Here is a 57281-nt window from a genome sequence, read left to right as displayed (position 1 = left end):
TACTTCAGCCTGTCCGGCCGCGCGCCGTTCTCGCATCTCGTCTATCCGATACCCGACCGCGCGGGGCTCGGCGTGCACCTGACGCTCGATCTCGCCGGGCAGGCGCGCTTCGGCCCGGACGTCGAGTGGGTCGATGCGCTGCGCTACGAAGTCGATCCGGCGCGCGCGCAGGCGTTCTACACGTCGATCCGCACGTACTGGCCCGACCTGCCGGACGACGCGTTGCAGCCGGCCTACGCGGGGATCCGGCCGAAGCTCGCGGGGCCCGGCGAGCCGCCGGCCGACTTCATCGTGCAGGGCACGGCGCAGCACGGCGTGCGCGGCCTCGTGAACCTGTTCGGCATCGAGTCGCCGGGGCTGACCGCGTCGCTCGCGCTCGCGCAGCGCGTCGCCGACATGACGTCGCATGGCTGACACTCACGGCCCGCATCCGTGCGGGCCGGCCGTGCGAAACTCCGGGCGAGACCCGTGTGAAATCCCTTGTGTGAAATCCCTTATCTCCGGCATTTCGGCGCGCACATTCATGCGCTTGAGCGTTATTCTGTTGAACGGCCGTCGCCAGAACGGCTTTCAAACCGATAACGTTGGAGCGAGTCCCCCATGAAAACATCCCGTCGGAGTTTCCTGATCACGAGCATCGGCGCCGTGTCCGCGCTGGCGCTGTCGCGCGAAGCGCTGGCCGATGCGCCGATGCTGTCGGAAACGGATCCGACCGCCGTGGCGCTCGGCTACAAGGCCGATGCGACGAAGGTCGACAAGACGAAGTATCCGAAATACGCAGCGGGCCAGGATTGCGCGGCCTGCATGCTGTACCAGGGCAAGAAGGGCTCGGCGTCGGGCCCCTGCGGTGCATTCCCGGGCAAGCAGGTATCGGCGAAGGGCTGGTGCAGCGCATTCTCGAAGATGGGTTGATGCCCGCGGCGGCATCGTGCGATGCCGCAATGTGGCGAAAACCGCAAAACGCCCGCCATCGGACGATGGCGGGCGTTTTTTATGCTTGAAAACGGTTCCGTCGCTTTCTACACTCGCTGCAAACCAACGCGCCGCGGGCCCTCCGCGCGCCGCGCCCGATACGGCGGATTCACGAGAACGAGGCTCGCATGGCGACGATTGCGAATTCAACGAAAACGATCCGGCCCGAGCGCGCGCTGAACCGCCGCGCGGTAGTCGCCGCCGTGATCGGCAACGCGCTCGAGTGGTACGACTTCACGGTGTTCGGCTTCATGACCGTCGTGATCGCCGAACTGTTCTTCCCGACGACCAGCGAATACTCGTCGCTGCTCTTGACCACCGCGACCTTCGGCGTCGCGTTCTTCATGCGCCCGATCGGCGGCATCGTGTTCGGGCTGTACGCCGACCGCGCGGGCCGCAAGGCCGCGCTGTCGCTCGTGATCCTGCTGATGACGGCCGGCATCTTCCTGCTCGCGATCGCGCCGCCCTATGCGGCGATCGGCATCGGCGGCCCGCTCCTGATCGTGCTCGGCCGCCTGCTGCAGGGCTTCTCGGCGGGCGGTGAATTCGGCAGCGCAACGGCGCTGCTGATCGAAGCCGCGCCGTTCTCGAAACGCGGCTTCTACGGCAGCTGGCAGATGGCGAGCCAGGCGGGCGCGCTGCTGATCGGCGCGCTCGTCGGCGCGGCCGTCACGCGCGGGCTGTCGCACGACGCGCTGCGCAGCTGGGGCTGGCGCGTGCCGTTCATCCTCGGGCTCGTGATCGGCCCGATCGGTTTCTACATCCGCCGTCATCTCGCCGATTCCGAAGCGTTCCTGCATGCGCAGCAAAGCGCACGCCGCGCGACGCTCGGCGAAGTGTTCACGCGCCATCCGCGCGAGGTGCTGTGCGGGCTCGGCTCGGTGATCGCGCTGACGGTGACGGTCTACGTGCTGATCAGCTATCTGCCGACCTTCGCGGTGAAGCAGCTGAAGCTGCCGTATGCGCAATCGTTCTATGCGGTGATCATCGGCAACCTGCTGCTGATGGTGCTGTCGCCGGTCGCGGGCGCATGGTCGGACCGCATCGGCCGCAAGGGTCTGTCGCTGTGGTCGCTCGGGCTGACGCTCGTGCTGATGTATCCGCTGTTCGCGTGGCTCGACGCGGCGCCGAGCATCGCGCGGCTGATCGTGGTGCAGGCCGTGCTGTCGGTGACGCTCGCCGGCTACTACGGGCCGTTCGGCGCGATGATCGCCGAGCTGTTCCCGGCCAACGTGCGCTCGACCGGGCTGTCGATCGCGTACAACGTCGCGGTGATGCTGTTCGGCGGTTTCGGGCAGTTCATCGTCACGTGGCTGATCAAGGTGACGGGCACGCCGCTCGCACCGACCTACTACGTGATGGCGGGAATCGCACTGTCGATCGTCGCGGTCGCGTTCGTGCCCGCGCGCAGCGCGGATCTCGACGCGCCGGCCTGACGGTTGCATTGCATCGCATGCATCGTTTCGGAAGCCGCAACGATGTGCGGACTGGCTGCGAACACGGCGCGACAACCCTCTGCGTTCGCGCCCGAATTGTTTAGTTGTCGAACGAAACATGCGCGGGATGAACGAAATGGCCGCTCGTGCGCGCAGAGGCACTTTTCGCGTGTGCAAGACATCGGCAAAAACCCGCGTGGATGCGCGTCTAGAAGAGTTTTTTCTCCAGCTTGTTGCAAAATCGCTAGCTCAAGTAATATCCGCGTACCCGGCCCCCAGGGGGACCGGTTCCGATCTGGAGACCTGGAGGAAACATGGAATACAACCGTCTGTTGCACACCCTGCGTGTTACCGCCATCGCAGGCGTGGCAGCGGCATCGCTCGGCGTCGCGGGTTCTGCATTCGCACAGATCCCGAACAAAACGCTCGTCTACTGCTCAGAAGGCAGCCCGGCGGGTTTTGATTCCGCGCAATTCACGACCGGCGTCGATTTCACCGCCGCCACGTTCACCGTCTACAACCGCCTCGTCGAATTCGAGCGCGGCGGCACCAAGGTCGAGCCCGGCCTCGCCGAGAAGTGGGACGTCTCGTCCGACGGCAAGGTGTACACGTTCCACCTGCGTCATGGCGTGAAGTTCCACACGACCGACTTCTTCAAGCCGACGCGTGAATTCAACGCGGACGACGTCGTGTTCTCGTTCGAGCGCATGCTCGATCCGAACAATGCGTTCCGCAAGGCCTACCCGGTGTCGTTCCCGTACTTCACCGACATGGGCCTCGACAAGCTGATCACGAAGATCGAGAAGGTCGATCCGTACACCGTGAAGTTCACGCTGTCCGAGCCGAACGCGCCGTTCATCCAGAACATGGCGATGGAATTCGCGTCGATCCTGTCGGCCGAGTACGGCGACCAGCTGATGAAGGCCGGCAAGGCCGCCGACATCAACCAGAAGCCGGTCGGCACGGGCCCGTTCATCTTCCGCAGCTATACGAAGGACGCGACGATCCGTTTCGATGGCAATCCTGATTACTGGAAGAAGGGCGCGGTGAAGCTGTCGAAGCTGATCTTCTCGATCACGCCCGACCCGGGCGTGCGCGTGCAGAAGATCAAGCGCAACGAATGCCAGGTGATGAGCTATCCGCGTCCGGCCGACATCGCGGCGCTGAAGGCCGACTCGGGCATCGACATGCCGTCGCAGCCGGGCTTCAACCTCGGCTACCTCGCGTACAACGTCGAGCACAAGCCGGTCGACAAGCTCGAAGTGCGTCAGGCGCTCGACATGGCGATCAACAAGAAGGCGATTCTCGAATCCGTCTATCAGGGTGCCGGCCAGGCCGCCAGCGCGCCGATGCCGCCGACCCAATGGTCGTACGACAAGAACCTGAAGATGGCCCCGAACGACACCGAGAAGGCGAAGGCGCTGCTCGCGAAGGCCGGCTATCCGAACGGTTTCGACATCACGCTGTGGGCGATGCCGGTGCAGCGTGCATACAACCCGAACGCCCGCCTGATGGCCGAGATGATCCAGGCCGACTGGGCGAAGATCGGCGTGAAGGCGAAGATCGTCACGTACGAGTGGGGCGAGTACATCAAGCGCGCGCACACGGGCGAGCAGGACACGATGCTGATCGGCTGGACGGGCGACAACGGCGACCCTGACAACTGGCTCGGCACGCTGCTCGGCTGCGAGGCGATCAAGGGCAACAACTTCTCGCACTGGTGCTACAAGCCGTTCGACGACCTGATCCAGAAGGGTCGCACGACGACGGGCCAGGACGCGCGCACGAAGATCTACACGCAGGCCCAGCAGATCTTCGCGCAGCAGCTGCCGTTCTCGCCGATCGCGAACTCGACGGTCTACCAGCCGGTACGCAAGAACGTGGTCGACATGCGCATCGAGCCGCTCGGCTATGCGCGTTTCGACGGTGTCAGCGTGAAGTAACCGGCCTGGCGTAAGCTGTCGTCTTGAGAAGACCGGCTTGAAATCATCCGGCGACGAGGGGCCAAAAGCCCCTCGTCGCCGGTCGTACATTTCCCACAAGAAAATACGAGACGCATCATGTTCACATTCGTGTTGCGCCGCGTGGGCATGGTGATCCCGACCTTCATCGGCATCACCATCCTGGCGTTTGCGCTGATTCACCTGATACCGGGCGACCCCATCGAAGTGATGATGGGCGAGCGCGGCGTCGATCCCGCGATGCATGCGGAGGCCATGAAACGCCTCGGGCTCGACCAGCCGCTGCCCCTGCAGTACATCCACTACATCGGCCGGGCGCTGCATGGCGACCTCGGCACGTCGATCATCACCAACACCAGCGTCGCGGGCGAATTCTTCGCGCGCTTCCCGGCGACCGTCGAACTGTCGCTGTGCGCGCTCGTGTTCGCGCTCGCGGTCGGGCTGCCGGCCGGCGTGATCGCCGCGCTGCGGCGCGGCTCGGTCGTCGATCACGGCGTGATGGGCACCGCGCTCACCGGCTACTCGATGCCGATCTTCTGGTGGGGGCTGATCCTCATCATGGTGTTTTCGTCGTACCTCGGCTGGACGCCCGTGTCGGGCCGCATCGCGGTCGAATACGATTTCCCGCATCCGACCGGTTTCATGCTGATCGACGCGCTGCTCGCACCCGACGAAGGCGCGTTCAAATCGGCGGTCAGCCACCTGATCCTGCCGGCGATCGTGCTCGGCACGATCCCGCTCGCGGTGATCGCGCGGATGACGCGCTCGTCGATGCTCGAAGTGCTGCGCGAGGACTACATCCGCACGGCGCGCGCGAAGGGCCTGTCGCCCGTGCGCGTGGTCGTCGTGCATGCGCTGCGCAATGCGCTGATCCCGGTCGTCACCGTGATCGGCCTGCAGATCGGCACACTGCTGGCCGGCGCCGTGCTGACCGAGACGCTCTTTTCGTGGCCCGGTGTCGGCAAGTGGCTGATCGATGCGATCGGCCGCCGCGACTATCCGGTCGTCCAGGGCGGCATCCTGCTGATCGCGACGCTCGTGATCGTCGTGAACCTGGTCGTCGACCTGCTGTACGGCGTGCTGAATCCGCGCATCCGCCACACGAGGTAATTCCATGAGCAATCTGCAAAACACCCTGCCGAGCGAATCCGCGCCGGCCGGCGGCCGTGCGCTCGCGCTGCGCGAGTTCTGGGCCAACTTCTCGCGCAACCGCGGCGCCGTCGGCGCCGGCATCGTCGTGCTGGTGCTGATCCTCGTCGCGCTGTTCGCACCGCTGATCGCGCCGCACAGCCCGGTCGAGCAATACCGCGACTACGTGAAGATCCCGCCCGCATGGCTCGCGGGCGGCAACTGGCAGTTCATCCTCGGCACCGACGAAGCGGGCCGCGACATCCTTTCGCGCCTGATGTTCGGCGCGCGCATGTCGTTCTGGATCGGCTTCGTGTCGGTCGTGCTCGCGCTGATCCCCGGCATCGTGCTCGGGCTGATCGCCGCGTTCTTCCAGAAGTGGGCCGACACGCCCGTGATGCGCATCATGGACGTGCTGCTCGCGCTGCCGTCGCTGCTGCTCGCGGTCGCGGTCGTCGCGATCATCGGCCCGGGCCTCACCAACACGATGTTCGCGATCGCGATCGTCGCGCTGCCGGCCTACGTGCGCCTCACGCGCGCATCCGCGCTCGGCGAACTGCAGAAGGAGTACGTGACGGCATCGCGCGTGGCCGGTGCCGGCACGCTGCGCCTGATGTTCTCGCAGGTGCTGCCGAACTGCACGGCGCCGCTGATCGTGCAGGCGACGCTCGGCTTCTCGTCGGCCATCCTCGACGCGGCCGCGCTCGGCTTCCTCGGCCTCGGCGTGCAGCCGCCGACCGCCGAGTGGGGCGCGATGCTCGCGTCCGCGCGCGACTACATCGACAACGCGTGGTGGATCGTGACGATGCCCGGCCTGTCGATCCTGATTTCGGTGCTCGCGATCAACCTGCTCGGCGACGGGCTGCGCGACGCGCTCGATCCCAAACTGAAGCGGATGGCGTGACCATGAGCCAAGATCTACTGACTATCCGCAATCTCGCGGTGAACTTCAACGGCCTGCCCGCGGTCGACCGGATCAACCTGTCGATCGCGCCGGGCGAGGTGGTGGGCGTCGTCGGCGAATCGGGCTCCGGCAAGAGCGTGACGATGATGGCGCTGATGGGCCTGATCGATGCGCCGGGCAAGGTGACGGCCGACGAGGTCACGTTCAACGGTGTGGACCTGCTGAAGGCGTCGCCGAAGGCGCGCCGCAAGATCGTCGGCAAGGACATCGCGATGGTGTTCCAGGATGCGCTGACGAGCCTGAACCCGAGCTACACGGTCGGCTACCAGATCAAGGAGGTGCTGAAGCTGCACGAAGGCCTGCGCGGCGACGCGCTGCACCGGCGCGCGCTCGAGCTGCTCGACCAGGTCGGCATTCCGGATGCGAAGAACCGCATCACGGCGTTCCCGCACCAGATGTCGGGCGGCATGAACCAGCGCGTGATGATCGCGATGGCGGTCGCGTGCAACCCGAAGCTGCTGATCGCCGACGAGCCGACCACCGCGCTCGACGTGACGATCCAGGCGCAGATCATGGACCTGCTCGTGAAGCTGCAGAAGGAGCGCGGGATGGCGCTCGTGCTGATCTCGCACGACCTGGCCGTCGTGTCGGAGGTCGCGCAGCGCGTCGCCGTGATGTATGCGGGCGAGGTCATCGAGACCAATCGCGTGCCGGACATCTTCCGTGCGCCGCATCATCCGTATACCGAAGCGCTGCTCGCGGCGATTCCCGAGCACAATCAGGGGGCGCGTCGCCTTGCCGCATTGCCGGGCATGGTGCCGGGCCGCGATGATCGCCCGTCCGGGTGCCTGTTCGCGCCGCGCTGCAAGTACGTCGTCGACGATTGCCGCAAGGCGCGTCCGGCGCTCGATACGCTGGTGCCGGCCAACGATGCGATGCGCGCGCGCTGCATCAAGCCGCTCAATGTTTCCAACCTCGACCTGACGGGAGGCGCACGATGAATGCAGTCCACGAAACGCGTGCCACGCCGCACGACGAGGAAGCGGTGCTGGTCGCCGACCGGCTCGCGAAGCACTACACGGTCAAGCGCGGGATGTTCGGGCAGGGCACCGTGAAGGCGCTGAACGGCGTGTCGTTCACGCTCACGCGCGGCAAGACGCTCGCCGTCGTCGGCGAGTCGGGCTGCGGGAAATCGACGCTCGCGCGCCAGCTCACGATGATCGAGACGCCCACCTCGGGCCACCTGACGATCGACGGCAAGGACGTGGCCGGCGCGAGCCGCGAGACGGTCGCCGACCTGCGCCGCCGCGTACAGATGGTGTTCCAGAACCCGTTCGCGTCGCTGAACCCGCGCAAGACCGTCGAGCAGACGCTCTCCGAGCCGCTCGAGATCAACGCGAACCTGACGGCCGCCGAACGCGCGCAGCGCGTCGCGCAGATCATGCGCACGGTCGGCCTGCGGCCCGAGCACGCGAAGCGTTATCCGCACATGTTCTCGGGCGGCCAGCGCCAGCGGGTCGCGATCGCGCGCGCGATGATCCTCGATCCGCGGATCGTCGTCGCCGACGAACCGGTGTCCGCGCTCGACGTGTCGATCCAGGCGCAGATCCTGAACCTGTTCATGGACCTGCAGGAGCAGTTCAAGACGAGCTACGTGTTCATCTCGCACAACCTGTCGGTGGTCGAGCACGTCGCCGACGACGTGATGGTGATGTACTTCGGCAGCGTCGCCGAGCTCGGCGACAAGGCGACGATCTACGCGCATCCGCGCCATCCGTACACGCGCGCGCTGATGTCGGCGACGCCGGCGATCTTCGAGGAAGACCGCCGCGTGCAGATCAAGCTGCAGGGCGAGCTGCCGTCGCCGCTCAATCCGCCGTCGGGCTGCGCGTTTCACCAGCGCTGCCCGTACGCGGTCGAGCGCTGCCGCGTCGAGGAACCGCAGCTGCGCGACGTCGACGGACGCCGCGTGGCCTGCCATCGCGCCGAGGAGGTAGGGGAGGTGAATGCCTGATGGTTTGGCGGCGCGCGCGCCTGGCGTGCGCCGTTCGGGGGGCGGCCGCGCGCGCGTGATGCGCGCGTGCCGCAACGCACGGCGCTGGAGCGTGCGCACGGTCACGGGCGCGGCGCTGGCTGGCGCGTGCGTGGCGGCCAGCGTGCTGGTCCCGGTCGACGCCGCGCGTGCCGAAAGGCGCGCGCCGGCGAGTTCGCCGATCCATCCGTCGCAGGTTCCGCCGCCCGGCATGAACCTGCCGGGCTTCCACGTGCCGTCCGTGTCGAACGGCACGGTCGCGCGCGGCACGGTGCGCGTGCAGCCCGCGCGCATGCCGTTCTATGTCGCCACCCGGGGCAGGGTCACGCTGTACGTGCTCGGCACGCTGCACACGGGCGACCCGTCCGACTATCCGCCCGCGCAGCCGTTCCGGCCGCGCATCCTCGCGGCGCTCGCCGCGTCGCCGACGCTAGCGCTCGAGCTGTCGCCGGACGATCTCCTCGAATCGCAGGACGACGTGTCGAAGTACGGCGTGTGCCGCTACCCGTGCCTGCAGCGCCTGCTGCCCGAGCCGCAGTGGCAGCGCCTCGCGGCGCGCCTGCGCGGCAACCCGGCCGCGCTCGCGGAGATCCGCCGGATGCGGCCGTGGCTCGCGGCGCTGGTCGTCGAAACCTACGACTCGCTGGCGGCCGGCCTGCAGACCGAGTACGGCACCGAGGCGCAGCTGCAGAACGTGTTCCTGAAGAAGAAGGGCGGCCGCGTGATCGGGCTCGAGACGCTCGCCGAGCAGATGCGCGCGTTCACCGGGCTGACGCTCGCCGAGCAGCGCGAGATGCTCGCGCAGGACATGGTGCAGACCCCGGCGCAGAACGCCGACGACATCAAGGCGCTGCACCGGCTGTGGCGAATTGGCGACGCCGACGCGATCTCGGCGTGGGCGGTCGCGAAGAGCGAGCGGCTGGCCCGTTCGAAGGCGCTGTCGGCGTCGATCGACAACAAGATCCTGTACGAGCGCAACCGGCGCTTCGTTGCACGGATGACGGCAATCGCCGCGCCGAACCGGCCGGTATTCGTGGCCATCGGCGCGCTGCATCTGGGCGGCCCGCGCGGCGTGCTCGAATTGTTGCGCCAGCAAGGGTATCAGGTCGACGCGAACTGATCGCGCCGCGCACCGCGCGCCGATCCTCCCCTGTTTGATCGACGAGATGCACGCGCTGCGAGGCGCCCGCGCGGCCACGCGGCTCGATAAGGAAAACCCTCGAATCTTCAGGAAATAGCGTTTAAAACGATTGACATCCGGTTCTGCCAATCTCTATTCTTCATCCCACAAGTTGAAAAAATGAAAAGAATAGATAAGTTCTACGGGGTAGCAGAAAACAAAGCGCGGGGTTAGCGTAGCCGGCACGTATGTAACGTGCCGGCCGCGGAGTGTCTGCATGCACGGCGGGGCCAAACATCGTCGGCACAACAAATGCATGCGACAGACTTGCGGCATAAGCAACGTTCCGTCGTCCGACCGGGGGAAGCAGCAAGCGGGCGGCGGCGGACGTTTTTTGATCCGGAGCATGTTTCCGGTCACCGTCGACAGACGGTTTCGGGGGGCGAATCGACAGACGGCGAAGTCCGCGGCGATTGCGCCAACAGAAAAGCGCCACGAGGGCGCTTTTTTCTTTTGTGGCGGCGGTTTTCGACCTGCGACGGCTGAGCGCTTCGACGACGCGTCACGTCATCATGCGTCTTCGCCGGCCTGCAGCGCGCCGGGCGCGACGACATCGACACCCGCCGCTTCGAGCGCCGCGCGGATCCGCTTCGCGAACGCGAGCGCATGCGGGCCGTCGCCGTGCAGGCAGACCGTTTGCGCGTTGAGCGGCACCCACTCGCCGCTCACTGCCCGCACCTGCCGCTCGCGCACCATGTCGAGCGTGCGCGCGAGCACCGCTTCTTCATCGTCGATCAGCGCGCCGGGCTGGTTGCGCGGCACGAGCGAGCCGTCCGCGCGGTAGCCGCGGTCGGCGAATACTTCCTCCACCGCGGCGAGCCCCGCGTGGCGCGCGGCCGCGACGAACACGCTGTTCGCGAGCCCGAACACGGCCAGCGACGGATCGAAGTCGTGGATCGCGGACACCACCGCGTCGGCGATCAGCGGGTCGCGCGCGGCCTGGTTGTACAGCGCGCCGTGCGGCTTAACGTGCGCGATGCGGCCGCCCTCGGCCTGCGCGATCGCCGACAGCGCGCCGAGCTGGTACAGCACGCCCGCATAGATGTCGCCGGCCGGCAGCTGCATTTCCTTGCGGCCGAAATTCTCCGGGTCGTGAAAGCTCGGGTGCGCGCCGATCGACACGCCTTTCTGCACGGCCCAGCGCACGCAGTCGCGCATCGCATTGGCGCCGCCTGCATGCCAGCCGCACGCGATGTTCGCCGACGTGACGAGGTCGAGCAGCGCCTCGTCCGATCCGCATCCTTCACCGAGATCGGCATTCAGATCGATTTCCATGATGTTCCTCGTCCACGGGTGCGTGGCGCGTCCTTCGTCCTGCTTCCGTCATTGTCACGCTGCGCGCGATTGCGCGCGGCGGCGCGTTTCCTCGCGCATCTCGATCGCGACGTCGATCTGGCGCAGATAGGCACGTTCTGCGACCAGGGCGGCGCGCGCGGCGTCGGGTGTCGTGCGCACGAAGCGGATCGGCAGGTTGAGCCGCGCCTGTGCGAGTTTCCAGAGATCCGCGCGGATCACCGTGCCGATCTTCGGATAGCCGCCGGTGGTCTGCGCATCGTGCATCAGCACGATCGGCTGGCCGTTCGGCGGCACCTGGATCGTGCCGGGCAGCACCGCGTGCGACAGCAGCTCGACCGGCCGCTCGCGCACCAGTTCGGCGCCGGCGAGACGATAGCCCATCCGGTTGCTGTTCGCGGTGACGAGCCATTCCTCGTCCCAGAACGCCTGCTGCGAATCGGCCGCGAACGACGCGTAGTCGGGGCCCGGCAGCACGCGCACGGGCATCGCCCACGGCGCATGCGCCGGCCGGTGGCGGCGCGGCGGTTCGTCGACGCGCACGAACGCGCACCACGCGGGCGCCTTCACGCCGAATTCGGGCGCGTCGGCCGCGAGGCAGCCGGCGCCGGCCGGCGGCACGCCGACCGGCAGCCGGTCGCCGTCGCGCAGCGCGCGGCCGCCGAGGCCGCCGAAGCGCGACGCGAGATCGGTGCTGCGCGAGCCGAGCATCGGCAGTACGTCGATGCCGCCCGCGATGCACAGGTAGCCGCGCATGCCGCGTTTCGCGGCCGGCAGCACGAGCGTCTGCCCGGCGTCGACCGGCAGGCTCCACCAGGAATACACGGGCCGGCCGTCGAGCGTCGCGCCGAATTCGGTGCCGGTGATCGCGATGCGCGTCGCGCGCGTGAAGCGGAACGCGGCCGGCCCGATCGTGATTTCGACGGCCGCCGCGTCGGGGCGGTTGCCGACCAGCCGGTTGCCGACCTCGAGCGCGAGGCAGTCGAGCGCGCCGCCCTGCGCGACGCCGAGATGGCGTGTGCCGCGGCGGCCGAGATCCTGCACGGTCGACAGCGGGCCGGCGCGGACGACCTCGATCGTGCCCGGTGCGGTGTTCTGGCTCATGTCGCGTCGACTCCGGCAATGGTGAAGCGCACGCGGTCGCCGGGCAGCAGCAGCGTCGGCTGCGGCCGTGCCGGGTCGAACAGCACGTGCGACGTGCGGCCGATCAGCTGCCAGCCGCCGGGCGACGTGGCCGGATAGATGCCCGTCTGCGCGCCGCCGATGCCGACCGAGCCGGCCGGCACCTCGAGGCGCGGGGCCGCGCGGCGCGGCGTGTGCAGCGACGCATCGAGGCCGCCGAGATACGCGAAGCCCGGCTGGAAGCCGACGAAGAAGACGACGTAGGCGCCCGCCGCGTGGCGCGCGACGACTTCGTCTGCCGACAGCCCGGTGTGCGCGGCGACGGCCGCGAGGTCGGGACCGGCGGCACCGCCGTATTCGACCGGGATGTCGATTTCCCGGCCGTCCGCGTGCTCGACGTCGGCGGTTTCCCACGCGTCGCGCAGCGCCGGCGTGAGCGAGTCGGCCGTCGTGGCGAGCGCGTCGAACACGATCGTCAGGTTGTTCATGCCCGGCACGACGTCGATCACGTCGGGCCACGCGCGCGCGACCTCGGCGACGGCCCAGACGCGGCGCTGGCAATCGAGCGTGGCGGGCGGCGGTACCTCGCAGACGAGGGCGGCATCGCCGAGCGGATAAATGCGGGGTTGCGTCATCGGACTGGCACGGTTCGGACGGCAATGTTAGCGCACATTGTCAATAAAATATCGACAACTTCCCAATAAGCGTTTTCGCCTAGCCCGTATGTCCGGGCTTCTGGCGTACACTCGGCACACCCTGTCATCCGGCTTGCTCCGCCTTTCCATGAAGCGTCCTGCGACCAAGATCGTGTCATCCGAACACCTCGTTTCCGATTCGAGCGCGGAGCTGTCGGAACTCGAATACGGGCTCATCATGGCCGGCAACGCATTCAACCGCTGGATGGTGCGCTGCATGTCGGCCGCGGGCGCGAAGGACATGACGGCGGTCGAGGTGTCGCTGCTGCATCACGTGAGCCACCGCGAACGCAAGAAGAAGCTCGCCGACATCTGCTTCGTGCTCAATATCGAGGATACGCACGTCGCGACCTATGCGCTGAAAAAACTGATCGCGCGCGGCTATGTGAAGAGCGAGAAGAGCGGCAAGGAGGTGTTCTTCTTCGCGACCGAGGCGGGCCGCGAGCTGTGCCTGAAGTATCGGGAGGTGCGCGAGCACTGCCTGATCGAGACGCTCAAGGACAGCGGCCTCACCAACGAGCAGATCGGCGACGCGGCGCAGTTGCTGCGCCACGCATCGGGCCTCTACGACACGGCCGCGCGCGCGGCGGCGTCGCTGTAAACGATTGCGGACGGGAGGGTGAGCGCGGTGACGCGCGGCATGCCGCTCACGCAGCAGCGCGCGCCGCGTCATCAGGCGGCCGGGTAAAGCGCGCCGTCGGTCACGATCCAGCGCATCGCGAGATCGTGCGCCTCGGCTGGCAGCGCATCGACGCGGCACGCTTCATACGCGATGCCGACCGTCACCGGCAGCGTGTCGCCGGGCCACACCGCGAGCGTGCGGTCGTAGTAGCCGCCGCCGTAGCCGAGCCGGTAGCGCTGCAGATCGAATCCCACGCACGGAATCAGCAGCAGGTCGGGCACGACGACGACGCCCGACGCCGGTTCCGGAATCCGGTGATGGCCTTCGCGCATCGGCGTATCCGCATCCCATGCATGGAACGCGAGCGGCGTGTGACGCTCGCCGATCACCGGCAGCGCGGCGCGGCGGCCCGTGCCGGCCGCGGCCCACGCGAGCACCGCGTCGCGCGCGTCGAATTCGCCCGGCAGCGGCCAGTAGAAGCCGACCGTCGCGGGCGCGAGGCGCTCGAGCAACAGGCGCAGCCGCGCGTCGAGCGCGGCGTTCGCGGCGGGCTGCGATGCGGCGTCGCGACGCGCGCCGGACAGCGTTTTGCGCAGTGCAACCTTCGGGTTCGGCACAGGGTTGCATGCTATGCTTTCGCTCACTTCGTGCTCCATTCATAACGATGTCGAACAGCCTTTTCCGAGTATATCGCGCGGTCGCGCTCACGCTTTCGGCCGCCGCGCTCGTCGCGGGCACGGCCGCGTGCGCCGCACCGGGCGACGACACGCTCGCCGGGGACGACCAGATCTTCGTGCAGCTGCGCGAAGCCGCGCGCCGCAACGACGCCGCGAAGGCCGCGCAGCTCGCGTCGATGATCCCGAACTATCCGGTCCCGTCCTACGTCGAGTATTTCCAGATCAAGCCGCAGCTGTTCGATTCGACCGGCCGCGCACGTGTCGACGCACCGGACGCACCGGTGCAGTCGTTCCTGCAGCGCTACGACGGCCAGGCGATCGCCGACCGCCTGCGCAACGACTACCTGCTCGTGCTCGGCGCGCGTCACGACTGGCGCAACTTCGACGACCAGTACAAGCGCTTCGTGCTCGACGACGACACGCAGGTCAAGTGCTACGCGCTCGAATCGCGCGCGGCGCGCGGCGAGAACGTCGCCGAGGCGGCGCGTGCGCTGCTCGTCGAGCCGAAATACTACGGCGACGCCTGTGTCGACCTGATTACGGCGCTCACCGTCAACCAGCAGTTCACGAGCGACGACGTGTGGCAGCAGGCGCGTCTCGCGTACGAGCAGAACTACACGACGCTCGGCGGCAAGATCGTCGACGCGCTCGGCGCGCGCCCGGTCGGTTTCGACCAGGCGACCAGCGCGCCGCCGCTGTACCTCGCGCGCGGCGTCGGCCCCGACGCGGCCTCGCACCAGCTCGCGCTGATCGCGCTCGGCCGCATGGCGCGCAACGATCCGGACGCGGCGGCCGGGATGCTGACGTCGATCGCCGGCTCGCTGACGAAGCAGGAGCAGGCGATCGCGTGGGGCGCGATCGGCTACCAGGGCGCGATCAAGCGCTCGGCGCTCGCGTCGGTCTGGTATGCGAAATCCGCGAACGCGCCGCTGTCGAACCCGGGCTACGAATGGCGCACGCGCGCCGCGCTGCTCGCCGGCAACTGGCCGATGGTGCGCTGGTCGATCGAACAGATGCCGCCGTCGCTGCGCGACGATCCGGCATGGATCTACTGGCATGCGCGCGCGCTCAAGCAGAGCGGCGACACGCTGCAGGCGAACCAGGAATTCGAGCAGGTCGCGGGCCAGTACAACTTCTACGGGCAGCTCGCCGGCGAAGAGCTCGGCCAGCGCACGTCGATCCCGCCGCGCACGAAGGTGAGCGATGGCGACATCGACGCGATGAGCAAGATCCCGGGCTTCGCGCTCGCGCAACGCTTCTACGGGCTGAACCTGCGTCTCGAAGGCAACCGCGAATGGAACTGGCCGCTGCGCGGGATGACCGATCGCCAGCTGCTCGCGGCCGCCGAATACGGCAAGCGCATCGACCTGCTCGACCGCACCGTCAACACGGCCGACCGCACGAAGGCCGAGCACGACTTCACGCTGCGCTACCCGTCGCCGTACCGTGACATCGTCGAGCGCTACGCGCAGTCGTCGGGCCTCGACATCGAATGGGCATACGGGCTGATCCGCCAGGAGTCGCGCTTCATCACGAACGCGCGTTCGTCGGTCGGCGCGGGCGGCCTGATGCAGCTGATGCCGGCCACCGCGCAGCTCGTCGCGAAGAAGCTCGGGATGGGCACGATCACGCGTGCGCAGATGCACGACATCAATACCAACATCCAGCTCGGCACCTGGTATCTGGCGGACATCTACAACAACTTCGACAGCTCGCCGGTGCTGGCAACCGCCGGCTACAACGCGGGCCCGGGCCGGCCGCGCCAGTGGCGCCAGGTGTTGACGCAGCCGGTCGAAGGCGCGATCTTCGCGGAGACGATTCCGTTCAACGAGACGCGCGACTACGTGAAGAACGTGCTGTCGAACACCGTCTACTACGCGGCGCTCTTCGAGGGCAAACCGCAGTCGTTGAAGAAACGCCTAGGCATGATCTCGCCCTGATCCGCAATCTTCACACTGCCGCGCGAGACGCGGCAGTGTTCTTTTGAGGACCCGAACATGGATCGCCAGACCGTCGCGCTGCTGGGCGGCACCGGCTTCATCGGCAGCCGGCTCGTCAACGCGCTGATCGATGCCGGCAAGCAGGTGCGGATCGGCACGCGGCGGCGCGAGCACGCACGCCACCTGCAGATGCTGCCGGTCGAGATCGTCGAGCTCGACGCGCTCGATACGCGCACGCTCGCCCGGTTCGTCGCCGGCGCGCATGCGGCCGTCAATCTCGTCGGCGTGCTGCACGGCGGCCGCGGCACGCCGTACGGGCCCGGGTTCGAGCGCGCGCACGTCGCGCTGCCGGCCGCGCTGGCCGCCGCGTGCGTCGAAGTCGGCGTGCGGCGCGTGCTGCACATGAGCGCGCTCGGCGCCGATTCGCACGGCCCGAGCATGTACCAGCGCTCGAAGGGCGACGGCGAGGCCGCGCTGCATGCGGTCGCGGCGACCGATTCGCTCGCGCTGACGATCTTCCGCCCGTCGGTCGTCTTCGGCCCCGGCGACGCATTCCTGAACACGTTCGCGAACCTGCAGCGCACGCTGCCGGTGCTGCCGCTCGCGATGCCCGATGCGCGCTTCCAGCCGGTGTTCGTCGGCGACGTCGTGCGCGCGTTCGTCAACACGCTCGATCTCGCGGCCGCGCACGGCAAGACCTACGAACTCGGCGGCCCGACCGTCTATACGCTCGAGCAGCTGGTGCGCTATTGCGGCACGCTGGTCGGCAGGCAGGCACGCATCGTGCGGCTGCCCGACGCGCTCGCGCGGCTGCAGGCGAGCGTGTTCGAATGCCTGCCCGGCGAGCCGGTGATCACGCGCGACAATCTCGCGTCGATGTCGGTGCCGAACGTGCTGTCCGGGCCGCTCGCACCGGAACTCGGGATCTCGCCCGCGAGTCTCGAGAGTATCGCGCCCGCGTATCTCGGCCATGCCGCGCGGCGCTCCCGCTTCGACTGGTTCCGCTCGCGCCGCCGCTAGGCGCCGCGGACCGTCGCTTCCGTCATTCACTTTCGCGCTTTCCGGAACACCGCCATGAAACTCGTCATTGGAGACAAGAACTACTCGTCGTGGTCGATGCGGCCGTGGCTGCTGCTCGCGCATTTCGGCATCCCGTTCGACGAGATCGTGATCGAGCTGCGCCGCGACGACACGGCCGCGCGCATCCGCGAGTATTCGCCGACCGGCAAGGTGCCGTGCCTGATCGACGACCACGGCGTCGCGATCTGGGATTCGCTCGCGATCGCCGAGACGCTCGCCGAGCGCTATCCGCAGTTCCCGATGTGGCCCGCTGATCCGCTCGATCGCGCGCATGCGCGCTGCATCTCGGCCGAGATGCATTCGGGCTTCGCCGCGCTGCGCACGCAGATGGGAATGAGCGTGCGCGCGTCGATGCCGGGGCGCGGCGCGACGCCCGAGGCGCTCGCCGACGTCGCGCGCATCGACGCGCTGTGGAGCGCGTGCATCGAGGCCTCGGGCGGCCCGTTCCTGTTCGGCGAATTCGGCATCGCCGATGCGATGTATGCGCCCGTCGTGATGCGCTTCAACACGTATGCGCCGGCGCTGTCGCCGGAAGCGGCCGGGTATGCGGCGCGCGTGACGGCACTGCCGGCGGTGCAGCGCTGGATCGATGGCGCGCGCCGCGAAACCAACGTGATCGCCGAATACGAACCGACGCCATGAACATCTACGCAGTAGGCGGAGCGATCCGCGACGAATTGCTCGGCGTGCCGGTGCAGGACCGCGACTACGTGGTGGTGGGCGCGACGCCCGAGCAGATGGCCGCGCAGGGCTTCCGACCGGTCGGCAAGGATTTCCCCGTGTTCCTGCATCCGGGCACGCAGGAGGAATACGCGCTCGCGCGCACCGAGCGCAAGACGGCGGCCGGCTATCACGGCTTCCAGTTCTACTATGCGCCGGACGTGACGCTCGAAGAGGACCTCGCGCGGCGTGACCTGACGATCAACGCGATGGCGCGCGAAGTGAGCCCGGAGGGCGCGCTGGTCGGCCCGGTGATCGATCCGTTCGACGGGCAGGCCGACCTGCGCGCACGCGTGTTCCGGCATGTCGGCGACGCGTTCGTCGAGGATCCGGTGCGGATCCTGCGGATCGCGCGCTTTGCCGCGCGCTTCGCCGATTTCACGGTCGCGGACGACACGCTCGCGCTGATGCGGCGGATGGTCGACGCGGGCGAAGCGGATGCGCTGGTGCCCGAGCGCGTGTGGCAGGAGATCGCGCGCGGGCTGATGGAGGCGAAACCGTCGCGGATGTTCGCGGTGCTGCGCGAGTGCGGCGCGCTCGCGCGCATCCTGCCCGAGGTCGACGCGCTGTGGGGCGTGCCGCAGCGCGCCGACTATCACCCGGAAGTCGACACCGGCGTGCACGTGATGATGGTCGTCGACTACGCGGCGAAGCAGGGCTATTCGCTGCCGGTGCGCTTCGCGGCGCTCACGCACGATCTCGGCAAGGCGACGACGCCCGCCGACGTGCTGCCGCGCCATGTCGGCCACGAAGGCCGCAGCGTCGACCTCATCAAGCCGCTGTGCGAGCGGCTGCGCGTGCCGAACGATTGCCGCGATCTCGCGCTGGTGGTCGCGCGCGAGCACGGCAACCTGCATCGCGTGATGGAAATGGGCGCGGCCGCGCTGGTGCGTTTCTTCGAGCGCAGCGACGCGCTGCGCAAGCCGGCGCGCTTCGCGGAGATGCTGCAGGCGTGCGAAGCGGATGCGCGCGGCCGGCTCGGGCTCGACACGCAGCCGTATCCGCAGGCCGAGCGGCTGCGCGTGGCGCTGGTGGCGGCGCGCAGCGTCGACGCGGGCGCGATCGCGCGCGGCGTCGGCAACGATGCGATGCAGATCAAGGACGCCGTGCATCGCGCGCGGGTCGAGGCCGTCAAGCAGGCGCTGGCGATCGCGGAATAGGGGGGAATCGGGGCGCGGACTGGGCTGCGAATCGGGGTTGCGAATCGGGCCGTGAATCGTGCGGACCGTGCCGAGCGGTGCGCCGCCCGGCCGCCAGCCGTCATTTCTTCATGCGCTCGGCGGTGCGGCGCGCCGGCGTGGCGGCAGCCGGACGTTTGCCGGTGGCCGCGCGCGACTTCCCGGCAGCCGTGTTGGCCGCGGCGCCGGCCGGCTTGTCGGCGGGCTGCGCGGCGTCCGCGTCGCGCTCCCGCTTCGGTGCCGGTTCGCGGCGGCTCACGCGCGGCTCGCCCGGCGTCGCGCCGGCATCGCGCGCGAGCAGCCTGATTTTCATCGCGGCGGACCCCAACTCGGCGCAGTTGTCGTCGAAGAGGGGCAGCGTGCCGACCGCGATCAGCTCCGCGGGCCCGTCGCCGACGTTCGCGACGCGATGGCGCTTCCTCGCGTCGAAGTGCAGCGAATCACCGGGCGATAGCGGGTAATCCTTCTTGCCGATCGTGTAGCAGAGCCGGCCGGTCAGCACGTACACGAACTCGTCGCCGCCGTGCGCGACCCATTCCGACCGGTAGCCCTCCATCATCCGGACCTTGAGCGCGTTGATCTGGCTGCCGTCGAAGGTGGTGGACAGCCGCTCGTACCACTGCGACGCGGCGTCGACCGCGTACGGTTCGCGGCGGCCCGCGTGCGAGTCGGGCTGCGCCTGGCGCGGCTGGTCGATCAGCGTGCCGAGCGGTACGTCGAGCGCTTTCGCGACGTTGACGAGCGATGACAGCGAGATACCGGTCAGATGGCGCTCGACCTGCGACAGGAACCCGACCGACAGGTTCGCTTCGGTCGCGACTTCCAGCAGCGTTTTCTTCGCTTCCCGGCGCAGGCGGCGAATGCGCTGGCCGATACGCATGATGTCTGAATCCATGGATCTCTTTCGTGGCAACGAGTCGGGAGGCGAGCGAGGGGGCGGTGCAGTCGCCGGACGTTGCCGTTCCGTGAATCGCACGAAGCACGGCCGTCGGGACGACGATGCGGGCGCATTGTACCGCGCAGTCGCGCCGGTCCGCCGCCACGCCGCGCACGGCGGTGCCGCCGTCGCGCACCTCACGCATCGGGAATTTTAGCCCTACGAAAATTTTAGCTTGACCTCAATTTCAACGTGCTCTAGATTCTGTCGCACGCATCAAACAAAGTTAAGTGAGACAAAAATTTCCCCGAAAGCCTGCCGCTGGAACGGCGCCACGGTGCCCGCCGGGCCGCGCGTCGTCCGCGCGGGCAGCGTGCCGCGCGAGGCGTGCGCCATGCCGCGTGACGCCGCCGGCCGCCGACAACAATCCATAACGGGTATCCGATGATCGATCGACTGAAATACAGCTTCTCCGGCCTTCCCCCGTACGACGCGTCCATCGCCGACACGCAGGCCGGCCTGTCGCGCCTGCTCGACGCCACCCGGCTCGACGCGGTCGTGGTCACGTCGCAGGACGAATACATCACCGAATACCTGCCGCGCCGCAACAACCCGCGCTATGCGCTGTCGGGTTTCGACGGCTCGGCCGGCTGCGGCATCTTCCTGAGCGCGGCGACCGCCGAGGCGCTCGGCGTGCCGCCGTTCGTGCTGTTCGTCGACGGCCGCTATCACCTGCAGGCCGAACAGCAGTGCGACCCGGCGCGCGTGCGGATCGAGAAGCTCGGCATGAACGTGACGATCTGGCAGGCGCTGGCCGACTGGCTGCTCGCGCACGCGAGCCGGCTCGCGCGGGTCGGCTACGACGCGCTGCGGATCAGCGTCGCGCAGCGCGACCGGCTGGTCGAGCAGACGCAGGCGGCATCGCTCGACTGGACGAGCCTCGTCGAGCGCGAGATCGACCGCGCGATCGCGCTGCCGGGCTGGGTGGTCGAGCGGCCGATCTTCGAGCTGCCGGACGCGATGACCGGCGCGAGCGTCGCGCAGAACCTCGACGCGCTGAACCGGCGGCTCGCCGCGCACACCGGCGCTGCGCCCGGCACGTCCGCGTTCTTCACGTGCGCGTCGGACGACCTCGCGTACCTGCTGAACAGCCGCGGCTATCACATCCCGAATGCGTCGTCGCACCTGGGCTTCCTGTTCGCTATCGGCGAGCAGGTCGCGCTGTTCCTGCCGGAGGGTTGCGACCGCTGCCCGGTCGAACTGGCGTCGTATCCGGCGCTGCACGTGATCCGGCGCGACTTCGCCGAACTCGAGCGCTTCCTCGCGCGGTTCGCGGTCGAGCACGTGTGTTACGGCTTCGAGTCGGTCAACTGCGCGCTCGTCGAGTCGGTGCGCCGCGTGTGGCCGCACGCGCGGCACGCCGACTTCAACCCGGTCGAGGCGCTGCGCGCCGGCAAGACGCCGGCGGTGCTCGACCGGTTCCGCGACGCGTTCGCGCGCAGTTCGGCGGCGATCGCCGAAACGATGCGCTGGGCGAAGGCCGGCGAGCCGGGGCAGCGCCATACCGAGTACGACCTGGCCCGCACGATCAACGACGCGTACGGCGCCCGCTCGGCGGTCGCGCTGACCTTCCCGTCGATCGCGGCGAACGGCGCGAACAGCGCGTTCGCGCACTACACGGCGGCGAGCGCCGACGTCGAGCTGACCGAAGGCGAACTCGTGCTGCTCGACAGCGGCGCGTATTACGACGCCGGTTTCGCGACGGACTGCACGCGCGTCGTGCTGCGCCGCACGCGGCCGGAGACGGTCGCGCAGCCGTGGCAGCGCGAGATCTACACGGTCGCGCTGAAGGCCTGCATCAAGGGGCTCGTCACGCGTTTCCCGAAGACGGCGACGGGCGGCGACGTCGACGCGGCGGTGCGCCAGGTGTGCCGCGACCACGGCTACGATTTCGGTCACGGCACCGGGCACGGTGTCGGGATCCACGTGCACGAGGGCGGCGTGCGGTTCGCGCCGGGCGCGCGGTACGGGCTGGTGCCGAATGCGGTGATTTCGGTCGAGCCCGGCATCTACGTGCCGGGCAAGGGCGGCGTGCGGATCGAGAACATCGTGATCGTGCGCGCGGACGACGACGCATCGGACACCGTCGCGTTCGAGAACATCGTCACGGTCGGCTACGACTGGGACCTGATCGACGTCGAACTGCTGAACGACGACGAGCGCGCGTACCTGCGCGACTACGAACGGCTTTGCGTGGAACGCGGCACGCAGGTCACTGCGTGTCCGCTGCTGTAAGGCGGGGAAGGGGCGCGCGGCCGCAGGCGGGCCGCGCGATGCACGCGCGGCGCGTCGATGCGCCGGCGTGATCGGTCCGTCGGGAATCCGTACGTCAGAGAATCGGTACGTCAGTGAAACGGTACGTCAGAGAATCGGTGCGTCAGGGAATCCGTACGTCAGGGAATCCGTACGTCAGGGAATCCGTACGTCAGGGAATCCGTACGTCGGAGATTCAGTACGTCGGAGAATCAGCGCATCAGCGCCGATACCCGCCCGTCGGGCCCGTAGACGCCGGCCGGCGCGGGCGCCGAGCGCAGCACCGCGAGCGCGCGCTCGTTGTAGTCCATCCGGATCCGGATCAGCATCCCGTTGGTCGCATTGGCCTGGCGCGCGCGTTCGGCGGCCTGCAGCAGCAACTGCCAGCGGCCGGCGAGGCGTGCGTCGCGCTCGGCGGCCTGGTCCATCCCTTTCTTGCCGGCCGGAAAGCCGAGCGCGGACAGCTGCGTGTCGCGCGTGCGCTCGAGCTGCGCGAGCCGGTCGATCAGCGCGCTCTTCTTCTCGACGATGCCGGGCAGCATTTCAAGCGGCTCCGGCGTCGTCAGCGCCTTTTCCTCGTAGGCGAGCAGGGACGCGAACGCTTCGACCGTCGCGTGTTCGTCGTTGACCGTGGCCAGCAGCTCTTCTCTCATCGCGTCATGCTCGTCGCGCCGGCACGCGGGGCCGCATGCCGGCAAACCAGGGGACCGGTCAGGGCGTGACGGGCCCCGGGCCGGCTCAGTTGCCCTGCGAGCGCTGCTGTTGCAGCAGGTCGCGGGCGGTATTCAATACGCCGTCGGCGATCTTGTTCACGTCGATCGTCAACGTGCCGTTGTTCAGCGCGTCCTTGATCGACTGGACGAGGGCCGTGTCGATGTCGGCGCTGCCGGAGGCCGACAGTGAACGCAGCTGGCCGGACAGACCCGACAGGTTCACGCTCGCGTCGCCGCCGGTCGATCCTGCGTCGGCCGCCTGCGCGGACGACGACGAAGCCGCGCCGGATTGCGCGCGGGCCGCGCCGTTGCCGGTCGACGCGAGTGGGCTCGGGTTCGGAGTGGAATCGATCTTCACGATGGGGTTTCCTGGACGGTATGACCCAGATAACGGCCGGGTCGGCCCGAACTTTAGCATCGTGAGCCCGAAATTCTCCGAATAAACAATTCTTTACAATCTTGCGGTGCGATCCGGCCCTACAGCGGAATTTCGACGGTCCCGGCATCCTTGACGATCGCCGTGACGATTTGCCCCGCGGCCATCCGGACCCGCACCGACTGTCCCGGCGCCGCATTCGCGAGCGCGCTGCCCTCGGCCGAGATCGTGAAGCCGGGCCCGGCCGCGACGACCCGCACCGTCTGGCCGGCGGACACCGACGCGGCGCTCTTCAACATGTCCTGGCGCAGCGGCAGCCCGGCCGAGATCCGCGCCAGCGCGGTCGCGCCGACCGCCTGCGCGGGATCGGTGATCACCGCGAGCGGAAGGACAGTCAGGTCGCCGTCGCGCGCGACGAGGTCGGCCGCGGTGAGCGGCTCGCCGGGCGCGATCTGGCGCGCGGCGACGTAATAGGTGGCCTGCACGGCGACCTTCGCCTGCAGGTAGACGGTCCACGGCCGCTCGCCCGCGCAGCGCACGCCGACCGTCGTGCGGCCCCACAGGCGCGCGCCGGTCGGCAGGAACGGCTCGAGCGTCGTGCACGCGGCGAGCCCGCGCGGAAACGCGGCCGCGACGGTCGCGGTCGTCTTGCCCGGCAGGCCCGCGACCTGCTGCTGCAGGAATGCGAGCGCCGTGCGCCGGATCGTGTCGGGGTCCTGCTGGCCTGGCGGTGTCGCCGGCTGGGGCGCGGCGGCTACCTGGGGCGGGTTGGCGGCAGCCGCCGGTGCGCGCGGGGCCGGCGCGGCTGAAGCGGCGCCGGTCGCGGCGAGGCGCGCGGCGATGGCCGGTCGCGCGGAATTCGATGCCGGGTCGGCCGCGCCGGCGACGACGGTCGCGACGGCGCCCGGATCGGCGGCGCGCCGGGCACCATAACCTGCGTTCGAGGCGTTCGAGGCGTTCGAGGCGTTCGAGGCGTTCGAGGCGTTCGAGGCGTTCGAGGCGTTCGAGGCGTTCGCGGTGGTCGTGGCGTTCGTGCGCGCGGCGGCGTAGGCGGGGCGCGGCGTCGGCGCCGGCACGGCAGCCGGCGGCGGGACATTCATCACGACCATCGAGCCAGCCGGCTGCGCCGCGTAGCGGGCCGCGGCCGCGCCGGTCACGCCGGCAGCACCACCCGCGCCACCTGCGCCACCCGCACCGACTGCACCGACTGCACCGACTGCACCGACTGCACCGACCGTCGTGGCCACACCTGTACCCGTACCCGAAGCCGTCCCCGAATTCCCGCCGAACTGACCGCCGCTCGCCGCGTTCGCCTGCGCGAGCGCGGTCTCGGCCGTTTCGCCGCGGCCGGGAATCACGATCATCCCGTCGTCCGCGTGCGCGGCCGGCACCGCGAGCCACAGCGCCGCGGCGAGCGCGAACGCACGCGGCCAGCGCGTGCCGCGTCCGTGGTTGCCGCGAAGTGCGCTGCCTGTCATCGCCGTGTCCTCGAAGCCGTTGATCCGATTCGCATTCTAGGGAGCCGGGCCGCCGCGCAAACGATGAATAGAGGGGGCCTTTGCCGCGTTATTCGCCCGATTGCCGGTTGCGCCCGCCGCCTACCATCGCTGTCATGGAAAAAAGCCCCTTGGGTCGCCATCCGGCGCAACGGGCGTGCAGCGCTTCATACGGAGAGACGCACACATGCTGGACAAACTCGATGCCGAATTCGCGTTCGGCCGACAGGCGCTCGACGTGCGCGCCTATCGGCAGGAACTGCTGTCGTCGAACATCGCGAACGCCGACACACCCGGCTACCAGGCCCGCGACACCGATTTCGCGTCGACCCTCGCGCGCTCGCTGAAGCAGGCCGGCGGCGGCCTCGCGCCGAGCAACGCCGCGCAGCTGCCGATGGCGCAGCCGGCCGGCGTGGCGAGCGGGATGACGATGGTGTCGACGGCACCCGGCCACATGGCCGGCACCGCGAAGCTGATGCCGGCCGGCGGCCCGGCCGACGACTACGGCCGCGCGCAGTACCGGATGCCGCTGCAGCCGTCGCTCGACGGCAACACGGTCGATCTCGACGTCGAGCGCGTGCAGTTCGCGAACAACGCGCTGCACTACGAAACCGGGATGACCGTGATGACCCAGCAGATCAAGGCGATGATCGCCGCGATCTCGACGAACTCGTAAGCGCAACCGAACCCGAGCACAAGCACCAGGAGCCTCCATGCCCTCGTTGATGAACATCTTCGGCGTCGCCGGTTCGGCGCTGTCCGCGCAATCGCAGCGCCTGAACGTCACCGCGTCGAACCTCGCGAACGCCGACAGCGCGACCGGCCCCGACGGCAAGCCGTACAAGGCCAAGCAGGTCGTGTTCGCGACCGACCCGATGGGCGGCGCGCGCACCGCGTCCGGCCAGGGCGTGGGCGGCGTGCGCGTGACGAAGGTCGTCGACGATCCGTCGCCGATGAAGTCGACCTACGACCCGGCGAACCCGGCCGCCGACGCGAACGGCTACGTGCAGATGCCGAACGTCGATCCGGTGCAGGAGATGGTGAACATGATCTCGGCGTCGCGCTCGTACCAGGCCAACGTCGAGACGCTGAACACCGCGAAGACGCTGATGCTCAAGACGCTGACGATCGGCACGTAAGCCGCGCGCCGAGCGACCTTCCACACCCGGGCCCAGACCCGACCGTTTCGACACAAGGCTACCCAGGATGACTTCCTCCAGCACGACGATCGGCAGCAGCGGCACCAACGTGTCGACCCTGCCGACCGACACGATGAACACCAACAACGTGTCGACGACCGGCACCTCGGCGAGCGACCTGCAGGCGACGTTCCTGAAGCTGCTCGTCACGCAGCTGCAGAACCAGGATCCGACGAGCCCGGTCGACAGCTCGCAGATGACGTCGCAGCTCGCGCAGATCAACACGGTGAGCGGCATCGCGCAGCTGAATACGTCGCTCACGTCGCTGTCGACGCAACTCGCGGCCGGCCAGCAGACGCAGGCCGCGCTGCTGATCGGCACGAACGTGCTCGCGCCGGGCAACAGCGTCGCGGTGAAGAGCGGCGCGGCATCGCCGTTCGGCGTGTCGCTCGCGAGCGACGTGTCGAACCTGACGATCACCGTGAAGAACAGCGCGGGCGTCGTCGTGAACACGATCAACGCGGGCCAGCAGTCTGCCGGCACGGTGCCGTTCAACTGGACGCCGACGGATACGGCCGGCAACGCGCTGCCGGACGGCAAGTACACCGTGAGCGCGCAGTACACGGGCAGCGACGGCAAGACGTACGCGCCGACCGTGCTCGCGGCCGCGCAGGTACAGAGCGTGATCAAGCAGGCCGACGGCACGGCGGGGCTCGTGCTGTCGAACGGCACGACGGTGGGCTTGACCCAGGTCGCGTCGATTTTCCCGAACACCGCGTCGTCGTCGTCCGGCGGCACGACCACCAGCAACTGATCCAGCTTTCTCGAAAACGGAGACCGAAATGGGTTATCAACAGGGTCTGAGCGGCCTCGCCGGCGCATCGAACGCGCTCGACGTGATCGGCAACAACATCGCGAACGCGAACACGGTCGGCTTCAAGTCGAGCACCGCGCAGTTCTCCGACATGTACGCGAACTCGCTCGCGACGTCGGTCAACACGCAGATCGGGATCGGCACGACGCTCGCGTCGGTGCAGCAGCAGTTCGGCCAGGGCACGATCAACACGACGAACTCGTCGCTCGACGTCGCGATCAACGGCAACGGCTTCTTCCAGATGTCGAACAACGGCGTGACGACGTACTCGCGCGACGGCACGTTCCAGCGCGACAAGAACGGCTTCATCGTCAACTCCGCGGGCGCGAACCTGATGGGCTACGCGGCCGGCAAGAACGGCGTGCTGAACACCGCGCAGACCGTGCCGCTGCAGGCGCCGACGACCAACATCGCGCCGACCCCGACGACCAAGATCACCGGCCAGTTCAACCTGAACTCGCAGGACACGGTGCCGGCCAAGACGCCGTTCGACCCGACCGACACCACGACGTACAACTATTCGACGTCGATCCAGGTGTACGACTCGCTCGGCGGCTCGCAGGCGGTCAACATGTATTTCGTGAAGTCGGCGGCCGGCTCGTGGGAAGCCTACGCGGGCGTGCAGGGCGGCACCGCGACCGACCTCGGCACGGTCACGTTCGACACGTCGGGCGCGATCCAGAGCACGACGACGGGCACGCCGGCCGCGCCGACCGCATCGCTCGGCCAGTTCCAGTTCACCGTACCGACCACCGACGGCTCGGCGACGCCGCAGAACCTCACGCTCGACCTGACCGGCACCACGCAGTACGGCGGCAAGGACGGCGTGAACAACCTCGCGCAGGACGGCTACGCGAGCGGCACGCTGACGACCTTCTCGATCGGCTCGGACGGCAAGCTGACCGGCAACTATTCGAACGGCCAGACGGCGGTGCTCGGCCAGATCGCGATCGCGAACTTCAACAACCCGAACGGGCTGACCAGCCTCGGCGGCAACCAGTACGCCGAGACGGCCGCGTCGGGCGTGCCGCAGATCTCCGCGCCGGGCAGCACGAACCACGGCACGCTGCAGGGCAGCGCGCTGGAGAACTCGAACGTCGACCTGACGTCGCAGCTCGTCAACCTGATCACCGCGCAGCGCAACTACCAGGCGAACGCGCAGACGATCAAGACGCAGCAGACCGTCGACCAGACGCTCATCAACCTGTAACGCGCGGATAACCGGCAGCCATGGACCGACTGATCTACACGGCGATGACGGGCGCGTCGCAGTCGCTCGACCAGCAGGCGATCGTCGCGAACAACCTCGCGAACGCATCGACGACGGGTTTTCGCGCGCAGCTCGCGACCTACCGCGCGGTGCCGATGAATTTCGGCGACGGCAGCAACATCGACCCGACGACGACGCGCACCTACGTGCTCGCGTCGACGCCCGGCGCGGATTACGCGCCGGGTCCGATCACGCGCACCGGCAACCCGCTCGACGTCGCCGTGCAGGGCGCCGGCTGGCTGTCGGTGCAGACCGCCGACGGCAGCGAGGCGTACACGCGCGCCGGCAACCTGCACGTCGATGAAAACGGCCAGCTCGTCAACGCGAGCAACCTGCCGGTGCTCGGCAACGGCGGCCCGATCTCGGTGCCGCCGAACGCGGAAGTGACGATCGGCAAGGACGGCACGGTGTCCGCGCTGATGCCGGGCGACCCGCCGACGGCGGTCGCGATCGTCGACCAGATGAAGCTCGTGAACCCCGACCCGGCCACGCTCGCGCGTGGCAACGACGGGCTGTTCCGCACCGCCGACGGCAATCCGGCCGACGCCGACCCGACCGTGGTCGTCACGCCGAATTCGCTCGAAGGCAGCAACGTGAACCCGGTGACCGCGATGGTCGCGATGATCGACAACGCACGGGCGTTCCAGCTGCAGTCGAAGCTGATCCAGACGGCCGACCAGAACGAGCAGTCGGCGAACCAGCTACTCAACTTCAGCTGAGCGGCCCGGCCCTCGCACCCAGGAGAAGATTCAACATGAACCGTTCGCTCTACATTGCCGCCACCGGCATGAATGCGCAGCAGGCGCAGATGGACGTGATCTCGAACAACCTCGCGAACACCAGCACGAACGGCTTCAAGGCGTCGCGCGCGGTGTTCGAGGATCTGCTGTACCAGACCATCCGCCAGCCGGGCGCGAACTCGACGCAGCAGACCGAGCTGCCGTCGGGCCTGCAGCTCGGCACCGGCGTGCAGCAGGTCGCAACCGAGCGCCTGTATACGCAGGGCGGCCTCACGCAGACCGGCAACTCGAAGGACGTCGCGATCAACGGCGCGGGCTTCTTCCAGGTGCTGATGCCGGACGGCACGAACGCGTACACGCGCGACGGATCGTTCCAGACCAACGCACAGGGCCAGCTCGTCACGTCGAGCGGCTACCAGATCCTGCCGGCGATCACGGTGCCGCAGAACGCGCAGTCGCTGACGATCGGCAAGGACGGCGTCGTGTCGGTCACGCAGCCGGGCTCGAGCAACGCGGTGCAGATCGGCTCGCTGCAGATCGCGACCTTCATCAACCCGGCCGGCCTCGAGGCGAAGGGCGAGAACCTGTTCGCCGAGACCACGTCGTCGGGCGCGCCGAACGTGTCGCAGCCGGGCCTGAACGGCGCGGGCGTGCTCAACCAGGGCTATGTCGAGGCGTCGAACGTGAACGTCGTGCAGGAGCTCGTCAACATGATCCAGACGCAGCGTGCCTACGAGATCAACAGCAAGGCCGTGACGACGTCCGACCAGATGCTGCAGACCGTCACGCAGATGAAGAGCTAACCGGAACGTCCCGTCGTCGCCATGAAGCAGGTTCGCCTCCTCCCGTCAGCCCCCGTCCGCGCCGCGTGCGCGGTCGCGGTGGCCGCGCTCGCCGGTTGCGCGCAGATTCCGCGCGACCCGATCATCCAGCAGCCGATGACGGCGCAGCCGCCGATGCCGATGTCGATGCAGGCGCCCGGCTCGATCTACAACCCCGGCTATGCGGGGCGGCCGCTGTTCGAGGATCAGCGGCCGCGCAACGTCGGCGACATCCTGACGATCATGATCGCGGAGAACATCAACGCGACCAAGTCGTCGGGCGCGAACACGAACCGCCAGGGCAACACCGACTTCAACGTGCCGACGGCCGGCTTCCTCGGCGGACTGTTCGCGAAGGCGAACCTGTCGGCGGCCGGCACCAACAAGTTCGCGGCCACCGGCGGCGCGAGCGCGGCGAACACGTTCAACGGCACGATCACGGTGACCGTCACCAACGTGCTGCCGAACGGCAACCTCGTGGTCAGCGGCGAGAAGCAGATGCTGATCAACCAGGGCAACGAATTCGTGCGTTTCTCGGGGGTCGTCAACCCGAACACGATCTCGGGCGCGAACTCCGTCTATTCGACGCAGGTCGCCGACGCGAAGATCGAATACTCGTCGAAGGGCTACATCAACGAAGCCGAGACGATGGGCTGGCTGCAGCGCTTCTTCCTCAACATCGCACCGTGGTGATGACGATGCAGCAGCCTCTTTTCCACCGCCTGTCGTCCCGTGCGCGTGCCGTCGCGCGGATCGCCGCCGCGTTCGTGCTGGCGGCGTGCGCGCTCGGCGCGGCACCCGCGCACGCGGAGCGCCTGAAGGACCTCGCGCAGATCCAGGGCGTGCGCGACAACCCGCTGATCGGCTATGGCCTCGTCGTCGGCCTCGACGGCACGGGCGACCAGACGATGCAGACGCCGTTCACGACGCAGACGCTCGCGAACATGCTCGCGAACCTCGGCATCTCGATCAACAACGGCTCGGCCAACGGCGGGCCGTCGTCGCTGAACAACATGCAGCTGAAGAACGTCGCGGCCGTGATGGTGACCGCGACGCTGCCGCCGTTCGCGCGGCCGGGCGAGGCGCTCGACGTGACCGTGTCGTCGCTCGGCAACGCGAAGAGCCTGCGCGGCGGCACGCTGCTGCTCACGCCGCTGAAGGGCGCGGACGGGCAGGTGTACGCGCTCGCGCAGGGCAACATGGCGGTCGGCGGCGCGGGCGCGAGTGCGAACGGCAGCCGCGTGCAGGTGAACCAGCTCGCGGCCGGCCGGATCGTCGGCGGCGCGATCGTCGAGCGCGCGGTGCCGAACGCGATCGCGCAGATGAACGGCGTGCTGCAGCTGCAGCTGAACGACATGGACTACGGCACCGCGCAGCGGATCGTGTCCGCGGTCAATTCGAGCTTCGGCCCGGGCACCGCGACGGCGCTCGACGGCCGCACGATCCAGCTCGCCGCGCCGGCGGATTCCGCGCAACAGGTCGCGTTCATGGCGCGCCTGCAGAACCTCGACGTGAGCCCGGACAAGGCCGCCGCGAAGGTGATCCTGAACGCGCGCACCGGCTCGATCGTGATGAACCAGATGGTCACGCTGCAAAGCTGCGCGGTCGCGCACGGCAACCTGTCGGTGGTCGTCAACACGCAGCCGGTGGTGTCGCAGCCGGGGCCGTTCTCGAACGGGCAGACGGTGGTCGCGCAGCAGTCGCAGATCCAGCTGAAGCAGGACAACGGCGCGCTCAAGATGGTGACGGCCGGCGCGAACCTGGCCGACGTCGTGAAGGCGCTGAACACGCTCGGCGCGACGCCGGCGGACCTGATGTCGATCCTGCAGGCGATGAAGGCGGCCGGCGCGCTGCGCGCAGACCTGGAGGTGATCTGAATGGCGGCGAATCTTCCGAACGCGAACGACCTGACGCAGCGCTTCGCCCTCGACGTGCAGGGCTTCGACGCGCTGCGCGCGCAGGCGAAGCAGTCGCCGCAGGCCGGTGCGAAGGCGGTCGCGGGCCAGTTCGACGCGATGTTCACGCAGATGATGCTCAAGAGCATGCGCGATGCGTCGCCCGACGGCGGGCTGCTCGATTCGCACACGTCGAAGATGTACACGTCGATGCTCGACCAGCAGCTCGCGCAGCAGATGTCGAAGCGCGGGATCGGCGTGGCCGACGCGCTGATGAAGCAGCTGCTGCGCAACGCGGGGCAGGGCACGGGCAGCGACACGGCGGCCGACGCGGGCGCGGCCGGGCTCGCTGCGGCGGGCCTGGGTGCGGCCGGCTCGGGCACGTCGGGCAACGAAGGCAGCCTCGCCGCGATGAACGCGATGGCGCGGGCCTACGCGAACGCGGCGAACAACGGCGGGCTCGCCGGCTCGCGCGGCTACACGGCCGGCAGCGCGCTGACGCCGCCGCTGAAGGGCGCGAGCGGCGTGCAGGACGCCGACGCGTTCGTCGACCGGCTCGCCGGCCCGGCGCAGGCGGCGAGCGCGACCACCGGCATCCCGGCGCGCTTCATCGTCGGCCAGGCCGCGCTCGAATCGGGCTGGGGCAAGCGCGAGATCCGCGCGAGCGACGGCTCGACGAGCTACAACGTGTTCGGCATCAAGGCGAACAAGGGCTGGACGGGCCGCACGGTGTCGGCGCTGACGACCGAATACGTGAACGGCACGCCGCGCCGCGTCGTCGCGAAATTCCGCGCGTACGACTCGTACGAGCACGCGATGACCGACTACGCGAACCTGCTGAAGAACAACCCGCGCTATGCAGGCGTGCTCAGCGCGAGCCGCAGCGTCGAGGGTTTCGCGCACGGAATGCAGAAGGCCGGTTACGCGACCGACCCGAATTACGCGAAGAAGCTGATCTCGATCATGCAGCAGATCGGCTGACGGGGCAGGGCCGCAGCGGCCCCGCCTGCCGCCGTTTTTACAATCCTACGAACCGTGCCCGGTATCCCGCCGCGCGCGGTTTTCAACGTTTGCGCGAAAAATACCGGCGTTTCGATCTAAACTTTCGGTGAGCACTGCCGCTAAGTGTGAGAGACCTGTAACCGGGCCACGTTCTGGCCCGGTTTTACTGCGCACCGGTCGCCCGGGCGCCCTGAAAAGAAAAACCGGCTAGCCATGAATATCGAAACGTCGACCGATCCGAGCCTGGATGCGGGCCATTCCGGGCCCGATTACGCCCGCCGCAATCCGCTGGAGATCGGCGTGCAGCTGCGCAACCTCGTGAACCGGGGCGACTTCCTGACCGTCCAGTACCCGGGCGGCCAGCTCGTCACGCGCCTGCTCGAGGTCGACGTCGGTGCGCGCACGTTCACGTTCGACTGGGGCGCGCTGTCCGAGCAGAACGCCGGCATCCTCGGCGCGTCGCATTGCACCTTCGCGGCCGCGCCGGAAGGCGTGCGCGTCGAATTCACCACGAACACGCCGCGCGAGACGCGCTACGAGGGGCTGCCCGCGTTCGTCGCCGATTTCCCCGACGTGCTGATGTGCATCCAGCGCCGCGAGTATTTCCGCGTCGATGCACCGATCGTCGATCCGTTCCTGTGCCGCGGCCGGTTGCCGGACGGCGAGGGCTTCATGTTCGAGGTGCATAACCTGTCGCTCGGCGGCGTCGGCCTGCGGACCGCCGACGAGCGCGTCGAGACGCTCGATGTCGGCACGCTGCTGCCGGGCGTCGAGCTCGAGCTGAACGGCCACGGCAAGCTGTCCCTCGACCTGCAGCTCGTGTCGCAGCGTTCGACCCAGATGCCGAACGGCTCGCGCCGCTACCAGCTCGGCTTTCGCTTCATGTCGCTGCCGGGCAGCGCGGAGAACACGCTGCAGCGCCTGATCACGCAGCTCGAGATGAAGCGCCGCTCGCTCGCGCGGGCCTGACGCATCCGCTCGCGGCCCGGTTCGGGGCCGCTCTCGCACCGGCGCCGGCAGCGTGCGCCGGGCCGCTCGCCGGACGACGCGCATGCGCGCGTCGCGCGCGCATTTTTCCCTCAATTTTTCCGATCCGCGGCCGTTATACCGGGAGTCACGCAACCCGGCGGCCGCAGCGCGGCCGGCTCATCAGGATCGCGCATGTCCAACTCACTCATGAACCTCGGTGTCAGCGGCCTCAATGCCGCGCTCTGGGGCCTCACGACGACCGGCCAGAACATCAGCAACGCCGCGACGCCCGGCTATTCGGTCGAGCGCCCGGTCTATGCCGAGGCGAGCGGTCAGTACACGGCGAGCGGCTACATGCCGCAGGGCGTGAATACCGTCACCGTGCAGCGGCAGTACAGCCAGTACCTGAGCGACCAGCTGAACAGCGCGCAGTCGCAGGGCGGCTCGCTGTCGACCTGGTATTCGCTCGTCGCGCAGCTGAACAATTACGTCGGCAGCCCGACGGCCGGCATCTCGACCGGGATCACGGGCTATTTCACCGGGCTGCAGAACGTCGCGAACAACGCGTCCGATCCGTCGGTACGGCAGACCGCGGTCAGCAACGCGCAGATCCTCGCGAACCAGCTCAACGCGGCCGGCCAGCAGTACGACGCGCTGCGCCAGAGCGTGAATACGCAGCTCACCGACACCGTGTCGCAGATCAACACGTACACCAAGCAGATCGCGCAGCTGAACCAGCAGATCTCGGCAGCGAGCAGCCAAGGGCAGCCGCCGAACCAGCTGATGGACCAGCGCGACCTCGCGGTGTCGAACCTGTCGAGCCTCGCCGGCGTGCAGGTGGTGCGCAACGACAGCGGCTACAGCGTGTTCCTCGCGGGCGGCCAGCCGCTCGTTCTTGCCGACAAGAGCTACCAGCTCGCGACCGTCACGTCGTCATCCGATCCGAGCGAGCTGACCGTCGTGTCGCAGGGGATCGCCGGCGCGAACCCGCCGGGGCCGAACCAGGCACTGCCCGATGCGTCGCTGTCGGGCGGCACGCTCGGCGGCCTGCTCGCGTTCCGCAGCCAGACGCTCGACCCCGCGCAGGCGCAGCTCGGCGCGCTCGCGACCAGCTTCGCCGCGCAGGTCAACGGGCAGAACGCGCTCGGCGTCGACCTGGCGGGCAATCCGGGCGGCAACCTGTTCACGGTGGCGAACCCGACCGTCTATTCGAACCAGGGCAATACCGGCAACGCGGCGCTGTCCGTCTCGTTCGCCAACGCGTCGCAGCCGACGACGAGCGACTACACGCTGTCGTATGACGGCACGAACTACACGCTGACCGACCGCGCGAGCGGGTCGGTGGTCGACCAGAAGGCGGGGCCGATGCCGGTCTCGCTCGGCGGGCTGAACTTCTCGTTCTCGTCCGGCGCGATGAATGCCGGCGACCAGTTCACCGTGCTGCCGACGCGCGGCGCGCTGACGGGCTTCGGCCTCGCGACGACGAGCGGCTCGGCGATCGCGGCCGCGTCGCCGGTCGTCACGTCGGCGTCGAGCACCAACATCGGCACCGCCAAGATCGCGCTGAGCGGGGTGACCTCCGGCTATCAGGTGCCGTCGACCAAGCTGACCTACGACGCGGCGACGCAGTCGCTGTCGGGCTTCCCGGCCGGTACCACGGTGACGATCCCGGGCACGCCGCCGACGTCGGTGACGATCAGCAATCCGACCGACCCCGTGCCGTACGACCCGTCGACCGGCGCGGCGATGACGATGTCGGGCACGGCCGCCGGTGCGCTGAACGGCGTGACCGTCACGCTGTCGGGCACGCCGTCGGACGGCGATTCGTTCACGATCGGGCCGTACGCGGGCGGCACGAGCGACGGCAGCAACGCGCTCGCGCTGTCGCGGCTCGTCAACGCGAAGACCCTCGGCGGCGGCACGACGACGCTTACGGGCGCCTACGCGAACTATGTGAACAACATCGGCAACGCGGCGAGCCAGCTCAAGTCGTCGAGTACCGCACAGACGGCGCTGGTCGGCCAGATCACGTCCGCGCAGCAGTCGGTGTCGGGCGTGAACCAGAACGAGGAAGCCGCGAACCTGATGCAGTACCAGCAGCTCTACCAGGCGAACGCGAAGGTGATCCAGACGGCGGCTTCGCTGTTCCAGACCGTGCTGGGCCTGTTCAGCTGAGCGGATTCGAGAGGATAGAAACGATGCGGATTTCCACGACCCAGTTCTACCAGCTGAACGTCGGCCAGATGAACGATCAGCAGGCCCAGCTCGCGCAGCTCTACCAGCAGATCTCGAGCGGCGTGAGCCTGTCGACGCCGGCCGACAACCCGTTGGGCGCGGCGCAGGCCGTGCAGCTGTCGATGACGTCGGCCACGCTGTCGCAGTACGCGGCGAACCAGAGCACGGCGCTCGCGTCGCTGCAGGCCGAGGACCAGGCGCTGCAGAGCGTCGGCAACGTACTCGGCAGCGTCCAGTCGTTGATCGTGCGCGCCGGCGACGGCTCGCTCGCCGACAATAACCGAGCGGCGCTCGCGGCGCAGCTCGAGGGCTACCGCGACCAGCTGGTGTCGCTCGCGAACTCGACCGACGGCGCGGGCAACTACCTGTTCGCCGGCTACCAGAATTCGACGGCGCCGTTCACGAAGGACGCCGCCGGCAGCATCAGCTATGTCGGCGATACGGGCACGCGCACCGTGCAGATCGACGATTCGCGCAGCGTGCCGCAGGGCGACTCGGGCCTGTCGGTGTTCATGTCGGTGCAGGCGCTGGGCAACTCGCCCGTCCAGGCGGCCGGCGCGGCCAACACCGGCACGGCCACCATCGGCAACGTCACGGTGACGGATCCGTCGGCTGCGACCAACGGCCATCAGTTCACGATCACCTTCGGCGGCACCGCGGCCGCGCCGACCTACACGGTGACCGACAACTCGATTTCACCCCCGACTCCCGGGCCCGCGCAGGCCTATACGTCGGGCACCGCGATCGCGCTCGGCAACGGGATGAAGGTCGCCGTGTCGGGCACGCCGTCGCCCACCGACACCTTTTCGGTCACGCCCGCGCCGCAGGCGAGCGGGGTCGACGTGTTCTCGACGCTCGATTCGATGATCACGGCGTTGAAGACGCCCGTCGCCGGCAATCCGACGGCGACCGCCGCGCTGTCGAACACGCTGAGCACGGCCGCGACGAAGATCGGCAACTCGATGCGCAACGTCACGACCGTGCTGGCTTCGGTCGGCGGCCGCGAGCAGGAGGTCAAGGCGATGCAGACCGTCAACCAGACCGCGGCGCTGCAGACGACCAGCAACCTGTCGGACCTGACGAGCGCCAACATGGTCACGACCATCAGCCAGTACCTGCAGGTGCAGAACGCGCTGAGCGGCGCGCAGAAGGCTTACGCGCAGCTGCAGAACATGTCGCTGTTCCAGTACATCAATCCGTAATCCGCGTCGCGTCCGCTGCGATGTGAGCGCCCGCTTACATCGCGCGGTGCGCCGGCCGGCCGCCGCCGATGCGGTCGCGCAGCGCCGATGCCCGCCCGGCAGGCACGGCCGCCGCGCCGGCGGTTCGCGCTTGCCAGCCCCATTTCCGCTCCGTAAACTCGCGCCAGATTCCAGACCGGCGCACCGTCCCGCAGCCGGCGTTCGACAGGAGCCCTTTTCCCCATGTCCGATTCCTACTTCCCGCGCTGGCGGGTGCAACCGACCGGCGCGGTCTCGCGCGTGGTCGGCCCCGACGAACGCCTCGCGTGGCCGCAGATGGTCGCGATGGGCGTGCAGCACGTCGTCGCGATGTTCGGCTCGACCGTGCTCGCACCGCTGCTGATGGGCTTCGACCCGAACCTGTGCATCTTCATGTCGGGTATCGGCACGCTGCTGTTCTTCGTGCTGGTCGGCGGCCGCGTGCCGAGCTACCTCGGCTCGAGCTTCGCGTTCATCGGCCTCGTGATCGCGGTGACGGGCTACGGCGGCAGCGGCCCGAACCCGAACATCCCGGTCGCGCTCGGCGGGATCGTCGCGTGCGGTGTCGTGTACGTCGCGCTCGGGGCACTGGTGCAGGCCATCGGCACGCGCTGGATCGAGACGCTGATGCCGCCCGTCGTCACCGGCGCGGTGGTCGCGGTGATCGGGCTGAACCTCGCGCCGATCGCGGTCAAGGGCGTGTCGGCAGCGACCTTCGACTCGGTGATGGCGCTCGTCACGGTGCTGTGCGTCGGCGGCGTCGCGGTGTTCGCGCGCGGGATGATGCAGCGCCTGCTGATCCTCGTCGGGCTGGTGATCGCCTACGTGATCTATGCGATCGCGACCAACGGGATGGGCCTCGGCAAGCCGGTCGATTTCGCGATCGTCGCGCATGCCGCGTGGTTCGGCGTGCCGAGCTTCCGCGCGCCGGTGTTCGATCCGCACGCGATGCTGATGCTCGCGCCGGTCGCGGTGATCCTGGTCGCGGAGAACCTCGGCCACATCAAGGCCGTCAGCGCGATGACGGGCACCAACCTCGACCGCTACGTCGGTCGCGCGTTCATCGGCGACGGGCTCGCGACGATCGTGTCGGGCAGCGTCGGCGGCACCGGCGTGACCACCTATGCGGAGAACATCGGCGTGATGGCCGTCACGCGGATCTATTCGACGCTCGTGTTCGCTGTCGCCGCGCTGATCGCGATCGGGCTGGGCTTCTCGCCGAAGTTCGGCGCGGTGATCCAGACGATTCCGGGCCCGGTGCTCGGCGGCGTGTCGATCGTCGTGTTCGGGCTGATCGCGGTGACGGGCGCGCGGATCTGGGTCGTCAACAAGGTCGACTTCTCCGACAACCGCAACCTGATCGTCGCGGCCGTCACGCTGGTGCTCGGCGCCGGCGACTTCTCGCTGAAGATCGGCGGCTTCGGGCTCGGTGGGATCGGCACCGCGACGTTCGGCGCGATCATCCTGTACGCGATCCTGCGCAAGGAAAAGGAGCCGGGGCCGGTGGTGTGAGCCGCGGCGCCGGCGGCAATGCCCGCGCGAACGGTGCGCATGGTCGTCGTAGCGCGCGGGCTGCGGATTTCGATTACCGGATCACGGTGTCGTGACGTCGTGTGCTGGCGTGGACCGTGTTGGCACAGCGGATCTCGACGGTGCGAAGTCGTGCCGTCGGCATCAGCGGATGCGCAACAGCAGCAGTGATGCAGGACAGCAACCGTGTGACGGCCGATATGAGTTTCGACATGATTTCCCCCGACCCGCTGGATGAATGTTTGTCACCTGCATCGGGTCGTTCGCCCGTGCAGGTTTCGTGGTCTGCACGGCTCCCTCAGCAAGCAACGGGCCAGCACGCGGACTTCCGCGCAAACGGGGGCTCGGCGGGGGCCGCGTGACGCCGGTGCAACGCGGCGCACGCGAAAATGTTTCAGCGCTGAAACGCGCGGCGGTGGGCCGGTCGGCCGCATGCCAAGCCTGACGTCCGGTGGCGGGAGCGACGAGGAAACGCAGGGGCGCGCGACATCGATTCCGCAGGGGAATCGCGGGCGTTGCGCGCGGATCGGTTTCATTCCTGCAACGCGGACGGGGACGTGAGGTGGCACGCCGCGTTGTTTCGATCGGGTAGCGGCGACGCGGCGCGCGTCATCCGTTCGCATTCCCCAGCGCTTCCAGCCACGCGCAGAACTGCGCGACCAGCGGATCGTCGGCCGGCGTGCCCGGCGCGATCCACCAGTAGCTGCGTGTCGCGATGCGCGGCCCGTCGAGCGGCATCACCAGACGCCCGCTCGCGAGCTCGTCGTCGATCAGCGGCAGCGGGCCGAGCGCGACGCCCAGCCCGTCGACGGCCGCCTGCAGCGCCAGGTAGAAGTGGTCGAACGACTGCCGCTTGCGCCCCTTCATCGTCACGCCGGCCGCCGCGAACCAGTCGCGCCAGCCTTCCGGACGCGTGTCCGAATGCAGCAGCACGTGCCGCGCGAGATCGTCCGCGCGGGTGATCGGCGCGCGCTTGAGCAGCGCGGGGCTGCAGACCGGAATCACGCTTTCGTCGAGGAAGCGGCCGCTCGTGCAGTTCGGCCAGTGGCCGGGGCCGCGGCGGATCGCGACGTCGAAACCGTCGAGCGCATCGAGCGGCGCGTTCGACGTGGACAGCTTCAGCTCGACGTTCGGCACGTCGCGCTGGAACCGCGACAGGCGCGGCAGCAGCCATTTCATCGCGAAGGTCGGCAGCGCATTGATGCGCAGCACGCGCGCGGCCCCGGTGTTGCGCAGCTGCTCGGTGGCGAGCGCGATGCTGTCGAACGCGGCGCGGACGGTATCCAGATAGCGGCGGCCTTCGTCGGTGAGCTTCACGCGCTTGCCGTAGCGGTGGAACACCGGCTTGCCGAGCCACGCCTCGAACCCGGCGATCTGCCGGCTGATGGCACCATGAGTCACATGCAGCTCGTCGCCGGCGGCGCTGAAGCTTTCATGTCGTGCCGCTGCTTCAAAGGCCCGAAGCGCGGAAAAGGGCGGGAGATCGCGTGCCATGCTTGTGATTCTAGATCACAAGGACGCGCCGATAAAATCGTTTTGCCGGCGTGCCGCACGGCGGTAACCTCGGGGCATCGTTTGATGAGGAGCCCCATGCAATCCGTTTCTCCGTCGCCTGCCGCGCCTCCACGCCGTGTCGGCCTCGCCGAGCTGTTCACCGGCTTCCTGTCGCTCGGCCTGATGTCGTTCGGCGGCGCGCTGCCGTTCGCGCGGCGCACGATCGTCGACGACCGCAAATGGCTCACCGCCGACGAATTCACCGATCTGCTCGGGCTGTGCCAGTTCCTGCCGGGCGGCAACGTGATCAACCTGTCGGTCGCCGTCGGCATGCGCTTTCGCGGCGTCGCGGGCGCGTTCGCCGGCATTCTCGGGCTGATCGCGGGCCCGACGCTCGTGGTCGTCGGGCTCGGTGTGCTGTATGCGAAGACGCAGGGCGATCCGCGCGTGCAGCACCTGTTCGGCGGGCTCGCCGCCGCGGCAGCGGGCCTGCTCGTCGCGATGGCCGTGAAGGTCGCGAAGCCGCTGCTGCACGCGCCGCGCACCGCGGCCGGCATTGCGGCCCTCGCATTCGCCGCGATCGCGGTGCTGCGCATCCCGCTCCTGAGCGCGATGCTGGTGCTGACGCCCGTGAGCATCTGGCTCGCGTCGCGGCGCCGCGAGACGCCGGCACCGCAGCGCGCCGCCGTGCGCGACGGAGGCCGGTGATGAACGACACGCTGATCGCGATCGCGACGATCTTCAGCCAGCTGTCGCTGCTCGCATTCGGCGGCGGCAACACGATCCTGCCGGAGATGCAGCGGCAGGTCGTCGACGTGCACCACTGGATGAGCGCGCACGCGTTCACCGCGCTGTTCGCGCTCGCGCAGGCCGCGCCGGGGCCGAACATGATGATCGTGCCGCTGGTCGGCTGGCATGTGGCCGGCTGGGCCGGGCTGCTGGTCGCATCGATCGCGAAGTTCGGGCCGTCGTCGATCGTCACGGTGCTCGCGCTGCACGCGTGGGAGCGCTTTCGCGACCGGCCGTGGCGCCGCTACGTGCAACAGGGGCTGATGCCGGTCACGGCCGGGCTCGTCGCGGCCAGCGCGGTGCTGATCTCGGAAGCGTCGAACCGCACCGCGATCCAGTGGGGCATCACCGCCGCATGCGCGGTGCTCGCGTGGCGCACGCGCATCCATCCGCTGTGGCTGCTCGCGGCCGGCGCGCTGATCGGGCTCACCGGCATCGGCCAGTGAGCGGCGCACAACCGGCCTCCCGTGCGCGATACTGGCGCGACTCTTCACGGGAGGCCTGATGGATCTCGACGGCGCCAGCCGCAATCTCACCGTCGCCGCGCTGCTCACGCTGTCCGGCGGCTATCTCGACGCGTACACGTACGTCGGTCACGGCCACGTGTTCGCGAACACGATGACCGGCAACGTCGCGCTGCTCGGCATCAACGTGTCGGCCGGCGAATGGGCGGCCGCGCTGCATCACGTGCCGCCGCTCGGCGGTTTCGTGGTCGCGGTGTTCGTCGCGCACCTGCTCGGTCTCGCCGCGCAGCGCGGCTGGATGCGGCACACCGCGTTCGCGAGCCTGATCGTCGAGATCGCGTTTCTCGGCGTCGCCGCGAGCGGGCTCGTCGGCGCGTCGAGCGCGTGGCTGATTCCCGGAATCTCGTTCGTCGCGACGCTGCAGACGCTGTCGTTTACTCATCTCGAGGAACTGTCGTACACGTCGGTGATGACGACCGGCAACCTGCGGCGCGCCGCGCAGAAGCTGTTCGTCGGGCTGATTCCCCGTTACGACGCGGGCGCGCTGCACGATTCGGCGCTGCTCGCGACGATCAGCTTCTGCTTCCTGGCCGGCGCGGTGGTCGGCGGCCTCGTGACGCGGCTCATGCCGGACGTCGCGCTGTGGGGCGCCGTGTTGCTGCTCGCCGGTGCGTTCGCGGAGATCGTGCGGCGGGCGCGGCGGCGCGCGGGCGGTGGGCGTGACAGTGGCGATGGGGCGGCCGGCAACGGGGGCGCCGAAGTTCGCGGCAGCAACGGCAGTAACGGCAGCAACCCCGACGGCGGGACGCCGCGGCCGGCCTGACGCGCGCAGGGCCGCCGCCATGCGGCCCGCCGGTCCGCCGCGCGGCCGAATCACCGGCTCATCGCGCCACCCTCCGCCACGCTGCCCCAGCGCAAACCGGTTGCTCCGGCCGCGCCTTACAGCGCCGGCCTTCGTCCCGCCATCGCCGCGACCCGCATCCGTCGCGCGACAGGCAAGCCCGGCGCGGGAAACGTTGTTCCAGGGCGACAATCGCGCGCGACCGCGCGTTTCAATTTCTTTCGGCGTGCGCACTGGTCTTATGATTCAGCCCACATCGCGCGCGCCATGAGCGTCCGCGATCGCCACCCGGCTGCGCACGCGGCCGGCCATGAATGGAGACACCTACAAAAAGGAAAGCTCATGAAGCAGACCACCCGGCTCGCAGCCATCGCAGGGGGCGCGGTGCTGGCCTTCGCCAGCCAGTACGCAGCAGCACAAAGCTCGGTCACGCTGTGGGGCGTCGCCGACGTCAGCGTTCGCTACCTGACCAACGCGAACGCCAAGAACGACGGCCTGTTGTCGATGTCCAACGGCGCGATCACCAACAGCCGCTTCGGCATCTACGGCACGGAAGACCTCGGCAGCGGCCTGAAGGCCGTGTTCAAGCTCGAAAGCGGCGTGAACCTGCAGAACGGCGCATTCGCCGACAGCGGCCGCCTGTTCAACCGCGCGGCATACGTCGGCCTGGACAGCCCGTACGGCACGGTGACCCTCGGCCGCCAGAAGACGCCGCTGTTCGACCTGCTGTCGGACACCTACGATCCGCTGACGGTCGGCAACTACCTCGAAAATGCATGGCTGCCAGTCGCACTCGGCGGCGGCCTGTATGCGGACAACCAGATCAAGTACACGGGCACGTTCGCGGGCCTGACCGCGAAGGCGATGTACTCGACGGGCACCAACTACGAATCGACCGGCGCCGGCGGCTTCTCGGGCCAGATCCCGGGCTCGCTCGGCAAGGGCAACGCATGGGGCGTGTCGCTGTCGTACGTGACGGGTCCGCTCAGCATCGCGGCCGGCGCGCAGCAGAACAGCGACAACTCCGCACGCAAGCAGACGATCTACCACGCGAACGTCGTGTATGCGTTCAGCAAGGCGAAGATCTATGCGGGCTACCTGCGCTCGAAGGACGACACCGGTTTCGTCGACAGCCTGCTCGCGCAGCAGTCGATTCCGGTCGCGAAGGGCACGGGCCGGATCGACGACGGTCCGTTCGCGGGCGTGAGCTGGCAGGTCAGCACGCCGCTGACGCTGACGGGCGCGTTCTACTACGACCACATGCGCAACGCGATGACCGCGAACGGCACGCTCGCGAGCGGCAACCGCTACGCGATCGTCGGCATCGCCGAATACGCGCTCAGCAAGCGCACGGAAGTCTACGGCACGGTCGACTTCAACAAGACGAACGGCGCGGCGAACGTCGAGCTGCCGGGTCGCAGCAACCAGACCGGCATCGCGATCGGCCTGCGCAATATCTTCTGACGAAAATCGTCAACGCGTGCGCCGGCCCCGGTTCGGCGCGCATCGAAGAGGCTCCAGGAAGGAGCCTCTTTTTTTTCGCCACGCGCCTTCCTGCGCGCAGACGACCATTCAGCGATTGCTCCATCGGGAACGCGCCGCCCGTAAGGGTTCCGTCGGCATTCCAGAACATACTTTGACAGTGCGCGCGAAGCGATTCCGCTACGCTGCGTGCAGGGTCCGCCGCGTGCCGCAACGCACGCGCGGGCGTCGTTCCGGGGCGCGTTCGCGTGCGGCCGGTCTGGCGCGTAACTTGTGTATCCGGTGATGACAAACACGGTCCGCCGGTTTTTTTTCGTGGGACGATGCGCTCACGATTTTCTTGAAAGGGGATGACGATGGGTATCCTGAACACCGTGGGTGAAATCGCTGGCGCAGTGGCAGCCGTCGAGGCGGCGGAGAAGCTCGATCCGGATGCGGGCCTGCTGACCAAGGCGGCGGCGGCCGTCGCCGGCTTCAAGGGCGCCGAGGCGATCGAAGGCATGCTCGAGAAGAAGGAAGAGCAGCCGCAGCAGGCTGACGACACGCAGGCGACGGACGGCAGCGACACGTCGCAGGCCTGAGCAAGGCGGCTGGTCCCGCCGCGGGTGCGCCGTTCGCGCATCCGGGCGGACCGGTGCCGCGCGGCCGGCAGGCCGGGCATGTGGTCGATCGGTGACGCATGGCACACCCGGCAGCCGGTTTGACCGGCGAGAGGCAACGTCTCTCGCCGTTTTTTATGGCGCGCGCGTCCTGCGGCGCCACGTTCCGCACGAATTCCCGAATCTTGCTATCGTGCCGTCATCCGAACTGCGATGAGGGCTTGCGATGGATTTCGACTACGACCTGTTCGTCATCGGGGCCGGCTCCGGCGGCGTGAGGCTCGCCCGGGTGGCGGCGTCATACGGTGCGCGCGTCGGCATAGCGGAACAGGAGCAGATCGGCGGCACCTGCGTGCTGCGCGGCTGCATCCCGAAGAAGCTGCTCGTCTACGCATCGCACTATCCGCACGAACTCGAGGATGCGAAGGGCTTCGGCTGGACCTTCGGCGCCGGCACGCTCGACTGGTCCGCGCTGATCGCCGCGAAGGATCGCGAGATCAACCGGCTCAGCGACATCTACATCGACCTGCTGCGGCAATCCGGCGTCGCGATGCACGCAGGACGCGCGACCCTCGTCGACGCGCATACGGTCGCGATCGGCGAGCGCACCATCCGCGCGCGCCACATCGCGATCGCGACCGGCTCGCGGCCGGCGCTGCCGCACCGTCCCGGCATCGAGCATGCGATCACGTCGCGCGAGGCGCTGTCGCTCCCGGCGTGCCCCAAGCGCATCGCGGTGGTCGGCGGCGGCTATATCGCGGTCGAGTTCGCCGGCATCTTCAACGGCTTCGGCAGCCAGGTCGATCTGTTCTATCGCGGCGAGAAGATCCTGCGCGGCTTCGACGACGACGTGCGCCAGTTCCTCACCGACGAAATGACGAAGCAGGGCGTCGCGATCCACGCGCGCGCGGTGGTCGAATCGATCGCGCGCGCGGACGACGGCACGCTCTCCGTGCACGTCGGCGACGCGCAGCACGGGCCGTACGACGCGGTGCTCTATGCGACCGGCCGCGTGCCGAACGTCGAAGGGCTCGGCCTCGAGCGCGCGGGCGTCATGCTCGACGCGCGCGGCGCGATCGCGGTCGATGCGTATTCGGCGACGTCGGTGCCTTCGATCCATGCGCTCGGCGACGTCACGTCGCGGCCGCAGCTCACGCCGGTGGCGACGCGCGACGGCGCGCTGCTCGCGCGCACGCTGTTCGGCGGCGCGCGCGTCGCGGCCGATCACGATTACGTCCCGTCGGCCGTGTTCAGCCAGCCGGAGGTCGCGACGGTCGGCCTGACCGAGGCCGATGCGCGTCGCGTGCACGGTGAAGTCGACATCTACCGCACGTCCTTCAAGGCGCTGCGCCACACGCTGTCGGGCCGCAACGAGCGCACGCTGATGAAGCTGGTGGTCGCGCGCGACAGCCAGCGCGTGATCGGCGCGCACATGGTCGGCCGCGACGCGGGCGAGATCATCCAGGGCATCGCGATCGCGATTCGCGCGGGCGCGACGAAGGCGCAATTCGACGATACGATCGGCATTCACCCGACCGCGGCCGAGGAGTTCGTGACGATGCGGCAGAAGGTGGCCGACTGACCGCCAGCGGCGCGCCGGCTCGCGGGCCGGCGCGGGCGTCCCGCGCACGCTCCGCTGGCGTGTGACGCACCACGGATCCGCGGCGATTTGTAAAGATCGTCAATTCTTCTAAAGAAATCCCGTCTCGACAATCAGACTTGGTATGATCGGCCAAAATCATATACGGGGCCGATCATGCGCGATCAACAGCGCAGTAACCAGAATCACGCGGTAGCCGGCGCAAGCGGGGTCGTCGATCCATGCGCCGCGCGTTCGCGTCTCGCCGCAACACGTCCGTTGCGTGCACTTTCCCTTCGCATGCCGCCATCTCCATCGCCGTCCGGGCGATGAAGTCGCGCGCGCGCCGATGCGCGCCCCGGCCGCTTCGATCATCGCATCGACCGCCGGTTTGTCGGCAAGCCGGCGAGCCCGTTCCGGGCAATCTTTTCACGTAAGGAGACCCGCAGTGAACATTCAGACACGACGCACCGTTCTCGTGGCGGCGGCGCTCGTCGCGGCGCTGTCCGGCTGCGCGACCGAATCGTCGCGCACGCTCGACGTGCCGGCCGTGAGCAGCGCGCAGAAACCGTATGCGGGCAAGCCCGTCGCGATCGCGGTCGGCAAGTTCGACAACCGCTCGAGCTACATGCGCGGCATCTTCTCGGACGGCATCGACCGCCTCGGCGGACAGGCGAAGACGATCCTCGTCACGCGCCTGCAGCAGAGCCGCCGTTTCAACGTGCTCGATCGCGAGAACCTCGACGAGATCAAGCAGGAAGCCGGCTTCATGAAGAAGGCGCAGGCGGTGAAGGGCGCGAACTACGTCGTGACCGGCGACGTGACCGAGTTCGGCCGCAAGGACGTCGGCGATCACCAGCTGTTCGGTATTCTCGGCCGCGGCAAGACGCAGGTCGCGTATGCGAAGGTCAACCTGAACATCGTCGACACGACGACGTCGGAAGTCGTCGCGTCGAGCCAGGGCGCGGGCGAGTTCAGCCTGTCGAACCGCGAAGTGATCGGCTTCGGCGGCACGGCCGGTTACGACTCGACGCTCAACGGCAAGGTGCTGGACCTCGCGATCCAGGAAGCCGTGAATCATCTCGTCGACCAGGTCGACGCCGGCACGCTGAAGGCACCGCAATAGGCGCCGTGCGCAGTACGGGGCGACGAATCATTCACCAACCAGAAGAGACAAGACCATGAAACGGGGAATCTGGCTGCCGGCGACGGCGGCCGTCATGCTGCTCGCGGGCTGCGCGGCGCCGACCACGCCGCCGCTCTATCAATGGAACGGCTATCAGCCGCAGGTGTACGAATACTTCAAGGGGCAGAAGTCCCCGCAGGAGCAGATCGACGCGCTCGAAAAGGCGCTGCAGGAGATTCGCGCGAAGGGCAAGACGCCGCCGCCGGGCTTCCATGCGCATCTCGGGATGCTCTACGCGAGCGTCGGCAGCGAACAGCAGGCCGCGCAGGAATTCCAGGCCGAGAAGGCGCTCTTTCCGGAATCCGCGTCGTTCATGGATTTCCTGATGAAGAAGAAAGCCGGCGACGCGAAGGCCGCGAAGGCCGCGAATCCGTCGGCCGCCGGCCAGACGATCGCCGGCCAGAAGAATGCCGATCCGACTCCCGCCAAACAGTGACGTGCCTGCCATGATCAAGACACTTTCATTCAAGCTGCTGTCCGTGCTGTCGATCGTCGCGCTGTTGAGCGCGTGCGCGCAGCCCGTCAAACGCCCCGACTACACGGCCTTCAAGAAGAGCCAGCCGCGCTCGATCCTCGTGCTGCCGCCGCTCAACGAGACGACCGATGTCGGCGCGACCTACGGTGTGCTGTCGCAGATGACGCAGCCGCTGGCCGAGTCGGGCTACTACGTGGTGCCGGTCGCGGTGATGGACGAGACGTTCAAGCAGAACGGCCTCACGAACGCCGCGGAAATCCAGGGCACGTCGCCGGCGAAGCTGCGCGAAATCTTCGGTGCGGACGCCGCGCTGTACGCGAAGATCACGCAATACGGCTCCGTCTACCAGGTGGTGGACAGCACGACGGTGGTCGCGGCGTCGGCGAAGCTCGTCGACCTGAAGACCGGCGACGTGCTGTGGCAGGGCGAGGGCCGTGCGACCGGCAAGGAAGTCGGCAACAACATGAGCGTCAACGCGTTCGGGGTCGTCGGGATGCTGGTGCAGGCAGCCGTCAAGCAGGTCGCGCATTCGCTGACCGACGAAGCGCACGATGTGGCCGGCCTGACCAGCAGCAGGCTGCTGTCCGCGGGGCCGCCGAACGGGCTGCTGTACGGGCCGCGTTCGCCGAAGTACGGGACCGACTGACCGGCGCGCGGACCACGGCTTCGGCGCGTCGGGCAGGCGGGGCGCCTGCATGCCGTGCCGAAGCCGCGAGATTCGATGAAACGGCCGCGCTTGCGCGGCCGTTTTGCGTGGCCGGTACGTCGCGTGCGTCGTGTCGTGCGCCGCCGCTCAATGCATGCCGAACGCGTCGAGCAGCCGGTACCAGCTCATCGCGAGCACCAGCGCCGGCGTGCGCAGCGTCGCGCCGCCGGGGAAGTCGCGATGCCGGATCTTGCCGAACAGGTCGAAGCGGCTCGCCTGGCCGTCGATCGCCTCGGCGATCAGCTTGCCCGCGAGCGCGGTCGTGTTCACGCCGTGCCCCGAGAAACCCTGCGCGAAATACAGCGTCGGCGCGACGCGCCCGAAGTGCGGCGCGCGGTTCATCGTGATGTCGACGAAGCCGCCCCATGCGTAGTCGATCTTCACGTCCGCGAGCTGCGGGAACGTCTTCAGCATGTCCGCGCGCATCGCGTCGGCGAGATTGCGCGGCGGCCGCGTCGAATAGCTGACCTTGCCGCCCCACACGAGCCGCGTGTCGGGCGCCGGCCGGAAATAGTCGAGCACGAAGCGGCTGTCGCAGATCGCCGCGCGCGCGGGCATCAGCGCGGCGGCGCGCGCCGCGCCGAGCGGCTCGGTCGCGATCACGTAGGTGCCGACCGGCATGATCTTCTTCGACAGCGCGGGCGCGAGCGTGCCGACGTACGTGTTGCACGCGAGCACCACGAAGCGCGCGCGCACCTGCCCCTGGCCGGTCTCGACGACGTGGCCGCCCGACACGTCGCGCACGCGCGTCACGCAGCTGTCCTCGTGGATCCGCACGCCCGCGTCGGCGGCCGCGCGCGCGAGCCCGAGCGTGTAGTTCAGCGGATGCAGGTGGCCGCTGTCGGGGTCGTACAGGCCGCCGCGATAGCGCGCCGATTGCACGTAGTCGCCGAGTTCGTCCGCTTCGACGAAATGGAACCGTTCGTGGCCGAAGCGCTTCGCGGCCTCGTCGCGCCAGCGTTTCAGCGCATCCGCGTCGCGCTCGGTGTTCGCGGCGGTCAGGTAGCCGGGCACGAGCGCGCAGTCGATGTCGTGCTTCGCGATGCGCGACTTCACGAGCGACAGCGTTTCGAGCCCCATGTCCCAGATCCGCTTCACGTCGCCTTCCGGCATGAAGTTGCCGAACGTGTCGATGTCGCATGCAAAGCCGCCGATCAGCTGGCCGCCGTTGCGCCCGCTCGCCGCCCATCCGACCCGCGATGCCTCGAGCACGGTCACCGAATGGCCGCGCTCGGCGAGGTTGAGCGCGGCGGACAAGCCGGTGAGGCCCGCGCCGATCACGCACACGTCGGCGTCGGTCGCGCCGGCGAGCGGCGCATGGCGGGTCGTATCGTTGGCGGTCGCCGCGTAGTACGACGCGACGTGCGGCTGGTTGGCGAATGTCTGCATGTTCAGGAAAACGAATGAAGGGGACTCAGAACAGCTCGCGCACGCGGTGGTACAGCATCCCGAGTTCGAGCGCGGGCTGCCGCCATGCGTCGCCGCCGGGAAAGCGCCGGTGGCGCAGTTGCGCGAACAGGTCGAACGCGCGCGTGTCGCCCGCGATCGCGCCGGCGATCGCGCGTCCGGCGATGCCGGTCAGCGCCACGCCGTGCCCGCTGAAGCCCTGGACGTAGAAGAAGTTCGGATCGAGCGCGCCGAAGTCCGGCGCGCGGTTGCGCGTGACGTCGACGAAGCCGCCCCACGCGTGGTCCACGCGCACGTCGGCGAGCTGCGGGAACACGCCCACCATGCGCTGCCGGATCGTGTCGGCGAGCGTGTCGGGCGACGCGCCCGCGGAGTTCGCACGGCCGCCGAACAGCATCCGGTGGTCGGCCGACAGCCGGAAGTAGTCGAGGAAGAAGTTGTTGTCGCACACGGCTTCGCGCTGCGCGATCAGCGCGTCGGCGCGCGCGCGGCCGAGCGGTTCGGTTGCGATGATGTACGACGCGACCGGCGCGATGCGCGCGGCGGTCGCGGCCGGCAGGATGCCGCCGGGGCCCGCGTTGCAGCACGACACGACAAAGCGGCAGCGCACCTCGCCCGACGGCGTGCGCACGACCGGCCGGGCGCCGCGCACGACGTCGAGCGCGGGCGTGTGCGCGTGGAGCGCGACGCCTTCGCGGCGCGCGGCCTCGGCGAGGCCGAGGCAATACTTGAGCGGATGCAGGTGGCCCGACAGTGGGTCGTAGACGCCCGCCAGATAGCGCGGTGACGCGATGCGCGCGCGGATTTCGCCGGTGTCGAGCCACGACAGCGACGGATGGCCCCAGCGCGAACTCGCGGCATCCATCCAGGCGCGCAGGTCGCCGATGCGGCGCGGCTTCGTCGCGACCGTCAGGTAGCCGCGCGTGAAGTCGCAGTCGATGCCGTGGCGCGCGATCCGCTCGGCGATCAGCGCGACGCCGTCGAGCGACAGCGACCACGCGGCACGCGCACCGGCGGCGCCGAGATGCTGCTCGATCACCTCGTCTTTCGCGAAGCCCGTGATCGCCTGTCCGCCGTTGCGGCCCGATGCGCCCCAGCCGGGCCGATGCGCATCGATCACGGCGACCGACAGCCCGCGCGCACGGCAATCGAGCGCCGTCGACAGGCCCGCGAAGCCCGCACCGATCACGCACACGTCGACGTCGATCGCTTCCTCGAGCACGGGGTCGTCGGCCACGGGGCGCGTGGCGGTTGCTTCGTAGTACGAGTCGCGCGCGAGCGCGTCGGCGCGGCGGGTGAAAGACTGCGTCATCAAACCGACTCCGTCGAAGACGGCCGGCGCCGGTGCGCGACGCACCGCGATCCGGCCGGGTGAAACGATGCGGGACGCCATGCGCGCGGCACGGCGTCCCGCGCGGCCCGCATCAGAACGAATAGATGAACTGCGTCGCGAGCAGGTCGTTGGACTTGCCGTACGAACCGTCGTTGCGCAGGAACACCTTGTTGTTCGCCCAGTCGTGCCGGTATTCGACCTTCACGGTGATCTGCTGGGTCGGGTAGAACAGCAGGTCGAGCGCGACGTCCTGACGCACCGCGCCCTTGCACTCGAAGCCCAGGCCGCCGCCGGCCTTCGACTGCGCGAGGCAGTCCGCGTCGACGCCGAAGCCGTTGCTCGGATCCATCCCGTTGCCGTTCAGCGCGATGCCGCCGCCGCCGCCGCCGTTCTTCGAGTTGGCGAGCAGGTCGTAGCGCAGCGTCACGCCCATGCGGCCGACCACCGGCGCGTTGAACTTGCGGTGCGCGAGCAGCGACAGGCCGTACCACTGAGCGAGCCCGCCGTTGAACGCCGCATGCTGCTGCCGGCCGTAGTCGACTTCGGCGTTGTACTGAATGTCGGCGAGCGTGTAGGTCGCGTCGAGTTCGCCGAAGAAGAACGAACCGTAGGCGCTCGGTGCCGCGCCGCCCGGGCCGTAGTGGACGTTGCCCTGGTCGTCGATCGCGCTCGCCAGCGTCTGCCGCCCGATGTTGAACGAACCGCCGATGTCGAGCGCGCTCGACCACGTGTAGTCCGCGCGCGCGGTGAAGGTCGGCACCTTGTTGCTGGTGGAGATCGGGTCGCCGAGCGCGTTGGTGCCCGTCTGCGTGACCGAACCGTACGTGCGGTACTGCTCGTTGCCGAGGAAGAACTTCCACGCCCAGGCGCCCTTCGTGTAGTTCGCGCCGACACCGACGTAGCTGCCCGGATCCGAGAAATCGTACAGCAGGTTGTGCGTGAGCGTGAGCATCTGGTTCGACTGCTGCACCTCGTAGCCGCCGAAGCTCGGGATCAGGCCGGCGACCAGCGTCGTCTCGGCGGTGATCGGCACGTTGACGACCGCGGTGTTCAGCAGGTTGTCGGTGATCGAGCCGCGCGAGTTCTGCAGCAGCGTGATGCCGTTGCCGCGGTTCGGCATCAGCGTGATCTCCGCCGACGGCGCCATCGGGCCGACGCCGAAGGTCTTCTTGATGTCGAGGTAGAGATCGCCGAACGTGCTGTTGAAGTAGTTGTACGCGTTCTCGTGGTTCGCGAACAGGAACGACGACGTGCCGGCCGCGCGGTTGTAGATGTAGGTCGGGTCGATGTAGCCGGTGACCGACAGGCCCGCGAGCGGCCCGGTGTTGGCCGCGTCCGTCAGCGAGTCGACCTTCAGCTGCTGGTTCGCGATCTGCTGCTTCATTTCACTGACTTCGTCGTTGGTCAGCGTGGCTTGAGCCTTGCCGTAGTCCGGCGAGGACGGGTCGGCGGCCACGATCACCGGCTTAGCCGCGATCGTCGCGCCGGCCTGCGCGACCGGGGTGCCGCCCGGCTTCGCGGCGAGTTGCGCCTGCATGGCCTTCATCTGCTTCTGCAGCGCGGCGACCTGCGCCTGCAGTGCCTTGATTTCGGCGGAGGTCGAGTCGGCCAGCGCGATGCCGGGCAACGCGCCGGCCACCAGCAGGCAGATCAGTTTCTTCTTCATTGCGGATTCTCCTTGTCGTGCGCTTGGTCAATCTGTGATCGCCCCGCGCGCCGCTTCTCGCGGCGCGCGGGTCTTGTTATCGATGAAAAGGGAAGCAGGGCGTCAGGCCGCCGCGAACGCCGCCTTCATGTCGGCCACCCGGCGCCGTTCGCGCGCGATCATCATCTGGTTCACGACGATCACGCCGATCGTCACCGCGGTGATGAACAGCGTCGCCAGTGCGTTCATTTCCGGGTTCAGCCCGAGCCGCACGCGCGAGAACACCACCAGCGGCAGCGTGGTCGAGCCCGGCCCCGACAGGAACGCCGACAGAACCAGGTCGTCGATCGACAGCGTGAACGACAGCAGCCAGCCCGACAGCAGCGCCTGCGAGATCAGCGGCAACGTCACCACGAAGAACACCTTCAGCGGCGTCGCACCCAGGTCGAGCGCGGCTTCCTCCAGCGACTTGTTCATCTCCTTCACGCGCGACTGCACGATGATCGCCACGTACGACACGCACAGCATCACGTGGCCGATCCAGATCGTCACCATCCCGCGGCCCTTCGGCCAGCCGAACATCTGCTCCAGCGCAACGAACAGCAGCAGCAGCGAGATCCCCTGGATCACCTCCGGAATCACCAGCGGCGCGTTGATCATCCCCGTGTACAGCGTGAAGCCCTTGAAGCGGCCGAAGCGCGCGAGCACGAAGCCCGCCCACGTGCCGATCACGACCGACGCGGTGGCCGTCAGGAGGCCGATCTTCAGCGACAGCCACGCGGCGGTGAGCAGCTCGTCGTCCTGCCACAGCGCCGCGTACCACTTCAGCGAGAAGCCCGACCACACCGTCACCAGCTTCGACTCGTTGAACGAGTACACGACCAGGCTGATGATCGGGATGTACAGGAACAGGAAGCCGAAGGCGAGGACGCCCGTCGACAGCGGTTTGCTCGGCTTGATCATTTCGCTTCCTCCAGTTCCTTGACCTGGTAGTACTGGAACAGCGCCATCGGCACCAGCAACAGCAGCACCATCGCGACCGTCACCGCGGACGCCATCGGCCAGTCCATGTTGTTGAAGAATTCATCCCACATCACGCGGCCGATCATCAGCGTGTCGGCGCCGCCGAGCAGTTCCGGAATCACGTACTCGCCGACTGCCGGGATGAACACCAGCAGGCTGCCGGCGATGATCCCGTTCTTCGACAGCGGCAGCGTGATGCGCGTGAACGCGACCCACGGCTTCGCGCCGAGGTCGTAGGCGGCCTCGAGCAGCGTGAGGTCCATCTTCACGAGGTGCGCGTAGAGCGGCATCACCATGAACGGCAGGTACGAATAGACCATCCCGATGTAGACGCCCGCGTCGCTGTGATAGAGGCGCAGCGGCGTGTGGATGATGCCGAGCGCGATCAGCGTGTGGTTCAGGAGGCCGTCATCCTTCAGGATTCCGATCCATGCGTACACGCGGATCAGGAACGACGTCCAGAACGGCAGCATCACGGCCATCATCAGCACGTTACGGCGGCCCGGCTCCGAGCGTGCGATGTAGTACGCCATCGGGAATCCGATCAACAGGCACAGCAGCGTCGACACGGCGGCCATCTTCAGCGAGCTGAGATAGGTCGCGATGTACAGGTCGTCCTGCAGCAGGAACGCGTAGTGCGACAGCTGCAGCGCGAAGTGCACGACGCCGTCCTTGATCTCGACGAGCGACGTGTACGGCGGGATCCCCATCACCTGGTCGGCGAAGCTGATCTTGAACACCAGCACGAACGGCAGCGCGAAGAAGATCACGAGCCACAGGAACGGCACGCCGATCGCGACGCCGCGGCCGGACGGCAGGAAGCGCGACAGCGCGGCGAAGCGGCTGCGGCGCTTCGAAGCCTGTGTCGTTGCGGCGGCACCGGTCGAAACCGGCGCGGACGGAGTGGAGGCGGAAGTTCTCATCATGTCGTCCTCACTGCGTCAGCACGACGCCGCTGGCCGGCGACCACGACACGAACACGTCGTCGTTCCACGCCGGCGCGCTGTCGTGCATCAGGTGCGAACTCGACAGGTTCGACACGACCGTCTTGCCGCTCGGCAAACGCACGTGATACAGCGAGTAGGCGCCCATGTACGCGATGTCGGTCACCACGCCGCGCGCCCAGTTGTGATGCGAGCCCGGCTTCTCGCGCGATACGTGCACGCGCTCCGGCCGCACCGAGATGCCGACCGGCATCCCGAGCGGGCCGGTCACGCCGTGGCTCACGTACATGCGTGCCTCGAGGTCGTCGCTTTCGACGAAGATGTGATCGGGTTCGTCCTCGACCACCCGGCCTTCGAACAGGTTCGTCGAGCCGATGAACTCGGCCGAGAAGCGGCTGTTCGGGTATTCGTACACTTCGCCCGGCGTGCCGATCTGCACGATCTTGCCTTCGCTCATCACCGCGAGGCGGCTCGCCATCGTCATCGCCTCTTCCTGGTCGTGCGTGACCATCACGCAGGTCACGTCGACCTTCTCGATGATGTTCACCAGTTCGAGCTGGGTCTTCTGGCGGATCTTCTTGTCGAGCGCGGACATCGGCTCGTCGAGCAGCAGCAGCTTCGGGCGCTTCACCAGCGAGCGCGCGAGCGCGACGCGCTGCTGCTGGCCGCCGGACAGCTGGTGCGGCTTGCGCTTCGCGTACTTGCTCATCTGCACCAGCGCGAGCGCGTCGGCCACGCGTTCCTTGATCTCGTTTTTCGGCGTGCCTTCCTGCTTCAGCCCGAACGCGACGTTCGACTCGACCGACATGTGCGGGAACAGCGCATACGACTGGAACATCATGTTGACCGGGCGGCGGTACGGCGGCAGCGACGCGAGGTCCTCGCCGTCGACGAAGATCTTGCCGGAGGTCGCCGTCTCGAGCCCGGCGAGCATGCGCAACAGCGTCGACTTGCCGCAGCCGGAGCTGCCGAGCAGCGCGAACAGCTCGTTCTTCGCGATCGTCAGGTTCACGTTGTCGACGGCCGTGCTGTCGCCGAACTTCTTCACGACGTTTTCGATGCGCACGAACGCATCGTTCTTCGTGCGGGCCGCGGCGGCCGGTTGGGTGTGGCGTGCGGCAGCGGAAGAGGGTATCGATTGCATGGGAGTCACCATTCGTTCTTCACGGATTGCAGGCGTGAGCGTTCCCGCGCGAGGCGTACAACGCGACTCGCGGACAACGGCTCGTGCCGGATGGAACAGCGCGCGGTGCGCGCGGGCGGACGAAGCGTCCGCGGATCTCTGGCGGGCAGGCGTTCAGCCGATGCCTGCGCCGCCGTGATGGTTCGTGATCAGTGGCCCGTCTTCAGCTGCGCCCACAGACGGTTCTCGAGGCGCAGGATGTCGGCCGGCATCGGCTTCATCAGCACCATCTTCTTCAGCACGTCCTCGGGCGGATAGACGGTCGGATCCTGCGCGACGGCCGGCGTGACGAACGGGTGCGCTGCCTTGTTCGCGGTCGGGTAGAACACCGTGTTGGTGATCGCCGCGTTGACCTTCGGGTCGGACACGTAGTTGATCCACTTCAGCGCGGCCTCGGGGTGCGGTGCATCCTTCGGGATCACCATCACGTCGAACCACAGCAGGCCGCCTTCCTTCGGGTTCGAGAACTTGATGTCGTACGGGCGCTTCGCCTCCGACGAGCGGCGGTGCGCGATGCCGACGTCGCCCGACCAGCCGAGCACGACGCACACGTCGTTGTTCGCGAGGTCGTTGATGTAGCCGGACGAGTTGAACTGGGTGATGTACGGGCGGACTTTCTTCAGGACTTCGAACGCAGCCTGGTAGTCGCCGGGGTTCTTGCTGTTCGGATCCTTGCCCATGTACTGCAGCGTGGCCGCGAACACGTCGACGGCCTGGTCGAGGAACGACACGCCGCAGCTCTTCAGCTTTTCCATGTTGGCCGGGTCGAACACCAGCGCCCAGCTGTCGACGGGCGCCTTGTCGCCGAGCGCCTTCTTCACCGCCTGCGCGTTGTAGCCGATGCCGTCGGTGCCGTAGGCCCAGGGAACGCCGTACTGGTTGCCCGGATCGGCGTCCGAGATCATCTTCATCAGCAGCGGGTCGAGGTTCGCGAGGTTCGGGATCTTCGACTTGTCGAGCTTCTGGTACACGCCGGCCTGGATCTGCTTGGCCATGTAGTTCGAGGTCGGCACGACGATGTCGTAGCCCGAGCTGCCCGCCAGCAGCTTCGCCTGCAGCGTGTCGTCGCTGTCGTAGTTGTCGTACTTGACGTGGATGCCCGTCTGCTTCTGGAAGTTCGGGATCGTGTCGGGTGCGATGTAGTCGGACCAGTTGTAGACGTTCAGCTCGTCGGCATGCGCCGACGGGCTGGCGACCGACGTGAACGCGGCCACCGCGGCAAGGGCCGCGATGGAACAGGCTTGGCGAAGAAAGCAGGCACGCATGGTGGAATTCCCCTGGGTTATGGCGGCGCGCGGCACCCGCCGCACGCCTGTAGGCAAAGTCGTTACGAAAGGCCCAGTTGCTGGGCGGTCGCATCGACGGCCTTCTTCGCCTTCGATACGAGTTCATCGATTTCCTGACGCGAAATCACGAGCGGCGGCGACAGCAGCATCCGGTCGCCGGTCGCGCGCATGATCAGGTTGCCGTTGAAGCAGAAGTCGCGGCAGATCGTGCCGATCTCGCCGCCGTTCGCGAAGCGGCGGCGTTCGGCCGGCGACTCGGCGAGCTGCAGGCTCGCGACCATCCCGTGGCCGTGCACTTCGCCGACGATCGGGTGACGCGCGAAGGTTTCGCGCATCAGCGCCTGGAAGTACGGGCCCGTGTCGTGCTTCACGCGCTCGACGATCCCTTCGTCGCGCAGCAGCTTCAGGTTCGCGACCGCCACCGCCGCCGCGACC

Annotated in this window: 54 protein-coding genes (1 of these 54 running past the window's edge); 37 read left to right on the top strand and 17 right to left on the bottom strand. The window is 68.3% G+C overall.

The features are described from left to right. From DIE16_RS11250 to DIE16_RS11210, 9 genes are all read left to right on the top strand, one after another. On the top strand, positions 1–414 hold the end of the coding sequence (locus tag DIE16_RS11250) for an NAD(P)/FAD-dependent oxidoreductase (protein WP_124892295.1). 696 nt of this gene lie to the left of the window's left edge; the window shows 414 of its 1110 coding nt (coding positions 697–1110); its start codon lies beyond the left edge, outside the window; its stop codon occupies positions 412–414. 186 nt (positions 415–600) lie between these two features. Beyond that, positions 601–912, top strand: coding sequence for a high-potential iron-sulfur protein (locus DIE16_RS11245; protein ID WP_021163765.1), 312 nt, complete (start codon positions 601–603; stop codon positions 910–912). A 188-nt stretch (positions 913–1100) separates the two neighbouring features. Then, positions 1101–2408 (top strand): MFS transporter, encoded by a 1308-nt coding sequence (locus DIE16_RS11240; protein ID WP_124492201.1) that lies wholly within the window; start codon positions 1101–1103, stop codon positions 2406–2408. Between the two features lie 314 nt (positions 2409–2722). Continuing rightward, a complete protein-coding gene (locus DIE16_RS11235) occupies positions 2723–4351 on the top strand; it encodes an ABC transporter substrate-binding protein (RefSeq protein ID WP_044848854.1) in 1629 nt (542 codons plus the stop codon). Positions 4352–4468: 117 nt separating this feature from the next. After that, positions 4469–5479, top strand: coding sequence for an ABC transporter permease subunit (locus DIE16_RS11230; protein WP_044848855.1), 1011 nt, complete (start codon positions 4469–4471; stop codon positions 5477–5479). 4 nt (positions 5480–5483) lie between these two features. Further along, positions 5484–6401: an ABC transporter permease subunit gene (locus tag DIE16_RS11225; RefSeq protein WP_044848856.1), complete on the top strand. Its 918-nt coding sequence runs from the start codon at positions 5484–5486 to the stop codon at positions 6399–6401. Between the two features lie 2 nt (positions 6402–6403). Further along, on the top strand, positions 6404–7402 hold the full coding sequence (locus DIE16_RS11220) for an ABC transporter ATP-binding protein (RefSeq protein ID WP_044848857.1): 999 nt from the start codon (positions 6404–6406) through the stop codon (positions 7400–7402). Next, a complete protein-coding gene (locus DIE16_RS11215) occupies positions 7399–8415 on the top strand; it encodes a peptide ABC transporter ATP-binding protein (RefSeq protein ID WP_124892294.1) in 1017 nt (338 codons plus the stop codon). The genes DIE16_RS11220 and DIE16_RS11215 overlap by 4 nt, the downstream gene beginning before the upstream one ends. Next, on the top strand, positions 8408–9553 hold the full coding sequence (locus DIE16_RS11210) for a TraB/GumN family protein (RefSeq protein ID WP_124486659.1): 1146 nt from the start codon (positions 8408–8410) through the stop codon (positions 9551–9553). The genes DIE16_RS11215 and DIE16_RS11210 overlap by 8 nt, the downstream gene beginning before the upstream one ends. 570 nt (positions 9554–10123) lie before the next feature. Here DIE16_RS11210 and pxpA read toward each other — a convergent pair. Genes pxpA through pxpB form a run of 3 tightly spaced genes read right to left on the bottom strand, consistent with a single transcriptional unit; the run spans position 10124 to position 12663 of the window. After that, positions 10124–10888: a 5-oxoprolinase subunit PxpA gene (gene pxpA / locus DIE16_RS11205; protein ID WP_124486658.1), complete on the bottom strand. Its 765-nt coding sequence runs from the start codon at positions 10886–10888 to the stop codon at positions 10124–10126. A gap of 54 nt (positions 10889–10942) precedes the next feature. Beyond that, the gene (locus tag DIE16_RS11200; protein ID WP_124892293.1) at positions 10943–12010 is read right to left on the bottom strand and encodes a biotin-dependent carboxyltransferase family protein; all 1068 of its coding nucleotides are present in this window, start codon (positions 12008–12010) and stop codon (positions 10943–10945) included. Then, positions 12007–12663 (bottom strand): 5-oxoprolinase subunit PxpB, encoded by a 657-nt coding sequence (pxpB, locus tag DIE16_RS11195; RefSeq protein WP_044847862.1) that lies wholly within the window; start codon positions 12661–12663, stop codon positions 12007–12009. The genes DIE16_RS11200 and pxpB overlap by 4 nt, the downstream gene beginning before the upstream one ends. 148 nt (positions 12664–12811) lie before the next feature. On the opposite strand from pxpB, the gene DIE16_RS11190 reads away from it, so the two are divergent. Next, positions 12812–13324, top strand: coding sequence for a winged helix DNA-binding protein (locus DIE16_RS11190; protein WP_059448486.1), 513 nt, complete (start codon positions 12812–12814; stop codon positions 13322–13324). A 71-nt stretch (positions 13325–13395) separates the two neighbouring features. On the opposite strand, the gene DIE16_RS11185 is transcribed toward DIE16_RS11190, so the two are convergent. Beyond that, positions 13396–14001 carry a 5-formyltetrahydrofolate cyclo-ligase gene (locus DIE16_RS11185; RefSeq protein ID WP_044847864.1) on the bottom strand — a complete coding sequence of 202 codons (606 nt, stop codon included), beginning with the start codon at positions 13999–14001 and terminating at the stop codon, positions 13396–13398. An 8-nt stretch (positions 14002–14009) separates the two neighbouring features. Here DIE16_RS11185 and DIE16_RS11180 point away from each other — a divergent pair, with 8 nt between their 5' ends. The 4 genes from DIE16_RS11180 to DIE16_RS11165 are packed head-to-tail and all read left to right on the top strand — an operon-like array spanning position 14010 to position 18922. After that, positions 14010–15962 (top strand): lytic transglycosylase domain-containing protein, encoded by a 1953-nt coding sequence (locus DIE16_RS11180; RefSeq protein WP_124486656.1) that lies wholly within the window; start codon positions 14010–14012, stop codon positions 15960–15962. Positions 15963–16019: 57 nt separating this feature from the next. Then, positions 16020–16982: a complex I NDUFA9 subunit family protein gene (locus tag DIE16_RS11175; RefSeq protein WP_044847866.1), complete on the top strand. Its 963-nt coding sequence runs from the start codon at positions 16020–16022 to the stop codon at positions 16980–16982. Positions 16983–17036: 54 nt separating this feature from the next. Next, positions 17037–17684, top strand: coding sequence for a glutathione S-transferase family protein (locus tag DIE16_RS11170; protein WP_124486655.1), 648 nt, complete (start codon positions 17037–17039; stop codon positions 17682–17684). Then, on the top strand, positions 17681–18922 hold the full coding sequence (locus DIE16_RS11165; protein WP_124486654.1) for a multifunctional CCA addition/repair protein: 1242 nt from the start codon (positions 17681–17683) through the stop codon (positions 18920–18922). Before DIE16_RS11170 ends, DIE16_RS11165 begins: the two co-directional genes overlap by 4 nt. Before the next feature lie 100 nt (positions 18923–19022). Here DIE16_RS11165 and DIE16_RS11160 read toward each other — a convergent pair whose 3' ends face one another. After that, positions 19023–19835, bottom strand: coding sequence for a helix-turn-helix domain-containing protein (locus tag DIE16_RS11160; protein WP_124892292.1), 813 nt, complete (start codon positions 19833–19835; stop codon positions 19023–19025). Between the two features lie 426 nt (positions 19836–20261). On the opposite strand from DIE16_RS11160, the gene DIE16_RS11150 reads away from it, so the two are divergent. Further along, positions 20262–22112, top strand: a complete 1851-nt coding sequence (locus DIE16_RS11150) for a M24 family metallopeptidase (RefSeq protein ID WP_124892290.1) — start codon at positions 20262–20264, stop codon at positions 22110–22112. 230 nt (positions 22113–22342) lie between these two features. Here DIE16_RS11150 and DIE16_RS11145 read toward each other — a convergent pair whose 3' ends face one another. From DIE16_RS11145 to flgA, 3 genes are all read right to left on the bottom strand, one after another. Next, entirely contained in the window at positions 22343–22783 is a 441-nt protein-coding gene (locus DIE16_RS11145; protein ID WP_039317824.1) for a flagella synthesis protein FlgN, read from the bottom strand. An 85-nt stretch (positions 22784–22868) separates the two neighbouring features. After that, entirely contained in the window at positions 22869–23201 is a 333-nt protein-coding gene (gene flgM / locus DIE16_RS11140) for a flagellar biosynthesis anti-sigma factor FlgM (RefSeq protein ID WP_124520534.1), read from the bottom strand. 119 nt (positions 23202–23320) lie between these two features. Continuing rightward, positions 23321–24697: a flagellar basal body P-ring formation chaperone FlgA gene (gene flgA / locus DIE16_RS11135; RefSeq protein WP_124892289.1), complete on the bottom strand. Its 1377-nt coding sequence runs from the start codon at positions 24695–24697 to the stop codon at positions 23321–23323. A 205-nt stretch (positions 24698–24902) separates the two neighbouring features. Between flgA and DIE16_RS11130 the strand changes: the two genes are divergently transcribed. The 13 genes from DIE16_RS11130 to DIE16_RS11070 all read left to right on the top strand — a co-directional run bounded on the left by DIE16_RS11130 (position 24903) and on the right by DIE16_RS11070 (position 38392). Further along, positions 24903–25391 (top strand): flagellar basal body rod protein FlgB, encoded by a 489-nt coding sequence (locus DIE16_RS11130; RefSeq protein WP_124486648.1) that lies wholly within the window; start codon positions 24903–24905, stop codon positions 25389–25391. Positions 25392–25428: 37 nt separating this feature from the next. Then, positions 25429–25854 carry a flagellar basal body rod protein FlgC gene (gene flgC, locus DIE16_RS11125; protein ID WP_044847874.1) on the top strand — a complete coding sequence of 142 codons (426 nt, stop codon included), beginning with the start codon at positions 25429–25431 and terminating at the stop codon, positions 25852–25854. A 67-nt stretch (positions 25855–25921) separates the two neighbouring features. Beyond that, a complete protein-coding gene (locus DIE16_RS11120) occupies positions 25922–26668 on the top strand; it encodes a flagellar hook assembly protein FlgD (RefSeq protein WP_124892288.1) in 747 nt (248 codons plus the stop codon). 28 nt (positions 26669–26696) lie between these two features. Continuing rightward, positions 26697–27938: a flagellar hook protein FlgE gene (flgE, locus tag DIE16_RS11115; protein ID WP_124892287.1), complete on the top strand. Its 1242-nt coding sequence runs from the start codon at positions 26697–26699 to the stop codon at positions 27936–27938. A 20-nt stretch (positions 27939–27958) separates the two neighbouring features. Next, the gene (flgF, locus tag DIE16_RS11110) at positions 27959–28717 is read left to right on the top strand and encodes a flagellar basal-body rod protein FlgF (protein ID WP_044847877.1); all 759 of its coding nucleotides are present in this window, start codon (positions 27959–27961) and stop codon (positions 28715–28717) included. A gap of 35 nt (positions 28718–28752) precedes the next feature. Further along, positions 28753–29541, top strand: a complete 789-nt coding sequence (gene flgG / locus DIE16_RS11105) for a flagellar basal-body rod protein FlgG (protein ID WP_014895799.1) — start codon at positions 28753–28755, stop codon at positions 29539–29541. Between the two features lie 21 nt (positions 29542–29562). Continuing rightward, a complete protein-coding gene (gene flgH / locus DIE16_RS11100; RefSeq protein ID WP_044847878.1) occupies positions 29563–30252 on the top strand; it encodes a flagellar basal body L-ring protein FlgH in 690 nt (229 codons plus the stop codon). 5 nt (positions 30253–30257) lie between these two features. Beyond that, positions 30258–31436, top strand: coding sequence for a flagellar basal body P-ring protein FlgI (locus DIE16_RS11095; protein WP_124486647.1), 1179 nt, complete (start codon positions 30258–30260; stop codon positions 31434–31436). Beyond that, positions 31437–32435: a flagellar assembly peptidoglycan hydrolase FlgJ gene (gene flgJ, locus DIE16_RS11090; protein ID WP_044847879.1), complete on the top strand. Its 999-nt coding sequence runs from the start codon at positions 31437–31439 to the stop codon at positions 32433–32435. A gap of 234 nt (positions 32436–32669) precedes the next feature. Continuing rightward, positions 32670–33425, top strand: coding sequence for a flagellar brake protein (locus tag DIE16_RS11085; protein ID WP_124486646.1), 756 nt, complete (start codon positions 32670–32672; stop codon positions 33423–33425). Between the two features lie 192 nt (positions 33426–33617). After that, positions 33618–35600 (top strand): flagellar hook-associated protein FlgK, encoded by a 1983-nt coding sequence (flgK, locus tag DIE16_RS11080; protein WP_124892286.1) that lies wholly within the window; start codon positions 33618–33620, stop codon positions 35598–35600. Between the two features lie 23 nt (positions 35601–35623). Beyond that, positions 35624–36862 (top strand): flagellar hook-associated protein FlgL, encoded by a 1239-nt coding sequence (flgL, locus tag DIE16_RS11075; protein WP_124520528.1) that lies wholly within the window; start codon positions 35624–35626, stop codon positions 36860–36862. 222 nt (positions 36863–37084) lie between these two features. Then, entirely contained in the window at positions 37085–38392 is a 1308-nt protein-coding gene (locus DIE16_RS11070) for a solute carrier family 23 protein (protein ID WP_124892285.1), read from the top strand. A gap of 627 nt (positions 38393–39019) precedes the next feature. Here the strand turns inward: DIE16_RS11070 and DIE16_RS11065 are convergent. Then, a complete protein-coding gene (locus DIE16_RS11065) occupies positions 39020–39904 on the bottom strand; it encodes a transcriptional regulator GcvA (protein ID WP_124892284.1) in 885 nt (294 codons plus the stop codon). A 96-nt stretch (positions 39905–40000) separates the two neighbouring features. Here DIE16_RS11065 and DIE16_RS11060 point away from each other — a divergent pair, with 96 nt between their 5' ends. From DIE16_RS11060 to DIE16_RS11020, 9 genes are all read left to right on the top strand, one after another. Continuing rightward, entirely contained in the window at positions 40001–40612 is a 612-nt protein-coding gene (locus DIE16_RS11060) for a chromate transporter (protein ID WP_124520522.1), read from the top strand. Then, entirely contained in the window at positions 40612–41139 is a 528-nt protein-coding gene (locus tag DIE16_RS11055) for a chromate transporter (RefSeq protein WP_044847886.1), read from the top strand. Before DIE16_RS11060 ends, DIE16_RS11055 begins: the two co-directional genes overlap by 1 nt. Before the next feature lie 58 nt (positions 41140–41197). Then, entirely contained in the window at positions 41198–41980 is a 783-nt protein-coding gene (locus DIE16_RS11050; RefSeq protein ID WP_124892283.1) for a YoaK family protein, read from the top strand. Between the two features lie 360 nt (positions 41981–42340). Continuing rightward, positions 42341–43462 carry a porin gene (locus tag DIE16_RS11045; protein ID WP_044847888.1) on the top strand — a complete coding sequence of 374 codons (1122 nt, stop codon included), beginning with the start codon at positions 42341–42343 and terminating at the stop codon, positions 43460–43462. A 374-nt stretch (positions 43463–43836) separates the two neighbouring features. Further along, a complete protein-coding gene (locus DIE16_RS11040) occupies positions 43837–44061 on the top strand; it encodes a hypothetical protein (RefSeq protein WP_121861342.1) in 225 nt (74 codons plus the stop codon). 244 nt (positions 44062–44305) lie between these two features. Beyond that, a complete protein-coding gene (gene gor, locus DIE16_RS11035) occupies positions 44306–45661 on the top strand; it encodes a glutathione-disulfide reductase (RefSeq protein WP_124892282.1) in 1356 nt (451 codons plus the stop codon). Between the two features lie 451 nt (positions 45662–46112). Further along, positions 46113–46784, top strand: a complete 672-nt coding sequence (locus DIE16_RS11030) for a CsgG/HfaB family protein (protein WP_185500359.1) — start codon at positions 46113–46115, stop codon at positions 46782–46784. Between the two features lie 55 nt (positions 46785–46839). Next, positions 46840–47280, top strand: a complete 441-nt coding sequence (locus DIE16_RS11025; RefSeq protein ID WP_124520518.1) for a DUF4810 domain-containing protein — start codon at positions 46840–46842, stop codon at positions 47278–47280. Between the two features lie 10 nt (positions 47281–47290). Continuing rightward, positions 47291–47965 (top strand): DUF799 domain-containing protein, encoded by a 675-nt coding sequence (locus DIE16_RS11020; RefSeq protein ID WP_044847891.1) that lies wholly within the window; start codon positions 47291–47293, stop codon positions 47963–47965. A 147-nt stretch (positions 47966–48112) separates the two neighbouring features. On the opposite strand, the gene DIE16_RS11015 is transcribed toward DIE16_RS11020, so the two are convergent. The 8 genes from DIE16_RS11015 to DIE16_RS10980 form a co-directional block, all read right to left on the bottom strand. Then, a complete protein-coding gene (locus DIE16_RS11015; RefSeq protein ID WP_124892281.1) occupies positions 48113–49414 on the bottom strand; it encodes an FAD-binding oxidoreductase in 1302 nt (433 codons plus the stop codon). 25 nt (positions 49415–49439) lie between these two features. Next, positions 49440–50744, bottom strand: coding sequence for an FAD-binding oxidoreductase (locus DIE16_RS11010; protein WP_124892280.1), 1305 nt, complete (start codon positions 50742–50744; stop codon positions 49440–49442). Positions 50745–50856: 112 nt separating this feature from the next. After that, positions 50857–52431: a DUF3138 family protein gene (locus DIE16_RS11005; RefSeq protein WP_124520515.1), complete on the bottom strand. Its 1575-nt coding sequence runs from the start codon at positions 52429–52431 to the stop codon at positions 50857–50859. Positions 52432–52533: 102 nt separating this feature from the next. Then, entirely contained in the window at positions 52534–53373 is an 840-nt protein-coding gene (locus tag DIE16_RS11000) for an ABC transporter permease subunit (RefSeq protein ID WP_044847895.1), read from the bottom strand. After that, the gene (locus DIE16_RS10995) at positions 53370–54356 is read right to left on the bottom strand and encodes an ABC transporter permease subunit (RefSeq protein WP_044847898.1); all 987 of its coding nucleotides are present in this window, start codon (positions 54354–54356) and stop codon (positions 53370–53372) included. Before DIE16_RS10995 ends, DIE16_RS11000 begins: the two co-directional genes overlap by 4 nt. A 10-nt stretch (positions 54357–54366) precedes the next feature. After that, positions 54367–55521, bottom strand: a complete 1155-nt coding sequence (locus tag DIE16_RS10990) for an ABC transporter ATP-binding protein (RefSeq protein ID WP_124486635.1) — start codon at positions 55519–55521, stop codon at positions 54367–54369. A gap of 188 nt (positions 55522–55709) precedes the next feature. Next, entirely contained in the window at positions 55710–56825 is a 1116-nt protein-coding gene (locus tag DIE16_RS10985; RefSeq protein ID WP_124486634.1) for a polyamine ABC transporter substrate-binding protein, read from the bottom strand. A 62-nt stretch (positions 56826–56887) separates the two neighbouring features. Beyond that, positions 56888–57281, bottom strand: a 394-nt coding sequence (locus DIE16_RS10980) for an aminotransferase class III-fold pyridoxal phosphate-dependent enzyme (protein ID WP_124892279.1), incomplete at its 5' end; no start/stop codon positions are given.

It is taken from the genome of Burkholderia sp. Bp9090 (assembly GCF_003857985.1).
In the GTDB taxonomy this organism is placed as follows: domain Bacteria; phylum Pseudomonadota; class Gammaproteobacteria; order Burkholderiales; family Burkholderiaceae; genus Burkholderia.
The sequence above is the reverse complement of the archived record's forward strand: the minus strand, read 5'-3'. Positions and strand labels throughout refer to the sequence as shown.

Bases quoted from the DNA above. Each gene is read 5' to 3' on its own strand.
- flgG (WP_014895799.1), top strand. From the start codon at position 28,753: ATGAACCGTTCGCTCTACATTGCCGCCACCGGCATGAATGCGCAGCAG.
- flgE (WP_124892287.1), top strand. From the start codon at position 26,697: ATGGGTTATCAACAGGGTCTGAGCGGCCTCGCCGGCGCATCGAACGCG.
- flgF (WP_044847877.1), top strand. From the start codon at position 27,959: ATGGACCGACTGATCTACACGGCGATGACGGGCGCGTCGCAGTCGCTC.
- flgA (WP_124892289.1), bottom strand. From the start codon at position 24,697: ATGACAGGCAGCGCACTTCGCGGCAACCACGGACGCGGCACGCGCTGG.
- DIE16_RS11045 (WP_044847888.1), top strand. From the start codon at position 42,341: ATGAAGCAGACCACCCGGCTCGCAGCCATCGCAGGGGGCGCGGTGCTG.
- DIE16_RS11220 (WP_044848857.1), top strand. From the start codon at position 6,404: ATGAGCCAAGATCTACTGACTATCCGCAATCTCGCGGTGAACTTCAAC.
- flgL (WP_124520528.1), top strand. From the start codon at position 35,624: ATGCGGATTTCCACGACCCAGTTCTACCAGCTGAACGTCGGCCAGATG.
- DIE16_RS10990 (WP_124486635.1), bottom strand. From the start codon at position 55,521: ATGCAATCGATACCCTCTTCCGCTGCCGCACGCCACACCCAACCGGCC.
- DIE16_RS11005 (WP_124520515.1), bottom strand. From the start codon at position 52,431: ATGAAGAAGAAACTGATCTGCCTGCTGGTGGCCGGCGCGTTGCCCGGC.
- DIE16_RS11095 (WP_124486647.1), top strand. From the start codon at position 30,258: ATGCAGCAGCCTCTTTTCCACCGCCTGTCGTCCCGTGCGCGTGCCGTC.
- DIE16_RS11215 (WP_124892294.1), top strand. From the start codon at position 7,399: ATGAATGCAGTCCACGAAACGCGTGCCACGCCGCACGACGAGGAAGCG.
- DIE16_RS11165 (WP_124486654.1), top strand. From the start codon at position 17,681: ATGAACATCTACGCAGTAGGCGGAGCGATCCGCGACGAATTGCTCGGC.
- flgC (WP_044847874.1), top strand. From the start codon at position 25,429: ATGCCCTCGTTGATGAACATCTTCGGCGTCGCCGGTTCGGCGCTGTCC.
- DIE16_RS11150 (WP_124892290.1), top strand. From the start codon at position 20,262: ATGATCGATCGACTGAAATACAGCTTCTCCGGCCTTCCCCCGTACGAC.
- DIE16_RS11070 (WP_124892285.1), top strand. From the start codon at position 37,085: ATGTCCGATTCCTACTTCCCGCGCTGGCGGGTGCAACCGACCGGCGCG.
- DIE16_RS11010 (WP_124892280.1), bottom strand. From the start codon at position 50,744: ATGACGCAGTCTTTCACCCGCCGCGCCGACGCGCTCGCGCGCGACTCG.
- DIE16_RS11170 (WP_124486655.1), top strand. From the start codon at position 17,037: ATGAAACTCGTCATTGGAGACAAGAACTACTCGTCGTGGTCGATGCGG.
- DIE16_RS11085 (WP_124486646.1), top strand. From the start codon at position 32,670: ATGAATATCGAAACGTCGACCGATCCGAGCCTGGATGCGGGCCATTCC.
- DIE16_RS11065 (WP_124892284.1), bottom strand. From the start codon at position 39,904: ATGGCACGCGATCTCCCGCCCTTTTCCGCGCTTCGGGCCTTTGAAGCA.
- DIE16_RS11240 (WP_124492201.1), top strand. From the start codon at position 1,101: ATGGCGACGATTGCGAATTCAACGAAAACGATCCGGCCCGAGCGCGCG.
- DIE16_RS11015 (WP_124892281.1), bottom strand. From the start codon at position 49,414: ATGCAGACATTCGCCAACCAGCCGCACGTCGCGTCGTACTACGCGGCG.
- DIE16_RS11175 (WP_044847866.1), top strand. From the start codon at position 16,020: ATGGATCGCCAGACCGTCGCGCTGCTGGGCGGCACCGGCTTCATCGGC.
- DIE16_RS11060 (WP_124520522.1), top strand. From the start codon at position 40,001: ATGCAATCCGTTTCTCCGTCGCCTGCCGCGCCTCCACGCCGTGTCGGC.
- DIE16_RS10985 (WP_124486634.1), bottom strand. From the start codon at position 56,825: ATGCGTGCCTGCTTTCTTCGCCAAGCCTGTTCCATCGCGGCCCTTGCC.
- DIE16_RS11225 (WP_044848856.1), top strand. From the start codon at position 5,484: ATGAGCAATCTGCAAAACACCCTGCCGAGCGAATCCGCGCCGGCCGGC.
- DIE16_RS11040 (WP_121861342.1), top strand. From the start codon at position 43,837: ATGGGTATCCTGAACACCGTGGGTGAAATCGCTGGCGCAGTGGCAGCC.
- DIE16_RS11020 (WP_044847891.1), top strand. From the start codon at position 47,291: ATGATCAAGACACTTTCATTCAAGCTGCTGTCCGTGCTGTCGATCGTC.
- DIE16_RS11050 (WP_124892283.1), top strand. From the start codon at position 41,198: ATGGATCTCGACGGCGCCAGCCGCAATCTCACCGTCGCCGCGCTGCTC.
- pxpA (WP_124486658.1), bottom strand. From the start codon at position 10,888: ATGGAAATCGATCTGAATGCCGATCTCGGTGAAGGATGCGGATCGGAC.
- DIE16_RS11055 (WP_044847886.1), top strand. From the start codon at position 40,612: ATGAACGACACGCTGATCGCGATCGCGACGATCTTCAGCCAGCTGTCG.
- flgJ (WP_044847879.1), top strand. From the start codon at position 31,437: ATGGCGGCGAATCTTCCGAACGCGAACGACCTGACGCAGCGCTTCGCC.
- DIE16_RS11130 (WP_124486648.1), top strand. From the start codon at position 24,903: ATGCTGGACAAACTCGATGCCGAATTCGCGTTCGGCCGACAGGCGCTC.
- DIE16_RS11230 (WP_044848855.1), top strand. From the start codon at position 4,469: ATGTTCACATTCGTGTTGCGCCGCGTGGGCATGGTGATCCCGACCTTC.
- DIE16_RS11200 (WP_124892293.1), bottom strand. From the start codon at position 12,010: ATGAGCCAGAACACCGCACCGGGCACGATCGAGGTCGTCCGCGCCGGC.
- DIE16_RS11180 (WP_124486656.1), top strand. From the start codon at position 14,010: ATGTCGAACAGCCTTTTCCGAGTATATCGCGCGGTCGCGCTCACGCTT.
- DIE16_RS11000 (WP_044847895.1), bottom strand. From the start codon at position 53,373: ATGATCAAGCCGAGCAAACCGCTGTCGACGGGCGTCCTCGCCTTCGGC.
- DIE16_RS11245 (WP_021163765.1), top strand. From the start codon at position 601: ATGAAAACATCCCGTCGGAGTTTCCTGATCACGAGCATCGGCGCCGTG.
- DIE16_RS11185 (WP_044847864.1), bottom strand. From the start codon at position 14,001: ATGGAGCACGAAGTGAGCGAAAGCATAGCATGCAACCCTGTGCCGAAC.
- DIE16_RS11025 (WP_124520518.1), top strand. From the start codon at position 46,840: ATGAAACGGGGAATCTGGCTGCCGGCGACGGCGGCCGTCATGCTGCTC.
- DIE16_RS10995 (WP_044847898.1), bottom strand. From the start codon at position 54,356: ATGAGAACTTCCGCCTCCACTCCGTCCGCGCCGGTTTCGACCGGTGCC.
- DIE16_RS11145 (WP_039317824.1), bottom strand. From the start codon at position 22,783: ATGAGAGAAGAGCTGCTGGCCACGGTCAACGACGAACACGCGACGGTC.
- DIE16_RS11120 (WP_124892288.1), top strand. From the start codon at position 25,922: ATGACTTCCTCCAGCACGACGATCGGCAGCAGCGGCACCAACGTGTCG.
- DIE16_RS11190 (WP_059448486.1), top strand. From the start codon at position 12,812: ATGAAGCGTCCTGCGACCAAGATCGTGTCATCCGAACACCTCGTTTCC.
- flgH (WP_044847878.1), top strand. From the start codon at position 29,563: ATGAAGCAGGTTCGCCTCCTCCCGTCAGCCCCCGTCCGCGCCGCGTGC.
- DIE16_RS11210 (WP_124486659.1), top strand. From the start codon at position 8,408: ATGCCTGATGGTTTGGCGGCGCGCGCGCCTGGCGTGCGCCGTTCGGGG.
- DIE16_RS11235 (WP_044848854.1), top strand. From the start codon at position 2,723: ATGGAATACAACCGTCTGTTGCACACCCTGCGTGTTACCGCCATCGCA.
- flgK (WP_124892286.1), top strand. From the start codon at position 33,618: ATGTCCAACTCACTCATGAACCTCGGTGTCAGCGGCCTCAATGCCGCG.
- DIE16_RS11160 (WP_124892292.1), bottom strand. From the start codon at position 19,835: ATGGATTCAGACATCATGCGTATCGGCCAGCGCATTCGCCGCCTGCGC.
- pxpB (WP_044847862.1), bottom strand. From the start codon at position 12,663: ATGACGCAACCCCGCATTTATCCGCTCGGCGATGCCGCCCTCGTCTGC.
- gor (WP_124892282.1), top strand. From the start codon at position 44,306: ATGGATTTCGACTACGACCTGTTCGTCATCGGGGCCGGCTCCGGCGGC.